The sequence below is a fragment of the Nocardia sp. NBC_00511 genome (assembly GCF_045161165.1).
Taxonomy (GTDB): domain Bacteria; phylum Actinomycetota; class Actinomycetes; order Mycobacteriales; family Mycobacteriaceae; genus Nocardia.
The window spans coordinates 6,996,813-7,054,483 of the sequence record NZ_CP107849.1 but is presented as its reverse complement, the minus strand read 5'-3'; the positions used below and the strand labels follow the sequence as shown (position 1 = coordinate 7,054,483).

21 protein-coding genes and 1 pseudogene (2 of these 22 cut by a window edge) are annotated in these 57,671 nt (G+C 68.8%); all 22 read right to left on the bottom strand.

Features of this window, described 5'->3' with window-relative positions:
* On the bottom strand, nt 1-706 hold the 5' end (the start) of the coding sequence (locus OG300_RS32755; RefSeq protein WP_405487702.1) for an acyl-CoA carboxylase subunit beta. Its footprint begins 839 nt before the window's first position; 706 of the gene's 1,545 nt are visible here — the first part of the coding sequence; its start codon is at nt 704-706; the stop codon falls past the left edge of the window.
* A gap of 52 nt (nt 707-758) precedes the next feature.
* Nucleotides 759-5,975 (bottom strand): polyketide synthase Pks13, encoded by a 5,217-nt coding sequence (gene pks13 / locus OG300_RS32750; RefSeq protein WP_405487700.1) that lies wholly within the window; start codon nt 5,973-5,975, stop codon nt 759-761.
* Between the two features lie 133 nt (nt 5,976-6,108).
* A complete protein-coding gene (fadD32, locus tag OG300_RS32745) occupies nt 6,109-8,031 on the bottom strand; it encodes a long-chain-fatty-acid--AMP ligase FadD32 (RefSeq protein ID WP_405487698.1) in 1,923 nt (640 codons plus the stop codon).
* A 477-nt stretch (nt 8,032-8,508) separates the two neighbouring features.
* Nucleotides 8,509-9,477, bottom strand: coding sequence for a cutinase family protein (locus OG300_RS32740; RefSeq protein ID WP_405487696.1), 969 nt, complete (start codon nt 9,475-9,477; stop codon nt 8,509-8,511).
* Nucleotides 9,478-9,491: 14 nt separating this feature from the next.
* Entirely contained in the window at nt 9,492-9,998 is a 507-nt protein-coding gene (locus tag OG300_RS32735; protein ID WP_405487694.1) for a DUF732 domain-containing protein, read from the bottom strand.
* 664 nt (nt 9,999-10,662) lie between these two features.
* A pseudogene (locus tag OG300_RS32730) lies at nt 10,663-12,459 on the bottom strand (alpha/beta hydrolase-fold protein); the annotation flags it as partial.
* A gap of 155 nt (nt 12,460-12,614) precedes the next feature.
* Nucleotides 12,615-13,598, bottom strand: coding sequence for an alpha/beta hydrolase (locus tag OG300_RS32725; protein WP_405498768.1), 984 nt, complete (start codon nt 13,596-13,598; stop codon nt 12,615-12,617).
* A gap of 148 nt (nt 13,599-13,746) precedes the next feature.
* Entirely contained in the window at nt 13,747-15,114 is a 1,368-nt protein-coding gene (locus OG300_RS32720) for an alpha/beta hydrolase-fold protein (protein ID WP_405487692.1), read from the bottom strand.
* A 118-nt stretch (nt 15,115-15,232) separates the two neighbouring features.
* Nucleotides 15,233-16,273: an alpha/beta hydrolase gene (locus OG300_RS32715; RefSeq protein WP_405487690.1), complete on the bottom strand. Its 1,041-nt coding sequence runs from the start codon at nt 16,271-16,273 to the stop codon at nt 15,233-15,235.
* Nucleotides 16,274-16,614: 341 nt separating this feature from the next.
* Entirely contained in the window at nt 16,615-17,508 is an 894-nt protein-coding gene (locus OG300_RS32710) for a cupin-like domain-containing protein (protein ID WP_405487688.1), read from the bottom strand.
* 32 nt (nt 17,509-17,540) lie between these two features.
* Complete coding sequence (locus tag OG300_RS32705) at nt 17,541-18,482, bottom strand: alpha/beta hydrolase (RefSeq protein ID WP_405487686.1); 942 nt, start codon at nt 18,480-18,482, stop codon at nt 17,541-17,543.
* A 103-nt stretch (nt 18,483-18,585) separates the two neighbouring features.
* A complete protein-coding gene (locus tag OG300_RS32700; RefSeq protein ID WP_405487684.1) occupies nt 18,586-19,884 on the bottom strand; it encodes a cysteate synthase in 1,299 nt (432 codons plus the stop codon).
* Nucleotides 19,881-30,191 (bottom strand): amino acid adenylation domain-containing protein, encoded by a 10,311-nt coding sequence (locus OG300_RS32695; RefSeq protein ID WP_405487682.1) that lies wholly within the window; start codon nt 30,189-30,191, stop codon nt 19,881-19,883. The genes OG300_RS32700 and OG300_RS32695 overlap by 4 nt, the downstream gene beginning before the upstream one ends.
* On the bottom strand, nt 30,191-39,739 hold the full coding sequence (locus tag OG300_RS32690) for an amino acid adenylation domain-containing protein (protein WP_405487680.1): 9,549 nt from the start codon (nt 39,737-39,739) through the stop codon (nt 30,191-30,193). Before OG300_RS32690 ends, OG300_RS32695 begins: the two co-directional genes overlap by 1 nt.
* A 50-nt stretch (nt 39,740-39,789) precedes the next feature.
* A complete protein-coding gene (locus OG300_RS32685; RefSeq protein WP_405487678.1) occupies nt 39,790-40,998 on the bottom strand; it encodes a cytochrome P450 in 1,209 nt (402 codons plus the stop codon).
* A gap of 30 nt (nt 40,999-41,028) precedes the next feature.
* A complete protein-coding gene (locus OG300_RS32680) occupies nt 41,029-50,052 on the bottom strand; it encodes an amino acid adenylation domain-containing protein (RefSeq protein WP_405487676.1) in 9,024 nt (3,007 codons plus the stop codon).
* Between the two features lie 596 nt (nt 50,053-50,648).
* Entirely contained in the window at nt 50,649-51,695 is a 1,047-nt protein-coding gene (locus tag OG300_RS32675) for an alpha/beta hydrolase (protein WP_405487674.1), read from the bottom strand.
* A gap of 196 nt (nt 51,696-51,891) precedes the next feature.
* Nucleotides 51,892-52,968, bottom strand: a complete 1,077-nt coding sequence (locus OG300_RS32670; RefSeq protein ID WP_405487672.1) for an alpha/beta hydrolase — start codon at nt 52,966-52,968, stop codon at nt 51,892-51,894.
* A gap of 220 nt (nt 52,969-53,188) precedes the next feature.
* Nucleotides 53,189-54,238 carry an alpha/beta hydrolase gene (locus OG300_RS32665; RefSeq protein ID WP_405487670.1) on the bottom strand — a complete coding sequence of 350 codons (1,050 nt, stop codon included), beginning with the start codon at nt 54,236-54,238 and terminating at the stop codon, nt 53,189-53,191.
* 261 nt (nt 54,239-54,499) lie between these two features.
* Nucleotides 54,500-56,476 (bottom strand): flagellar motor control protein ZomB, encoded by a 1,977-nt coding sequence (zomB, locus tag OG300_RS32660; protein WP_405487668.1) that lies wholly within the window; start codon nt 56,474-56,476, stop codon nt 54,500-54,502.
* A gap of 7 nt (nt 56,477-56,483) precedes the next feature.
* Nucleotides 56,484-57,431, bottom strand: coding sequence for a decaprenyl-phosphate phosphoribosyltransferase (locus OG300_RS32655; RefSeq protein ID WP_405487666.1), 948 nt, complete (start codon nt 57,429-57,431; stop codon nt 56,484-56,486).
* A 26-nt stretch (nt 57,432-57,457) separates the two neighbouring features.
* Nucleotides 57,458-57,671, bottom strand: the final stretch of a protein-coding gene (locus OG300_RS32650; RefSeq protein ID WP_405487664.1) for a phosphatase PAP2 family protein. It continues 371 nt past the right edge of the window; the window shows 214 of its 585 coding nt (coding positions 372-585); its start codon lies off the right edge, out of view — the gene reads right to left on this strand; its stop codon occupies nt 57,458-57,460.

Genomic DNA, 57,671 nt, shown 5'->3' with positions numbered 1-57,671 from the left:
CGCGCACCCACGCGAACGCCGCCGCCTCGTCCTTGGCGACATGATGCACATTGCCGTACTGCGCTTGGGAATTCGCGCCACCGAGCTCCTCGAGGCTGACATCCTCGCCGGTGACCTCGCGAATCACCTTGGGTCCGGTCACGAACATGTAGGCGGCCTCGGTCGCCACCACCACATCGGTATTGATCGGCGCGTACACCGCGCCACCCGCGCAACTGCCCAGGATCATCGAAATCTGCGGCACCAGACCGGAAAGCGGCTCCTGGCGACGACCCAGCTCGGCATACCAGGCCAGCGAGGTCACCGCCTCCTGCACGCGCGCGCCACCGGAATCGTTGATACCCACCACCGGACAACCCATCCGGGCCGCGAACTCCATGATGCCGGCGACCTTGCGGCCGAACATCTCACCGACCGAACCGCCGTACACGGTCTGATCATGCGAGAACACCGCCACCGGGCGACCCTCGACCAGGCCGTGCCCGGTGACCACACCGTCACCGAACAGGGCCGTCTTGTCACCCGGATTGCGCACCAGCGCACCGACTTCCACGAACGAACCGGGATCGAGCAGCATCGAGATGCGGTCGCGGGCCGAAGGAATACCCTTCCTGGCCCGCTTGGCGAGTCCCGCATCTCCTGCCGGTTCCCTCGCGACGTCCAGCTTCAGTCGCAGGTCGGCGAGTTTCCCGGCAGTGGTGCTCACAAGTCCCCTTTCGGCAGAAACCTACTTTCGCAGAACCCGTTTCGCTATGGCGTTATTTCGCGGCTGTGTCGATCCCCTGAAGCTTACGAGTGAGGTCGGCGCCGATGGTGCCGATTCGCGGCTCGTCGATGATCTGCAGGTGATCGCCCGGCACGTGGATGATCTCCAGATCGCTCAGGTGCTCGTCCCAGCCACCGTTCGGACGCCGGTCACCGAAGCGCGGCTCCAGTTCGATCAGACCGTCGTGGTAGCGGTCGGCCAGGTAAAGGACAACCGGCCCACCGTAATTCGACAGCTCGATCTTCTGCAGTTCGCGGTTCTCGATGAACGAGGTGCGCTGATGCTCGAGCACGCCGCCGGGGATGTTCGCACCGGCGAACTTCACCAGTTCGAGGATGATCTGGATCTGCTCTTCATCCGACGCCGAAGCCAGCTCCTCGAGCTGCTCGTCGTCCAGTTCTCCGTTGAAGCCGTAGGTCTTCTGCGCGAAGGCCTGGTAGCGGCGCATCCGCTCGAGGCGCTCCTCCGGAGTGTTGTTCTCGGGCTCGACCGGAATCGCCAAGTCGATCAGACCGACCAGTCGCACGTCCGCACCCTCGGCACGCATCAACTGCGCGACGGTGAGCGCGAAGACCGCACCCAGCGACCAGCCGTAGAACACGTACGGGCCCTCGGGCTGACGCTTGCGAATCTCCGGAATGTACTGCCGGGCACGCTCTTCGATGGTTCCGTCGACCCGCTCGAATCCGTACATCGGGGTCCCGGCCGGAACCCGCTTCAGCAGCGGCTCGTAGACCAGCGTGTTTCCGCCCGACGGGTGGAACACGAAGACCGGCACCGCATTCGATCCGGCTTCCTTCGCACGCAGCGTGCGCACGAAGCCCTCGACATCGTCACCGTGCTCCTGGTACTCCGCAACCACATCCGAGATCTTCTCGATGGTGGTGCACGGCCGGATCAGCTCCGGATCGATCTGCGCCTTGGCACGTTCCGACAGCCGAGCGACCAGCTTGTCGAAGGTCGCGGCGTCGATCTCGGGCAGCGTGTTGAAGATGCCGCCCGCCGACTTACCGGTGATCAACGCCCAGGTGGCGAACACCAGACGCTCCGGCGCGTTACGCGGCGGGACATTGTCGGCGTCGGTCTCGGCGACCGGCGGGGCCGACTCGATATCGGCCTCGGTGACCGAACCCTGTTCGCCCGCGGCGTCTTCCACGATCTCGGTGGCCTCGGCGACCACATCGCTGGTCACCGCGTCCAGCTCGTCGGCCTTGGTCTGGGCGGTGGTGCCCGTCGACGCCTCCGGCTGCGGCAGCACGGCGACCGGATCCTGACCGGCGGCCAGCGCGGCGCGCGCGGCGGAGATGAAGTCGCCGTCCACGGCGATGTCCTCACCGGCGGCCTGCCGCTTGGCGATGTCCTCGAGCTGATCACGGTGCTCGATGGCGTAGCGCAACACCTTGCCGACCTCGAGCAGGCTCGCGTCCCGGACCGCCTGCAATTGCAGCTGCGGGATGTCGAACTCGTACTCGACGCGGTTCTTGATGCGCATGGCCATCAGCGAATCCAGGCCCAGCTCCATCAGCGGGATCTCCATCGGGAGATCCTCGACGGCGTAGCCCATGGACTCCGCGACGATGATCGCCAGCCGCGCCTCGATGGTCTGGCTGCCGTTGGGATCCCAGCGATCACCCGGATTCTCGACCACCGCGAGCGGGGCGGCAGCGGTGGCAGCGACCGCAACCGGCGCTGCCACAGCGGATTCCGGCAGCGGGGCACCGGAGGTGACCACCGCGTCGAACAGCGACTGGAAGGCGTTGCCCGCCTTGGCGTGCACCGACACCGACGCGCCACCCGGATGCGGGGTGAGCGACGTGGTCAGCGTGCCCGCGGTCGGGATCGCGGCGTGCGCGATGGACGCGCCCACCGTGACGTCCGAAAGCACCTGTGCGGCAGCGGCATGCACCAGCGCGGCCAGATCGGTGACGGCCGCGGCCTGCACCTCCCAGACGTGGCGGCCGTCCGGCAGGGCCACGTGCGCGCCCGGCACCCGGGTGTCGCCCGAACCGCCGAAGCTGCCGGACACCTTGGGCCAGTACTGCTTACGCAGGAACGCGGTGCGCGGCACCGGCGCGTAATCGCCATCGGGCAGCAGCGAGGGCAGGTCCACCTTGTGGCCCTGCACGTAGAGCTGCGCCAGCGCGGAGATGAGGCTGGACGCCTCGTCCTCCTTGCGCTTGAGGGTCGGGATGAGCGCCGCGTTGTGCACGCCCGCCGCGAAAGTCGTTCCCAGCACCTGCATGAGCGCCACCGAGTTCGGGGCGAGCTCCAGGTAGGTGGTGATGCCGGCGTCGACGGCCTGACGGATCGCGTTGGTGAAGTACACCGAACCGCGCATGTTCATGACCCAGTAGTCGACGTCGTGCACCGGCGGGTTGCCCGCCTTGTAGACGGCGGCCTGGTGCACGGTCGAGTACAGGTCGCGCTTGAGCTTGGTCGGCTCCAAACCGGCCAGCTCCGCGGCCAATTCACCCAGCAGCATGTCCATCTGCGAGGTGTGGCCCGCACCGCGGGTCGGCAGCACGCGCGCGAACTTGCCCTCGGACTCGGCGCGCGCCACGATGGCCTGCACCTGATCCGGGACACCGCCGATGACGGTGTTGTTGGGCGCGGCGTAGATCGCCACCTCGATATCGGGGAACTCGGTCTCCTGCAGCTTGGCGATCTCCTCGGCGGAGTACTCCAGCAGCGCCATATTGCGGACCTGGTCGTCGGTGAGCATGGCCTCGCCCTCGGCCATCAGCCGCGACCGAGCGCAGATCACCCGCACCGCGTCCTCCAGCGGCAGGCCGCCGGAGATGTACGCGCCCGCGACCTCACCCTGCGAATGACCCACCACGCCTTCGGGTTCCGCGCCGTGCGCGCGCAACACCGAGGCCAGACCCACCTGAATGGTGAAGGTGCCGACCTGGCCGGTGCCGATGTCCCAGTCCTGCTCGTCGTCGAGGATCATCTCGCGCACCGAGTACCCGGCCTCGTCCACCACCAGCTCGTCGACCTGATCGACGGCCTTGCGGAAGATCGAATTCTCCAGGTAGAGCTTCTTGCCCATCTTGCGATGCTGCGCACCGAAACCGGCCATCACCCAGAGCGCACCGCGCGCCGCCGGGGAGTCCGCGGTGAACACGCCGGTACCCGGCTTGCCCTCCTCGATGGCGCGCAGACCCGCGATCGCTTCCTCGTGCGTGGTCGCGACGACCACACCGCGCGAACGACCGTGGTTGCGCTTGGCCAGCGAACGGGCCACATCCACGAGCGGAGTCGCCTGTCCCGCTTCGGATTCCAGCCAGTCGGCCAGATCCTTGGCGGCGCGCTTGCGACGCGACGGCAGGTAGGCGGAGACCGGGAGGATCAGCGGCAGCGGCTCCTCGCGGGTCCACTCCGGTTCCGGGGCAACGGCTTCGGTGATCGCCTCGGCCTCGGCGACCACATCGGTGGTCTCGTCATCGAGGTCGGCGCGCGCGTCCGCGATCGAGGCAGGTTCGAGTGCGGGGGCGGCGGGCTTGTATTCCTGGATGACCACGTGGGCGTTGGTGCCACCGAAACCGAACCCGGAGACGCCGATGGTGGCGGTGCCGGAGTAGCGCGGGAACTCGGTCGGCTGATCGACAACCTTGAGGTGCGTCTGATCCCACGGGATGAGCGGGTTGGGACCGGCGTAGTTGATGGTCGGCGGAATGACGTTGTGCTCCAACGCCATGATCACCTTCGCGAGGCTGGCGGCACCCGCGCCCGACTCGATGTGACCGAAGTTGGATTTCACCGAGCCCAGCAGCGCGGGCTTGTCGGCATCGCGGCCACGACCGACCACGCGGCCGAGCGCATCCGCCTCGAGCGGGTCGCCCAGCAGGGTGCCGGTGCCGTGCGCTTCGACGTAATCGACGGTGGACGGGGCGATTCCGGCATCCCGGTAGGCCCGGCGCAACACGTCGGCCTGCGCATCGGGGTTCGGCGCCAGCATGCCGTTGGAGCGGCCGTCGCTGTTGACCGCGGAACCCTTGATGACGCCGTAGATCTTGTCGCCGTCACGCTCGGCATCGGCGAGACGCTTGACCACGATCAGGCCCGCGCCCTCCGAGCGGATGAAACCATCGGAATCGGACGAGAACGGCTTGAGGCGACCGTTCTTCGCGAAGACGCCGTTGATCTCGAAGCCCAGAGTCGTGGCCGGGGCCAGGATCAGGTTCACGCCACCGGCGAGCGCGACATCGGCGTCACCGGCACGCAGCGCGCGCACCGCCTCGTGCACCGCCACCAGGGTGGAGGAGCACGCGGTGTCGACGGCCACGGACGGGCCGCGGAAGTCGTAGAAGTAGGAGACGCGGTTGGCGATGATCGCCGAGGACGCACCGGTGAGCAGGTAGCCCTCCGCCGAGATCGGCAGATTCGGATCGCGCGGACCGCCCAGCGCCTGCATGGCGATGTAGGTGAAGTCGTTGGTCGAGGTGCCGACGAAGAACCCGACCTGCTTGCCCTTGAGCTCGTTCGCGGGAATTCGCGCGTGCTCCAAGGCTTCCCAGGTCAGTTCGAGCATGAGCCGCTGCTGCGGATCCATGCGCTCGACCTCGACCGGAGAGTGGGCGAAGAATTCGGCGTCGAAGTCCTTGACGACGTCCTGATCGAGGTAGCCACCCATGGTGTTGGCCTGCTCGACCTGCGCCGCGATCTGTGGATCGGAGAGGAACTCGGCCCAGCGGCCCTCGGGTAGTTCTCGGATCGCGTCACCGCGATTGATCAGGAATTCCCAAGTGGATTCGGGCGTAGTGCCCGCACCGGGCAGACGGGTCGACAGGCCGACGATGGCAATGTCGTGCGCCTCGTTCGGCTGGAAGCCCGCGGTGTAGAACGAGTCGTCGGCCGACTCGGCCGGAAGATCGGGTTCCCCGTTGATGATTCGCTCCGCGAGCGAACCGATCGTCGGATGCTGGTACACGACGGTCGCGTTGAGCAGGACCCCCGTCAGCTCCTCGATATCGCCGCCGAGCGCCAAGGCGTCCCGCGAGGCCAGCCCGAATTCCTCCATCGGCCGGTCCACGGTGATGTTCTCGATCGGCTGACCGGTCGCGTCCGCGACCCAGCGGCGCAACCATTCCCGCAGTTCCGCGACCGATATGTCGGGGGTCGCGGGTTTCGCGGTGGTCGTGCCGTCGGCGCCACCAGCAAGGTTCTCGGTCGTCTGGGTGGGGGACGTGCCCTCGTTCTCAGCCATCAGTTCCTCAAGCTACCTGTCTGCGTCCGGTGGGCGGCAAAATTGTCGAGAATCTCGCCGTTGCACTCAGTTGCTGCATGCACGAATGGCGCGAGCCGAACCAGCTCGCGCCATTCACCGTGAGACGGTCGTCTCACTCCTCGACTGGTGCATCGGGGAAGTTCTGCTGCGTGTAACCACCACGCAGAGTTCCTTCCAGATACGCGGCCTTGCAGGCACGCCGGGCGATCTTGCCGCTGGAGGTACGCGGGATGGAACCCGCGGGCACCAGCAGAATGTCACGCGCGGTGACGCCGTGCCGGGAGGAGATCGCCGCGCGGACCGCGTCCGCGATCGGCAGCGGGTCGGCCTTTCCGGCGCCCGGGCCACGCTCGGCGACGATGACCAGCTGCTCGCTGGCGTCGTCGGCGTCGTAGCTCAGACCCGAATGGCTGTCCTGGGCAAAGACATCGGCGGGCAGCTGGTTGGCCGGGACCGCGAAGGCCGCGAGGAAGCCCGGACGCAGCGCCTTGGACGACTCCTCCGCGGAGAACTCCAGATCCTGCGGGTAGTGGTTGCGGCCGTCCACGATCACCAGGTCCTTGACGCGACCGGTGATGTAGAGCTCGCCGTCCACGTAGACGCCGTAATCGCCGGTGCGCAGCCAGTTTCCGTCGGCCGGGACCTCCTGCGCGTGGCTGCCGGACTCGAGCCGGTTGGTGAGCCGGTTGCGGAAGGTGCTCTGAGTTTCCTCGGCGCGACCCCAGTAACCGATGCCGATGTTGTTGCCGTGCAACCAGATCTCGCCGACCTGACCGTCGTTGAGCTCACGAGCCCCCGCCGGATCCTCGACCGTCTCCGGGTCCACGATGGTGGCCCACTGCGACAGCGCGACATAGCCGCAGGAAACCTGGGCGATGGCGTTGTCGGTGCCCTGCTCGACCTTGACCACGCGACCGGCATTGAGCTCGTAGCGGTCGACGTAGATGACCTTGGCCTCGTCCTCGTGCCGGGTGGCCGACACGAACAGGGTGGCCTCGGCCATGCCGTAGCAGGGCTTGATGGCGGTCTTGGGCAGGCCGTACGGCGCGAACGCCTCGTTGAACCTCTTCATCGAGGTGACCGTCACCGGCTCGGAGCCGTTGATCAGGCCGAGCACGTTGGACAGGTCCAGCGCCTCACCGGGCTTGGGCAGACCGCGCACGGCGGCATGCTCGAACGCGAAATTCGGTGCGGCGGCGAACGTTCCGGCGCCGTCGGAGACCGCGGCCAGCTCGTTGATCCAGCGTGCCGGACGACGCACGAACGAGGCGGGCGACATGATGGTGATGTACTTGCCGCCCACGGCGGGCAGGATCACCGTCAGCAGACCCATGTCGTGGTAGAGCGGCAGCCAGGTGACGCCGCGCGAATTCCAGTTCAGATCCAGCGCGTTCACCATCTGCAGCACGTTGGTGCCGACGGCGCGGTGGGTGATCTCGACGCCCGCGGGCACCCGGGTGGAACCTGAGGTGTACTGCAGGTAGGCGATGTCGTCGACCGCGATGTCCGGGCGGATCCAGGATTCGCCGACGCTGTCGGGAATCGCGTCCACCGCGATGATGCGCGGACGCTGGGCAGCGGGCAGCGACCGGAAGAACTGCCGGACACCAGCCGCCGAAGAGCTCGCGGTGAGGATCGCCGAGGGCGTGCAGTCGCCGAGGACCGCGTGCAGGCGGTCGCTGTGCCCGGGCTCGTCCGGGTCGAACAGCGGCACCGAGATGGTGCCCGCGTAGATGGCGGCGAAGAAGGAGATGACGTAATCGAGTCCCTGTGGGGCCAGGATCGCGACTCGGTCGCCGCGCTTGGTCACCTGCTGCAGTCGGGCGGCCACCGCGCGCAGCCGGGTGCCGAACTGACTCCATGTCAGGTCCTGATACTCACCGTCGCGCTCGCGTGAGTAGTCGATGTAGCGGTACGCCAGATCATCTGCGTCGTTACCGGCGGTGTGCGTCTCGACGTAGTCGACGAGGGTGCGTCCCTCGGGAATCGTGATGTTCCCCGTCTCGTCGAGGTAATCGTCGAAAGTCTCGTCCATTCCTTCTTCTCCTCCGAGGCACACGCGGCATGAGACGGCAGCAATGCCGCTGTACCTGTGAGGCCTCGACTGTGTTCGCCCGCGGTGGCTCCAGAAGAGCCGGCCTGCAGAATTGTGTTGCGGTCTGCGCGGTGACCGTCTATTGGCTAGATGTTCTCGAGCCAGAGACATGTTACAGAGAGGCAGTTCGACCATGCTTCGGTGCAGTCGAACATCTCCCAGCTCACACCTCTGTGCTATCAGATCACCGGGGGGAATGCCTCCAAATGGGTGGGTATGACCTCACGTAGGACACAACAAGGACATGGATGTGAGTTGCCGCACCCACCGGGTCTCGGCAGTGTCGCAATCCCGGAGCACTTTACCGGGTGACCCCCAAACTGGGGGGTCGGTCGGTGTGGGTCACAAAAGCGCTTGTCGGCCAATGAAAACCGAGCACCCGCTCACGGTCTCCGACCGGCGCGCGGGTGCCCGGGACTAGGAGTGCGCGGGGTGTGGAGCGTTGTCGATGAGACCGGAAGCCCAGTTGACGGTCCACTCGGTGGCGGTGGTCCCGTTGTCGTCCACCTTGTAGCCGTTGTAGAGGCTGTGCACCGGATTGCCCGCCGCCCGCACCAGGGTGTTGACGCTGCCCAGGATGTTCAGGGGACTGAGCGCCTGCTTCGGCGCATCGCAGATCAGATCGCCCGGCGCGCAGATGGTGAAGGTGCGCCCGGCCAGCGCGCCGAAGCCGCCGCGCGGACCGGTCATGGTGATGCCCGGAACGTTGAGGCCCTTGAGCGCCACCTCCGCGCCCACCCCGGGCGGGGTCGGGCCGATCTCCGCGGCCTCGCCCGGATCACCGGTGTCGCGACGGCCGTCGGCGATGGTGGTCACGCCCAGCACCAGATCCTGCGGCACCGGACCCTTGCCCGCGCCGATCTGCGCGGCGATGTCACCGACGATCACCGCGCCCTGCGAGAAGCCCACCAAAACATAAGAGGTGAGCGGACATTGGTTGGCGGTCGCGGCCAGCTTCTCGGTGGCGCGCTTGGTGCCCTCCGAGCGGCTGTCGTTGTAGGAGGTCTGCCCGTCCGGCGGGATCGCGACCGGGTTCGAGAACTGCGCGACATAGGGAACGGTGTAGACCTCGACGCGCTCGTTGGGGAACTTCTCGCGCAGCGGGTTGGAGATATTGAGCATCAGCGACGCCGGATTGGCGGTCGGGTTGTAGGGGTCGTCGTTGCTGTTGGACTCCCAGGTGCCCGGCGCCGACAGCATCAGCACATCCGGGCACGAGGCCGGTTGCGAACTGGGCCGGGTCGGACCGGGCGGCTTCGGTCCCGGCAGGCGCAGCCGACCAGCCAGCAGGTACCACAGCAGCAGGGCCAGGATCACCACCAGCGCGATCGCGGCCAACGCGAGCAGCAGGCAGCCCGCCGGCCGCCGCCGACGTCCCGCTCCCATCCGGCGTCGTGTCGTCACTTGGTGCAGTAACTCTTCGAGGCGACGTCGTAGTAGATCTTGCCCGCCTGCTCGACCGACATCTTGGACGGATCGAAGGACGGATCGGAACCGGCGATCGCGGTCACGTAGGTGATGATCTGATCCTGCGGCGCGTTCTCCGACTTACCCTGGCAGACCAGATTGGCCGCGGTCAGCGCGATATCCGAGGAACCCGGGGTGAGCCCGGCCTTCTTCAGATCATCGAGGAACGCCTTGTCCTTGTCGCTGAGCGCGGGCGAACCGCTCGGCGGCGCGAGGAACTGGCTCGGCACCGGCGCCGGCCGCTCCTGACTGGAGGTGACGCTCGGCGCGCCCGCGTCCCCGCCCTGCGGCGCGGGCGTATCGGTGCTCGTGGCGTCCGGAGCCGCGGTGGTGGAGGTAGCGGCGGCGGCTTTCGTCGTGGTCAGTGTGGGCGTGCTCTTCGCGGTCGAATCGTTGCTACCGCAGGCGGCGAGCAGTCCGGTGGCGGCGAGTGCGGCCACTACGCCGAATACCTTTCCACGGGTCCCGTGCATCTAATCGTTTCCATATCTGTCCAAGGGCAAGGTCGCCCCCAGGCTAGCCGCAACCCGAACCTTCGTCGCCGAGTCACACACGAACCTCATCGTCTTCTCAGTACCTTTTGGCCCCTCCGCTTCGCTCCGGGGCCGGGTTTGCGGCGCCTGAGTCTCGTTCTTCCCTCCCTCCGCTCCGCCGCTTCGCTCCCCCGCTCCACTCAGTCCAGAACGAGACGCGCCGCAAACAGTAGGGAGTTGCTATGGGAGGAAGTGTTGGAACATTCCATCAATTCGGTCGAACCTCCGGACCCAGGGCCGGTATAGGCGGCGGCTGAGGCGGGTCGGCAGGTTGCGGATCGGGTGTGGGCTGGGGAGCGACCGTTGATTCCGGTGCGGGAACAGGAGCCGATTCCGGTGCGGGAGCGGGGGTTTGCGTGACCGTGGGCTGGGGTGCGACAGGTTGCGGTGCGGCGGCCGGTTGCGGTGCGCCGGGCTGCGGGAACCCGGGGATCGGGAGCGCCGGTAGCGGGATGATCGGCTGCGCCGCCGGTGCCGCCGCGGGCTGCGGCTGGGCGGCTGCCTGCTGCGGGTCGGGCCGGGGCGCTTCGATGACGGGGATCGGGATGGGCCTGCCGTCGAGGGTCGCGGCCTGGGCCTTGCCGTCGCGGATCGTCATGACGCCGCCCTGGAAGGTCTGCTGGGTGCCACCGGGGATCGGGCTCTCGTCCGAGAGCGGGAAGCCGAGCGGACCGTTCTCGAATCCCGTTGCGCCCCAGGCGTCCATGATCGGGCCGTTGCGGACGCCCCAGGTTCCCGACAGCGGACTCCAGTAGATATTGCCGCCTTCGAAGCGGGACAGCCGACCCAGATCCTTGACGCCCGCTTCACCCGCGACCGGGAATCCGTAAGGGCTGTTCTCGAATCCGAGCTGCCCGTACTTGGCCAGGATCAGACCCTGCACCAGGTGGGTGCCGGTCTTGGCGCTGTAGTACATGGGCCCGTTCTCGAAGGCCTGCACCGCGCCGTCACGGGTGGGGGTGCGGGCTTCCTGACCGGTGGGGTATCCGGCGGGGCCGCGTTCGAAGCCCTGCTTGGACCATTCGTCGAAGATGGCTCCGCGCAGCGCGTTCGCGCCGGTCTGCGGAGTCCAGTAGACCGCGCCGTGCTCGAAGCTCTGCCAGCGCCCGCGATTGTCCGGCAGCGCGCGTTCGACGCTGACCGGGTAGCCCAAACCGCTTGCCGCGCTGCCCAATCCGGCGTAGCTGCCGCCGATCGCGCCCGCGATCGGCTGGGCGCCGGTGGCCGGTGAGTAGAGCACCCGGCCGCCCGTGAAGTCCTGCGCGACACCGCCGCCCGCCTGCTGATACTCCCCGCCGAGACAATTGCCGAGCCAGCTGTTGCCGCCCACGATTCCCGCGATCGCGCCGCCGACCCGGCAGTCGGTGAGGCTGGCGTCCACGCCCAGCGCGGTCGCGGCCTGCGCCCAGGACTGCCGCATCTCGAAGTCCCAGTACGGCCACGAGTGGGTGCCCGAGGGCCGGTAGCTCACCGAGACCGGAATGTTCAGCTTGTTGAGCTTGGCCACGAAGTTCTGCGAGCTCAGCCGGGACAGCACCTCGAGGCCCATGCCCGCATAGTTGCTGGAGATGCCCGGGACGTCCGAGAGCGGATCGGTGCTGCCGGCGGTCCCGCTGCCGCTGGACACGTAGAGCGCGATGCCCTTGAGCTTGTCGGCCAGTTCGTAGGGATCGTGTTCCTTCCAGGCCGGGCTGCTGGGCGGCCCGAACATGGACTTGGCGTCGAAGCCGCCGGCGTTGTGCACGGCGAAATCCACCATCTGCGGCATGCCGAGGGTGGTGAGGTTGAGGAAGCCCGAGTAGGAGGCAGCCTGGCGAACCCAGCCGGGATTGCGAGCGGCCAGCATCATGGCCGCGGTGCCGCCCATCGACAGGCCCTCCACGCCCCGCACCTCGGTGGCCCGCCACTGCGATTCCAGCAGTGGCGGAAGTTCCTTGACCAGGAAGGTTTCCCACTTGTAGTTGTGCCCGTTGTCGTTCTCGAGCCAGTCGGTGTAGAAGCTGGACTGGCCGCCGATGGGCAGCACCACCAGGGCGTTCTTGTCCGCGTAGAAGCCGGCCGCGCCCGCATCCTTGGTCCAGCCGCTCTCGTCGTCGGTGGCGCGCAGGCCGTCGAGCATGAACAGCACCGGGAACCTGGCGTCCGGCTTGGTGTTCCAGTCACGCGGCAGCAACAGCTGTACCTGGATGGGCGAGCCGGAAGACGGCGAGTTCACCCACATGGCCACCCGGCGGTCGGTCAGCCAGGTGATCTTCTGAACGGTGGCGGCGGGGGCCGAGTCGGGGGCGGCCACGGCGCCACCCGCTCCCGAAGAAATGCTCGCTGCCAGCGGTAATACCGCCGCTGCGGCGAATGCCATCCAGCGCATCCGCCTGCGTTTGGTCCCACTGACAACTCCAGCCACACAAGTGTTGTACCCCCGCCGACCGCCTACTCCGGGTATGACACACGGAAATCAGACAACAACAGCAAACGACCAGTTTCCTGTCCGCATGCTGAGACGGGGGTGCGGACGAGCGTTTCTCAGGCCCCCAGGGCGGCCAGGATGTCGGGGCGCGCGGCCGCCAATTGGTCCTGCCAGTACCCCCAGGAGTGCGTGCCGTTGACCGGCAGGTTGAAGTGCGCGCCGATGCCCAGCTGGTTCATCCGGGCCATGAACGACACCGTGTTGACCATCGAGAGGGCTTCCAGGGCAACGGCATTGACGGTGTTGAACATCCCGATCGGGGAATCCGGATTGTCGTGCGCGCCGAGCACGCCCGCGGACGCGGAGATGTACATGGGCAGGTTGCGCAGTTGCGGCGCGAAAACGAACGGGTCCATGCGCAGCCAGGCGGGACTCCACGGCCAAGCCATCGAATCCACGTTGAAGCGGCCGGCGCTGAGCATGGCGATCCGGATGGCCTCCCGCATGCCGGGTGCGGAGATATTGAGGTACCCGGAGAACGAGGAGGCGTGCTTGAACTGATCGCGGTGATAGGCGGCCAGCGCCAGGGCCGCCGACCCACCCATGGAAAGCCCCGCGATCGCGTTCTTGGTTCGGGAGACGCCGTAGCCCTCCAGGAAGGCGGGCAGTTCCTCGGTCAGGAAGGTCTCCCACCGGTAGGTGGTCTTCTGCCCGTTGGTGTTCGAGGGCACGCGCCAGTCGGTGTAGAAGCTGGACTGGCCGCCGACCGGCATCACCAGGGTGATGTTGTCGTTGGCGAACTGCTGCAGGGCGTTGGTCTCGAACGTCCAGGCATTGAAGTCCTCACGGGCACGCAGCCCGTCGAGCAGGTAGAGGGCCCCGTCGCCGCCGTGCGCGGCCCACTGCACTTGGACTTTGACCGGTCCCATGCTGGACGGGACCATCAGCTCTTCGAATCCGCCCTGCAGGGCGCGATGTGGCGGATGGACGGGCATCGCCAGAGCCGGGGCCGCGAGCGTGGGCAGTGCGATGACAGCCGCGGCGACCGCGAGCGCGCGCCGCCAGCCGCGGCGCGCGCGGGCCGGGATGGATGTGTGAATCGAGCCGACTTGCGGGCATGACGAAGCGCCCTGTACTGCCATGAGATCGATCTCCTGAACCGCAGGGGGGAACCACACCGACGTGACGGGCGTCACGGACAACGCAGGACTCTACAGCCGTTCCGGAGGTAACTGGCGGGTATCCCGTTCAGGTGGCGTGTATCTCGGCCTTGCCGTCGTGGAAGACGATGGTGCCGTGTTGAAATCCCTGCTGCACTCCGCCTGAAATGGGTGTTTCGTCGGAGGTGGGAAAGCCGAGAGCTCCGGCGGGTCCTGCCGCGCCCTCGTACGCGCCGCCGATCATGCCGCCCACCGCATGCGCCCCGCTACCCGCGGACCACAGCACCCGACCGCTCCGGAAGTCCTGCGCCACACCACCGGCCAGTGCGTACTCTCCGGTCAGGCACTCGCCCAGCCACGTCTTCGCCAGGGACACAGGCAGAATCGCGCCCGCCGAGGCGCAGTCCGGTTTCGCGGCTTCGACACCGAGCGCCGATGCCGCCTGCGGCCAGGCCTGCCGCATCTCGAAATCCCAGTAGGGCCACGAGTGGGTACCCGAGGGCCGGTAGTTCACCTGCACCGGAATGCTGAGTTTGTTCAGCTTGGCCACGAATTGCTGGGTTGTGAAGCGCGACAGCACTTCCAGCGCCATACCCTGCCAGTTGGTGCTCACGCCGGGAATACCGGACGGAATGTCGTAGACGCCCGCCAGGCCGCTGCCGCTGGACACGTAGACACTCAGGCCCTTGAGCTTCTCGGCCAGCTCGTACGGATCGTGGGCGGCCCACTCGCCATCGGTGGGCGGGCCGAACATGGCGTCGGCGTTGTAGCCCCCCGCTTCGCGCATGGCGTACGCGATCGCCTGCGGCATACCGAGAGTGGTGAGGGTGAGCAGTCCGGAGAAGGAGGCGGCGTAGCGCGCGAATCCGGGATTGCGACCGGCCAGCATCATGGCCGCGCTGCCGCCCATCGACACTCCGGTCAGGCCGCGCACGTTGGTGGTGCGCCAGTCCTTGTCGAGCAGGGGCGGTAATTCCTTGGTGAGGAAGGTTTCCCAGCGGTAGTTCTTGCCGCTGTCCGGCTTCTTCCAGTCGGCGTAGAAGCTCGCGGCCCCGCCCACCGGCAACACCACTGTGATGTTCTTGTCGGCGTAGAAGTCCTGCGCCCCCGCGTCTTTCGTCCATCCGCTCTGATCCTCGGTGGCGCGCAGCCCGTCGAGCATCATGAGCACCGGGAATCTGGCGTCCGGCTTGACATTCCAGTCTCTGGCCAGCAACAACTGGACCTGTATTCGAGTGCCCATGGCGGGTGAGTCCACCCACAGGGCGACCCGTCTATCGCTGAGCCACACCACATTTCGGATCGCCGGCTTATCCGTCGGAGCCACCGGTGGGCCGGTCGGCGGCGCCGCCCCCGGATCGGCCACCGCGGTTCCGCCCACCAGCACTGCTGTCGTGGCCACCGCGAACACGGCCAGCGCCGTGCGACCGCGTCTCCCCCATCTACCAACTGCCACAGCTGTCACAGTAGTTTTCTACCGCGTCGCGGTGAATCATGGGGAGCCATAAAAGAACCGGCCACCCCGTAGGGTGGCCGGTTCATTCGTTTCCGCTATGGCGGGCAGTGCTTATCGGTCAGGCGAGACCGAGCGCGCTGAGCATCTGCGGCCGGGCCTTGACCAGCTCGTCGTGCCAGTAGCCCCACTTGTGGGTGCCGGTTCCGGCGAAGTCGAACTGGGCCGGAACGTTGAGCTGGCCCAGACGCGCCTGGAACGCGCGGGTGTTCACCATCGACAGCGCCTCGAGTGCGATGGCGTTGCCGGTGTTGAAAACATCAGCGGCGGAACCGATGCCGTCGTAGCGACCGGGGACACCGTTGCCCGCCGAGATGTACATCGGCAGGTTCTTCAGCTGCGGCGCGAACACGAACGGGTCCATGCGCAACCAGGCCGGGCTCCACGGCGCGGCCATGGAATCCACGTTGAAACGGCCTGCGCTCAGCATCGCGAGGCGGATGGCCTCACGCATGCCCGGCGCGGACAGGTTCAGGTAGCCCGACATCGAGGTGGCCTGCTTGAACATGTCGCGGTGGTAAGCGGCCAGCATGAGCGCGGCCGAGCCACCCATCGACAGCCCCGCGATGGCGACGTTGGTGCGTGAAACACCGTATCCGGCAAGGAAGTCGGGAAGCTCCTTGGTGAGGAACGACTCCCACCGGTAGGTGTACTTCTGACCGTTGGTGTTGGACGGTGACACCCAGTCCGCGTAGAAGCTGGACTGGCCGCCGACGGGCATGATGACGTTCACGTCGTCGTTGGCGAAGATGCCGGGGGCGTCGCCCTCGTCGGCATTGGCCCACGCGCTGTGATCATCCTGGGCGCGCATGCCGTCGAGCATGTAGACGGCGGAGCTGCCACCGTTCTTGGCCCACTGCACCTGGACTTTGATCGGGCCCATCGTGCTGGGCACCATCAACTCTTCGAAGCTACCCGGGGCGCCGCGATGCATCGGACCGAACGCCGGAGCGGCCGAGGCGATGGACGGGACGGCCAGGGAGGCGGTCGGGACGGAGAGTGCCACCGCGGTGGCGGTGGCGGCGACGAGTCGTGTGCGCCAACCGCTTTGCGCACGGCGTCGCGAAGACACTCCCGGCACGGCGGACCTGCCGAAACGCATGGATACTGCTCCTTCTCTACCACAGCGCTGCGCTGCTGCGATGTCTTAAGTTGTCGATCGCGCGTGCGTGCACGGCGATTAGCCATGGCGATCACTGCGATCAATGTTCACAACGAATCCCGACGCTCCGCTGTGAACGAATTGCGGCCATGGCTCCCGTTTTGCACTGGTGCTCGCTGGAGACTATTCGACGCTCGGAGCGATTGGCAAGGTCACCCAAATGGGTGGCCGATTTCAACCGTCCCGTCGCAGCCGCAACCGCCCGAAGACCTTATCGCGATTCAAACACGATGTCTCGTCGACCGGAATCAGCTTGCGCCCGAACGAATCCCCCGTGAACACTATTGCCCCGGCGTCTTCCCGAGTCGGGCGCGCTTCGCCAACTCGGTTGCCTGGTAGCGCAGTCCCCACCAGCCCTGGGTACCGATCGCGGAAGCCAATTCCCTGGTCTCAGACAGTGAGTCCACCGAGTTCCACCAGAAGTTCAGGGAGACGGCTGTTTCCACCGTCTCCACCGCATGCCACCAGCGTCGCGGAATGTAGAGCAGATCGCCGGGGTGCAGCGTGACCTCGTGACGTGCCCCGTTCACTTCCGGGTACAGCGGGAACTGTGCGGTATCGACGCCACCGAATACGTCCAGCCGAGAGCAGAACGGCATCGGGCCGTGACGGTCCGGATATAGGCCGTAGCCGAGAAAATCCGGATAGAGGAACAGCTTCTTGACGCCGCGTATCTGGATCAGGAAGTTGTCACTGAGGTCGTAGTGCAGGTGCGTCTTGCAGCCGGTCGCACCCAGCCAGAAGTTGCTTTGCAGCACGAACTGCAGGGAGTTGAGCAGCGATAGTTCGCCGATGTCCCCGAGCAGTCCGGGGAAGGTGCGGCGCAGGGACTGCTGCAGGACGTAGTGCCCGGCGCCCGCGGGCGAGTCGATCAGGGCGGCGGCCTCGGCGAAGGGCATCAGCTTCGTGGTCGCGGCCTCGGCGGGTGAGACGAAACGCTCGCTGGCGCTGTGCCGCACCCGCACGACGCGTTCCCCGGTCTGCCGGGTCAGATAGTCGAGGTCCCATTGCCTGGCGGGCCAGGCGTCGATGGCCCCTTTCACCACGACGGGATATTTGTGCCGGAAGTACGCGGCGTGGAAGCGCTCGCGGGCGGTGGCGTCGAAGGTCATCACCGGTACGGAGGTCACCGTCGGCGTGGTGTCGCTGCTGTTTGTCGGCAAGGTGAAATCCATTTCTTATCAGTGTTTTTCGAGATATATCCCACTCATAGGCGCAGTGCTCGGGCCAGCACCGGCCAGGAATCGGCGAAATCATCGGCCCAGTACGCCCAGATGTGGGTGCCGTGGCTGCGGAAGTTCGTGGTCGCGGGGATCCCCAGTTCCCCCAGTCGATCGGCGAACTGCACCGTGCACTGATGTGCGGCCAGTTCGATCGGCACGCCCAGGGCGAGCACCTCGCCGATGCGTGCGGACTCCGCGGCCTCGTAGTCGCTGAGCACTCCGTTGCCGACCGAGACGTAGATGTCCTTGCCCCGCAGGGCATCCGCGTGCGCGAGCACGTCGTGGTCGGCCCAGGCGGGATCGGCCGGGCCGCCGAACATATTGCCGGGGTCGCCGCCGAGGCCGGTCACCACGCCACGCATCTGCGCTTGGCCCTCGACGCCGGTGGAGGTGTAGCAGCCGCTGTAGGCCGCGACGCCGCGGTAGAGCCGGGGGGCGCGTTCGGCCAGCATCATCGCGCCCTGCGCGCCCATCGAGACGCCGGCGATCGCATCGATGCCGTTGCCCTCGAAGGCCGCGTCGATGAGCGGTGGCAGTTCCCGGGTCAGGAAGGTTTCCCACTTGTTCACGCCGAGACCGGGATCGGTGCGCTCCCAGTCGGTGAAGTAGCTGCCCGCGCCGCCGAGGGTGAAGACCACGTTCACGGGTTTGCCCTCGATGACGTTCATCGCGCGTCCCTGTCGCAGCCAGCTGCCGTCACCGTAGGCCCGGCCGCCGTCGAGCATGTACAGCGTCGGCCGGGATGCGTCGCGGTCGCGCGGGGTGGACACCAGGACCTGCACCGAACCCATCTCCGGCGTGTCCACGTACACCCGCGACAGGGTGTCGCTCATCGGCACGATGTCGGTGATGTGCGCGGTCGATGCGGGGTCCGCGCCGGCGGCCGGTGCGGTGGCCACCGCGGTGCCCGCGCCGACCCAGACCACCAGGGCTAGCAGGAGCGATGGGCAGTGTCTACGCGCGGAAATCATTCGCGAGTCCCCGAATTTCGATCGTCGTTGTTGTCTGAAAGGTGCTGCGGGCGGTGTGCTAGACCGGGATTCGCGAGGCCGGGCCGCGGAGGGCGAGGTCCACGCTCCAGCCCGCCCCGTCGTGCGGCAGCACGGTCGCCGCGACCGGGCGCCGGCCCGCGCCGGTCTCCCGCAGCCGTCGGCGGCGGCCGCCGCCGGTGATGTTGAGCAGTACCGAATCCGACGGCGGCAGTTCACCGGACGCGGCGGCCTGTCGCAGGCAGGCCAGTGCGATGGCGGCCGGTGGCTCGATGTCGATGCCGTAGGTCGCCTCGAAGAGCCCGGCCGCGGCCCGCGCCTGTTCGGTGGTGGCGACCGTGACCCGGCCGTCGGTGGCCCGCAACGCCTCGGCGATACCGCCGGGCAGGTGATACGGCGGTGTGACATTGGTGAGTTCAGGTGTCCAGATCTCGCCCGGACAGCTCCGGCCCCCGGTGACGCCGTCACGCCAGAGTTCGTGCACGGGGGCGAATTCCGCGTTCTGGCCGAGCAGCAGCCGGGGCAGGCGGCCGTCGGTCAGGCGCAGCGATGCCTCGTAGGCGGCGAGTGCGCCCGACGCGCTGCCGACGGCCTGGACGTAGTGATCGGGCAGTCGCCCCATCGCCTCGTAGGCGGTGTAGAGGACGGTCGCCATCCCGTCGCGGCGTGCGACATTGCGGACCCCGCCCTCCACTTCGACGCCGAGGCGATCGCACAGGCTGCGCGCGTAGTCGAGGGTCTGCGGATAGCTGGCATCGGCGAGCGCCACCACCTGCACGGTGGGGCCGAAAGGTACGGCCAGGCTGAGGTTTCCGAGCTGGCGGGCCGGGACCACCAGCAGGCACGGCAGTTCGAAGCGGGTGCACAGCAGCCCGAACGCGGAGGCGGTGTTGCCCGCGGACGGGATCACCAGCGGCGCGGATTCGGGGCGGCGGCCCAGTACCGCGATCGCCTCGAGCTCCTTGAAGCTGAAACATTCTGCGTGACAGTCGCGTTCGGGCCAGTATCCGGTGAAGGCGACCCACAGATCCCGCAGGCCGAGCCGGGCGCCCAGTTCGGGGGCGGCGAAGACACTGGTGAGGTTCTCCGATGGACGGCTGCGTCGCACCGGCAGCCAGCCGCGGTAGCGGAAGGGTCCGGTGGTCGCGGTGTCCACCGGCAGCCCGGTGCCGGGGTATCGAGTGCGCAGCAGTGCGTTCACGCCGCAGTCGTCGCACTCCAGCCGGTAGCCGTCCTCGGCGTATTCCCGCCCGCAACATCGGCATTCGAGGGTGTGCCGCGTCATGAAGTCCACCCGCCCACCCGACTCCGCAGCGGGTGAACCGTATTCGACCGTCATCGTCGTACTCCCCTATCGCACGCATCGGTCACCGGCTCCGCCGCCGGCTTGTTCACAAGAGTTCTCAGCACTTCGGCGATGTGGTCGATATGTGGCCGATCGGTCATCGCGTAGTGCGCGCAGTCGATCTCGTGCACGTCTATCGGGCCTCGCACATGCGCCGCCCAGGCACGCGGATCATGGTGCCGCCGTGCCCATTCGGGCTTCCGGGTGGCACTGAACAGGACCATCCCGGCATCCACCGGACGCGGCCGATGCCTGGCGTAGCTGTCGATGTTCAGCTCGTAGAGCTGCCGCATGGTGTGCAGCAGGCCGGGGTCGACTCCGGCGTAGAGCGAGTCCGAGGATCGGATCAGACGCTGCGTCTCATCCCAGTCCGCGATGGTTTCGCGCCCGTCCCACACCCGCACGCCGAGGATCTCGAGAAAGCCCGCGTTGTATCGCGCCGTGGTGTCCGGCACTGCGATGAATTCCCGTTCCGTCTCGGGCGGAAAGGTGTCGAGCAGGGCGAGCAGGCCGACGTCGCGCCCGCGCTGCCGCAGTTCGACGGCCACCGCCTGCGCGATCAGTCCGCCGTAGGACCAGCCCACCAGCAGATAGGGGCCCGAAGTTTGCAGCTCCAGCATGGCGTCGCAGTAGGCGGCGGCCATGCCGGCGATGTCGCGCGGACCGGGTTCCGCACTGCCCAGCCGCCGGGATTGCACGCCGATGAGGGTGAATTCGTCGAGCAGGCCGGCGAGGGTGAAGTACGGCCAGGCGGTGCCGCCGAGCGGGTGGAAACAGAAGATCCGCTCGCCGCGGGCGGGCCCGGAGGTGAGCTGGTAGAGCAGGCCGTACGGGTCCTTGAGGGCCGCGGTGCCGGGATCGGCTTCGGCGTTCGGCTCGGCGATCCGTTCCGCGAGATCCGCCACGGACGCGGATTCGAATATCGCCTGCACCTCGAGGTCGCAGGCGAACTCCGCGCGGATGGCGGCCGCCAGTTCGACTGCCAGCAGCGAGTTTCCGCCGAGCTCGAAGAAGGCGTCGTCGATGCCGACCCGGTCTCGACCGAGTAGCTCGGCGATGAGCCGGCACAGGGCGCGCTCGCGTTCGTCACGGGGTTCGCGGTGGTGACCGGGCCCGGCGTCGATGGGGGCGGGCAGCGCCCGGCGGTCGAGTTTGCCGTTGGCCAGCAGTGGCAGCTCGTCGAGGACGGTCCAGGCCGTCGGCACCATGTGGGTGGGCAGCCTGGACGCGAGTTGCCTTCGCACCGTGTCGATCTCGATCGGGGCGGCGGCGACCAGGTAGGCCGCCAGGCGGTCGCCGGTACGGGGATCGGTGTACCGGGTGACCACGGCCCGCGCGATGCCGGGGATCTCGGCCAGTGCCTGCTCGATCTCGCCGACTTCGATGCGGACGCCGTGCAGTTTCACCTGGAAGTCGTTGCGGCCCAGATATTCCAGCTCGCCGTGGCGGGTCCAGCGCACCAGGTCCCCGGTGCGGTACATGCGGGTTCCCGGCGGCCCGGCCGGGTCGGCGACGAATCGCTCGGCGGTCAGATCCGGGCGCGCGCGATAACCCCGGGCGAGTTGGACGCCCGCGAGATACAGCTCGCCGGGCACGCCGGGCGGCACCGGCCGCAGCCGATCGTCGAGGACGTGGGCGCGCGTATTGTCCACGGGCGCACCGATCGGCACATCCAGCGTGTCGGCCGAGGTGACCTGGTGAGCGGTGACGTCGACCGCCGCCTCGGTGGGTCCGTACAGGTTGTACAGGCTCGCCCCGGTGACCCGGCGCGCGTGCTGAGCGACGGTGGCGGGCAGCACTTCGCCCGAGGCGAAGATCCGGCGCAGGGTCGCGCACCCGGCCGCCTCCGGTTCCGCGGCGAACAGGGCCAGCATGGAGGGCACGAAATGCGCCGTGGTGACACCGTTGTCGATGATCGCGCGGGCGACCGCACGGGTGTCGCGGTGCGCGCCGGGCGCGAGCACGGTCAGCCGGGCGCCGACGCGCAACGCCCAGAACAGTTCCCACACCGAGACGTCGAAGGTTTCGGGAGTCTTGTAGAGCACGACGTCGGCGGTGGTGAGCGGATAGCGCCCCTGCATCCAGGCCAGTCGATTCGCGATCGCTCGATGCGAGACGCAGACGCCCTTCGGCGCTCCGGTGGATCCGGAGGTGAACAGCAGGTAGGCGGTGTGCTCGGGTCGCAGCGGGGCGAGCCGGTCCCGATCGGTGATCGGCCGATCGGAGTAGGCGGCCAGGTCGAGCCGGTCGATCGCGATCGCGTCGTCGTCCGCGCCGGTCTCCCCGCAGGTGAGCACGCACCGCGGTCCGGCGATCGCGAGCATGGCCGCGGTGCGTTGCGCGGGAGCGCCGGGGTCGAGCGGCAGGTAGGCGCCACCCGCCGCGACGATGGCGTGGATGGCGACCAGCTGTGCCGCGCCGCGCGGGGCGCGCACGCCCACCACGGTGTCGGGACCGACGCCGCGCTCGATCAACCAGCGTGCCAATCGGTGTGTGCGACTGTCGAATTCCGCGTAGGTCAGCGCTGCCTCGTCCGCCACGACCGCGATGTCGCCGGGGTCGCCGTCGCTCGTCCGGCCGGTGAGCAGCGGCTGGTCGGTCATCGGACGGCCGGTGGTGTTCCAGTCGCGCAACAGGTCTCGTTCCGCGCCGGTGAGCGTCTCGATCCGGCCGATCGGCAGTGCCGGGTCGGCGGTGACACGGTCGAGGACCGTGATCAGGCGCTCGGCGACGGCCGCCGCCGTGTCCGGGTCGAACAGGTCGGTGGCGTAGCGCAGCGAACAGCTCAGTCCGGCCGGTCCGGAATCATCGCGGTGTTCGGCGAATTCGAAGTCGAGGTCGAACTTCGTCGTCGGCAGCTCCACCGGCTCCGCGGTTATCCCGGTCTCCGGTGGAACAGGCGCTGCCGCAGCGGAGTTCGCCAGCATCACCATGACCTGGAACAGCGGATGGCGGCTCGGCGACCGCGCCGGATTCAGACGCTCCACCAGCACCTCGAACGGCACCTCCTGGTGGTCGAAGGCCGCCAGGTCCGTGGCCCGGGTCCGGGCCACCACGTCCGCGAACGAGGGATCGGCCCGGAGGTCCGTGCGCAGGACCAGCATGTTCACGAAGAACCCGATCAGACCGTCGAGTGCCGCGTCGACGCGTCCCGCGATGGGCGAACCGACCACCACATCGGTTCCCGCGCCCAGTTTCGACAGCAGCACCGAAACAGCGGCCTGCAACACCATGAACACGCTGGCGCCACCGGCCTGCGCCACCTCGATGATCCGGGTGTGCGTTCGAGCCGGGATCTCGAACCGGGTGGTGGCACCGCCGTGGGTGGGCCGCGCGGGCCGGGGGCGGTCGAACGGCAGCGTCATTTCGATGGGCGCGTTCGCCAGTGCCGTTTGCCAGTAGGACAATTGGCGATGCAGTTCGCTGCGCGGGTCGTCGGCCGCACCCAGTACCCGCTGTTGCCAGAGTGCGAAATCCGGATACTGCACGGGCAGGGGCGCCCAGGCGGGCGGGATGCCGTCCTGCCGGGCCCGCAGGGCGACCGAGATATCTCGGGCCAGCGGCGTGAGCGAGAATCCGTCGGCCGCTATGTGGTGGAGCACGACGACGAGCAGCCGATCGCCGGGCCCGGCCGTGCGCAGCAGGCACACCCGGATCGGCAGTTGTTCGGACAGCTCGAATGTCGTGGTGGCGAAACGCGATATCTCGGCGGTCACGGTGTTCGCGCTGACGGTTCCGGCGGAGAATTCGAACCGGCCGGCGGCGTCGTGCACCGACAGCACCCGCTGCACCGGAACCCCGGCCACGTCCGGATAGACGGTGCGCAGCACCTCGTGCCGGGCCACGACGTCCAGGAAGGCCGTGCGCAGCGCGTCGGCGTCGATATCGCCGGTCAGCCGCAACATCATCGGGATGTGGTAGGCGGCTCCGCCCTCGAATCGGTCGAGGAACCACAGGCGGCGCTGTCCGAAGGACAGCGGCAGCAGTTCGGGCCGGGCCTGCGGCGTGAGCGGAGACCGATCGACGGTGTCCGCCGGGTGCGCGGCGAGCAGTCCGGCCACGGTCGGCGCGTCGAACAGCGCGGAGACCGGCAGGCTCAGTCCGAAGACACCTCGGATGCGGCCGAGTAGGCGCATGGCCAGCAGTGAATGGCCGCCGAGGTCGAAGAACGAATCGTCGATGCCGACCGCGGGCACGCCGAGGACCTCCGCGAACAGCTCGCACATCAGCTCCTCGCGTGGGGTGCGCGGGATCCGGCCGGAGGTGACTGCCGAGAAGTCCGGGGCGGGCAGGGATCCGGTGTCCAGCTTGCCGTTCGCGGTCAGGGGCAGTGCGTCCAGCGTGACGAACACCGCGGGCACCATGTACTCGGGCAGCCGGGCGCCGATCGCGGCGCGCAGCTCCCCGGGACTCGGCGCGGCGCCGGCGGCCGGCACCACATAGGCGACCAGGCGCTTGCCCGCGGGACCATCCGATCGCACCAGCACGGCGGATCCGGCGACGCCGGGGCAGGCCGCGACGGCGGCACGGACCTCACCGAGTTCGATGCGGAACCCGCGGATCTTCACCTGGTCGTCGCTGCGTCCGGCGAATTCCAGTGCGCCGGAGTCGTTCCAGCGCACCAGGTCTCCGGTCCGGTACATGCGGGCGCCGACCGCGGCGAACGGGTTCGCCACGAAGCGGGCCGAGGTCAAGCCGGGACGGGCGTGGTATCCGCGCGCCAATTGCGTTCCAGCCAAATACAATTCGCCGACGACACCGGGTGGCACGGGTGCCAGGCCGGCGTCGAGGACCCACGCCGATACGGTCGGGAGCGGCGGGCCGACGACGCTCGCGGAGTGATCGATCAGCTCGGCATCCAGTCGAATCCGGCTGGCGTGCACCGTGGTCTCGGTGATGCCGTACATGTTGATCAGCGCGGTGTCCGCGTCGCCCGCCCAGGTCCGCCACTGGGTGAGCTGCGCGAAGTCCAGGGCTTCACCGCCGAAGACCACGGCGCGCAACCGCGGCAGGTCCGCGACCCGTTCCTCGGCGAGGTACGAGGCCAGCTGATAGAAGGCGGAGGGCGTCTGCGACAGGATGCTCACGCCGGTCTCCCGCAACAGGCCGACCAGGGCGTCGGGGGTGCGGACGGTGGCGGTGTCGATCACCACCAGGCGATTGCCGCGCGCGAGCGCACCCCACATCTCCCAGACCGAGAAGTCGAAGGCGAACGAATGCGCGACGGCCCAGCAGTCGTCATCGCGTACGTCGATCGCCGCGCCCGCACCGGCCAGCATGGACACCACGTTCGAATGCGGAATCACCACGCCCTTGGGCGTCCCGGTGGAACCGGAGGTGTAGATCAGGTAGGCGGGGTGGTCCGGACGCAGCGCGGTCCGGCGATCGTCATCGGTGATCGCCGTCGCCGATTCCTCGCCGGGCACGCAGTCCGAGTCGGTCAGAACCAGAGCCACGGCGGCATCGGCGAGCACGAACTCGGTGCGCTCCGCCGGATGGGCGGGATCGATCGGGACGTAGGCGGCTCCGGCCTTGAGTACCGCGAGGATGGCGACGACCATTCGCTCGGTGCGCGAAAGCCGCAGGCCGACACGGGATTCCGGGCCGATTCCCTGCCGGATGAGCCGGCGCGCCAGCCGGTTGGATTGCTCGTCGAGCTCGCGGTAGGTCAGGGTCCGGCCAGCGCCGACCACGGCGGTCGCGTCCGGGACCCGGGTGGCCTGTCTGGCGAAAAGCACCGGGAGGGTGGCGGTTCGGCGCTCGGGTTCCACCAGTGCGGCCCGGCGGCGCAGCAGCGCCGTCTCCGCCGCGGTCACGGCGGACAGCGCCGACAGCCGGCGGTGGGGATCACCGAGCGCCTGCTCCACGATGGACAGTAGGCGGGTCGTGATGGTGGCGGCGGTGCCGGGGTCGAACAGGTCCGTCGCGTAGCGCAGGACCCCACGGATTCCCGCGGGAGCCGAATCATGCTGCCGCTCGGTGAATTCGAAGGCCAGGTCGAACTTCGTCACCGGCAATTCCGCCGATTCGGCGACAACCTGGATGCCGGGTAGCGACACCGCTGCCGTCGCGGTGTTCTGGAGCACCACCAGCACCTGGAACAGCGGATGCCGGTTCAGCGCGCGTGCCGGGTTCAGATGCTCCACCAGCATCTCGAACGGCAGGTCCTGGTGGTCGAAAGCCGCCAGGTCGGTCGCGCGCACCCGGGCCAGCACCTGCGCGAACGTCGGGTTGCCGCCGAGATCGGTGCGCAGCACCAGGGTATTGACGAAGAACCCGACCGATTCGTCGAGCGCTGCGTCGGTGCGTCCCGCGATCGGCGAGCCCACCACCACATCGGTGCCGGCGCCCAGTTTCGTCAGCAGCACCGCCACCGCGGCCCGCAGCACCATGAAGACGCTGGCACCCGCGGCTCGGGCCAGCTCGATGATCCGGGCGTGCTCCGGGGCGGGGATCTCGAATGCCGCCGACGCACCCCGATACGTCGAGCGCGCGGGACGCGGGCGGTCGCAGGGCAGGCCGGTTTCGGCGGGCAGTTCGGCCAGTGTCGTACGCCAGTACGCCAGTTGCCGGTGCGCCTCACTGTCGATCTCGCCGGGTGACCCGAGGGTGTCGCGCTGCCACAGCGCGAAGTCCGCGTACTGCACCGGCAGCGGCCGCCAGCCCGGCGACGCACCGGTGAGCCGAGCGGTCCAGGCCGCCACCATGTCCCGGGCGAACGGCGCGTAGGACCAGCCGTCGGCGGCGATGTGGTGCAGCACCACGGCCAGCACCAGGTCCCCGTCCGGTGTCGCGGCGGCCGGTTCGAAGACCCGGACCCGAATGGGGAGTCGTTCGGACAGCTCGAAGCCGACGGCCACGAAGTCCAGGACCGCGGCCGTCACCTGCTCGCCGTCCACCGGGACGCTGGTGAACTCGAGCAGCTCGCGGGCCGCCGTCATGGGCAGCACCCGCTGCACCGGTTCGCCGTCCACTTCGGGAAACACCGTGCGCAGCACCTCGTGCCGTTCGATGACATCGAGCAGGGCCGTGCGCAGTCGCGCGGCATCCGCGGTCCCGGAGATCCGCAGCACGATCGGCATGTTGTAGGACGCGCCGCCCTCGAGGCGGTTCAGGAACCACAGCCGGCGCTGCCCGAACGACAGCGGCACGTGCTCGGGACGCGCCATCGCGGTCAGCGGGGGCCGTGCCGCGGTGCCCGAAATCTCCAGTGCCGCAGCAAGTCCGGCTACGGTCGGCGCATCGAACAGGGTGGTCACCGGCAGTTGGATTCCGAACTCCGCGCGCACCCGGCTCAGCAGGCGCATCGCCAGCAGCGAATGCCCGCCCAGCTCGAAGAAGGAATCGTCGATCCCCGCGCCGGGCACACCCAACACCTCGGCGAACAGGCCGCACAGTCGTTCCTCCCGGCTGTCACGCGGCCCGCGACCGCGCGACAGGGCCGAGAAGTCGGGGGCGGGAAGGGCTTTGGAGTCGAGCTTGCCGCTCGCGGTGAGCGGCAGTGCCGCCACCGGCACCAGGGCCGCGGGCACCAGATACCCGGGCAGCCGGGCAGTCAGTGCCCTGCGCAGCGCCGCCGGGTCCGGCACGGTTCCCGCCTCCCCGACCACGTACCCGACCAGCCGCTGCTCACCGGAGTCGTCCGTGTGCACCAGCACCACGGCCGCCGCCACCCCGGCGCAGGACACGAGGGCGGTTCGCACCTCACCCGGTTCGATGCGGAAGCCGCGGATCTTCACCTGGTCGTCCGCGCGGCCCGCGAAGGCCAGCATGCCGGAAGCGTTCCAGCGCACCAGGTCTCCGGTGCGGTACATGCGCGCACCGGACGGACCGAGCGGGCAGGCGACGAATCGTGCGGCGGTGAGTCCGGGGCGGCCACCGTAGCCGCGGGCCAGATGCGCACCCGTCACATACAGTTCGCCGATCACGCCGGGTGGCACCGGCCGCAACCGCTCGTCGAGCACCCACGCGCCGGTGCCGGGGATGGGAGCGCCGATGCTGATCGGGTCCGCGGCGGTCACCGGCGGACCGAGGGTGGCGACCACGGTGGCCTCGGTGGGGCCGTAGGCGTTGAACAGCAGCCGATCCGCCGCCCAGACGGTCGCGATCTCGGCCGGCAGTTCCTCACCGCCGGTCACGACGACGCGCAGGGCCGTGCGGTGCGCCGGGTCCAGGGTGGCCAGTACGCGCACGGACAGGAAGGCGTGGGTGATCCGCTCGTCGTCGAGCAGCACCGCGAGTTCGTCGCCGCCGAACACGTCGGCGGGTGCGATCACCATGGTCGCCGCCGCACCCACCGCCATCAGCAGTTCCAATATCGAGGCGTCGAAACTCGGTGACGCGGCGTGCAATACCCGCGAGCGGCGATCGAGCGCGTAGCGGCGCACCTGTTCATCGCAGAGTCCGCGGATGCCTCGATGCGTGACGACCACGCCCTTCGGCTCGCCGGTCGAACCGGACGTGTAGATGATGTAGGCGGCCGCGTCGACTGCGGGAAACACCCGGTCCGACCGGCTGTTCGGAGCTGTCCGGGGCAGCTCGTCGATCAGCGTCCATTCGATGTCGCGGGGCAATTCGCCGACCGTCGCCGCATCGGTGAGCCCGGCGGTCACAGCGGCGTCGCGCAGCAGATAGCGCTTGCGGTCCACCGGCAGTCTCGGATCGACCGGAACGAAAACCGCACCCGACAGCACCGCCGCCCAGATCGCCAGCACCGAGTGCAGCGAGCGTGGCACGGCCACCGCGAGCCGATCACCGGGACGCACCCCGCGGGCACGCAGCGCCGCCGCCACTCCCACTGCCCGCGAATACAATTCGCGGTAGCTGAGCTCCTGGTCCCGGTACCGGACCGCGGCGCCGTCCGGGTTGGCCGCGACCGCCTCGGCCAGCAGCTCCCCGAATGTGGCGGGCACGGCGGGCGTGGCGCTGCCGCGCGCCGTCAGCAGTGCTCGCTCGGTCTCCGACAGCACCGATACCTGGCTCAGCCGGACGGCCGGATCGGCGCCGACCTGCTCGAGCACGGCGAGCAGGCGGTCCGCGAGGGCCTCGACGGTGCGCCGGTCGTAGAGGTCGGTGGCGTACTCGATCGTGGCGGTGAGGCCCGCTCCGGCCCGCTCCGCGAAGGCGAAGGTGAGATCGAACTTGGTGAGGCCCAGCGTGATCGGTTCCAGCTCGACCCGGAAGCCGGGCAGCGCGAAATCGGCGGCGGCCTGATTCTGCAACACCACCATGACCTGGACCAGCGGATGCCGATTGCCCGATCGTTCCGGATTGAGGTCTTCGACGAGCAGCTCGAACGGAATATCCTGGCGGTCGTAGGCGGCCAGGTCTCCGGCGCGCACCCGGTGCAGCACCGTCGCGAAATCGGGGTCGCCGGTCAGGTCGGTGCGCAGGACCAGGGTGTTGACGAAGAACCCGACCAGCTCCTCGAGGGCTTCGTCGGTGCGACCCGCGATAGGGGAACCCACCACGAGATCGGTGCCCGAGCCCAGCTTCGACAGCAACACCAGCACGGCGGCGCGCAGCGTCATGAACAGGCTCGCGCCACTCGCCTGCCCCGTCTCGGCCACGCGACGGGACAGCTCCGGGGAGATCCGCATCGCGACCGTGTCACCCCGGTGCGACAGACGCTGGGGCCGTGGACGATCCGTGGCGAGGGTCGACTCGGCGGGCAGTCCGGCGAGGGTCCGCCGCCAGTAACCCAGTTGCCGGTTCCATTCGCTGTCCGGGTCCTCCGGCGTGCCGAGCACCTCGCGCTGCCAGAGGGTGAAGTCCGCGTACTGCACCGGGAGCGGTTCCCAGACGGGCGCTTTCGCACCGAGCCGGGCACCGAACGCCACCGCGATATCGCGGGCGAACGGACCCAGCGACCAACCGTCGGAGGCGATGTGGTGCAGCACCGCGACCAGCACGGTGACACCTTCCGCCGCGAGATCGGGACCGGTCAGCCGCAGCAGCCGCACCCGGATGGGCAGCTGTCGCGACAGCTCGAAAGGCAGTTGCGCGAACTCGGTGGATCGCGCCGGAACCGCATCGAGATCCGCTGTGTCCGAGTCGAACTCGAACAGCTCGGTGGCCTCGGGAAGGGAAAGGCGATGCTGTACGGGTTCGCCGTCCACCTCCGGGAACACTGTCCGCAGCACTTCGTGGCGGCCGATCACATCGAGCAGGGCCTGTCGCAGCACGGCCGGGTCGACCGCACCGGTCAGGCGCAGCAGCACCGGCTGGTGATAGGCCGCACCACCGTCGAGACGGTTGAGGAACCACAGTCGTCGTTGTCCGAAGGACAGCGGGATGCGCATCAGCGGGCCTCCGTCATGCGCCGCAGTGCCGGGCGCTTGGTGGTGCGGGCTCCGCCGAGCGCCTCGGAAAGCTGTGCGATCGTGGGTTTCTCGAACAGGGTGAGCAGTTCGAGCTCCACGCCGAGGCGAGTGCGCACCCGGTTGGCGAGCTTCACCGCCAGCAGCGAGTTGCCGCCCAGTTCGAAGAACGAGTCATCGATGCCGACCCGCGGCACCCCGAGCATCTCCCCGAACAGTTCGCACAGCAGTTCCTCGCGGGCGTCGCGCGGGCCCCGGCCGGAGGCGGCGGCGAACACGGGTGCGGGCAGTGCCTTGCGGTCCAGCTTGCCGTTCACGTTCTGCGGCAACGCTTCCAGCACCACGAAGGCGGTCGGCACCTGATAGCCGGGTAGCTGCCGAAGGGCTTCGGCGCGCAGTGCCTCCACGGTCGGCGGTGTGGGGCCGCCGTCGGGCACGACGTATCCGATCAGCCGCCGGTCGCCGGGCACATCCTCGCGGACCACGGCCACGGCCGCTCCGACACCGGGGCAGCCGGCCAGTACCGCCTCCACCTCGCCGAGCTCGATGCGGAAGCCGCGCACCTTCACCTGATCGTCGGTGCGGCCGGCGAATTCGAGCGCACCGGACTCGTTCCAGCGCACCAGATCTCCGGTGCGATACATGCGCGCACCGGACGGGCCGAACGGACACGCCACGAATCGCGCGGCCGTCAGCCCCGCACGGGCGTGATAGCCCCGCGCCAGCTGTGCGCCGGACACGTACAGTTCGCCCAGCATTCCGGGGCCGACCGGACTCAGGTCGGTGTTCAGCACCCAGGCGCTCACCCCCGGGAACGGACGGCCGATCGGCACCGCCGTACCCGGCTCGGGAGCGGACTCCACCACGAAATCGGTGCAGCCGACGGTCAACTCGGTAGGGCCGTAGTGATGCACCACGCGGGAGCCGGGATTGCGCTCGAACCAGTCGCGCAGGGTCTGGGCGGGCAACGCCTCGCCGCCCAGCATCAACTGGCCGGGCGCGGCGGCCGCAGCGGCCAGCTCGTTGAGGATGCCCAGATGGGTCGGGGTGAGTTTGAGGAAACCGAGGCCGGATCCGGTCGCCGTGGTGAGATCGCGCTCGAACCGGTCCCCGATGCGCACCGTGCCGCCCGCCACCAGGGTGCCGTGCAGGGTGGTGACGCTGGAGTCGAACGACAGCGGCGCGTGCCACAGGGTGGCGGACCGCAGGTCGTAGGCCGAGGCACAGTGGGCGAGATAGTTGTTCAGCGCGCGATGCTCGACGATCACCCCCTTCGGCTGCCCGGTGGAGCCGGAGGTGTAGATCAGGTAGGCCGGATGCTCGGGGCGCAGCACGGCACGCCGTTCGCCGTCGCGCAACGGTGCGGCCGACGTCTCGGACAGCTCGGCGACCACCGCGGGATCGTCGAGTGCCAGCCGGGGTGTGCGGGAATCGAGCACACCGGCCGACACGGAGTGGGTGAGCACCAACGCCGCCGCGGCGTCGTCCAGGATGAAGGCGGTGCGGTCGCGCGGATGCGCGGGGTCGATCGGCAGGTAGGCGGCACCGGCCCCGAGCACCGCCAGCATGGCGACCACCAGGTCCTCGGTACGTGGCAGGCACAGGCCGACAACGGATTCCGGGCCGATGCCCCGGCGGATCAGCACTCGGGTCAGTCGGTCGACCGCCCGGGCGAGTTCGAGGTAGGTCGTGGTCCGCTCACCCGCCACCAGCGCCGTCGCCTCCGGCGATCGCTGTGCCCGCGCGGCGAAGACCTCGGGCATCAGCGGCGTCGCCGCGACCGGCTCGGCGTTCACCGACCAGCCTCGGACGGTCTCGTACTCCTTTGCGGTGAGCACGGATACGGTGCTCAGCGGCCGCGACGGCTGCGCCGTCAGCCGGTCGAGCAGGGCGATCAGCCGCGACCCGATGGCCTCGACGGTGCGCGCGTCGAACAGATCGACGGCGTAACGCAGCGTCGCGGTGATGCCGTCCGGTCGCGAATCGCGGTGCCGTTCCACGAATTCGAAGGCCAGATCGAACTTGGTCACCGGCAGCTCCACCGGCTCGGCGGCGAATTCCACACCCGGCAAGGCCAATTCGGCGGCCGCGGTGTTCTGCAACACCACCAGCACCTGGAACAGCGGATGCCGGTTCAAGGCGCGTACCGGATTCAGCCGTTCCACCAGCACCTCGAACGGCACCTCCTGATGGTCGAAGGCGGCCACGTCCACGGCGCGCACCCGGTCGAGGACCTCGACGAAGGACGGGTCGCCGCTCAGATCCGTGCGCAACACCAGGGTGTTCACGAAGAACCCGACCAATTCGTCGAGTGCCTCGTCGGTGCGTCCGGCGATCGGGGAGCCCACCACGATGTCCGCGCCCGCACCCAGTTTCGAGAGCAGAACGCTCACCAGGGCGTGCAACACCATGAACGCGCTGACGCCGGTGCCGCGCGCCAGGGCCGCCAGCCGGGCATGCGATTCGGCGGGAATCTCGACCGGAACCACCGCTCCCCGATAGGTCGAGCGAGCCGGTCGGGGACGGTCGAACGGCAGCTCCAGTTCCGCGGGCGAATTCGCCAGCGCCGCTTCCCAATAGCCGAGTTGCCGGCTCAGCTCACCACCGCTGTCGGCGGCCGAACCGAGGACGGCGCGCTGCCACAGCGCGAAATCGGCGTACTGCACCGGCAGCGCGGGCCGGCTGGGCTCGGCGCCGGTTCGTCGGGCTTCGACCGCGGCGATCACATCCCGGGCGAACGGGGCGTACGACCAGCCGTCGGCCACGATGTGGTGCAGCACCACGACGACCACGAATTCTGTTTCGAGCGAAGAGTTCTCGTCACGCACCTGGTACACCCGGGCGCGCAGCGGCGGGCGCGCGGCCAGGTCGAAACCGGTACCGACGGCCTCCCCCGCGAGCTGTCGCATCCGATCCGCGGTCGCGGGAATCACGGAGAAGTCGAACTGCGCGGCGGCCTCGTCACGGGTGAGCACTCGCTGTATCGGCGTGCCGTCCACCTCCGGGAAGACCGTCCGCAGCACCTCGTGCCGCTCGATTACGTCCAGCAGCGCGGCCCGCAGCAGGTCCGGGTCCACCGCGCCGCGTACCCGCAGCGCGATCGGCATGTTGTAGGCCGGGCCGCCCTCCAGCAGGTTGAGCAGCCACAGACGCTGCTGGCCGAACGACAGCGGCAGCAGGTCCGGCCGCGGCTGCGGCCGCAGCGCCGGGCGGGCCGCCGCCGGTGAACTGTTGAGCCGCACCACCAGTCCCGCCACGGTCGGCGCGTCGAACAGGGCCGCCACCGGCACCTGCGCTCCGAACACGGTCCGCACCCGGCTCAGCAGTCGCATGCCCAGCAGCGAATGACCGCCCAGTTCGAAGAACGAATCATCGATCCCGACCGAGTCCACCCCAAGCACCTCGGCGAAGAGCCCGCACAGCAGCTCCTCGCGCGGATTGCGCGCCTCGCGTCCGGTCGACAGCGCCGAGAAGTCCGGTGCGGGTAGCGCTTTGCGATCGAGCTTGCCGTTGGGGGTCAGCGGCAACACGTCCAGGATCAGGATGGCGGCGGGCACCATGTAGCCGGGCAGGCGGGCGGACAGGGCCGAGCGCAGTTCCGCGGGATCGAGCACCTGTGGCGCGCTCGGGTCCGGCACCGCGTAGCCGATCAATCGCCGATCTCCCGGCAGGTCTTCGCGCACGACGGCGATGGCCTGCGCGACTCCGGGGCAATCGGCCAGCGCGGCCCGGATCTCCTCCGGTTCGATCCGGAAGCCACGCAGTTTCACCTGGTCGTCGCGGCGGCCCAGGAACTCGAGGCGATCGGAGTTGTTCCACCGCACCAGATCTCCGGTGCGATACATCCGCACACCCGCCGACTCGAACGGGCAGGCCACGAAACGCGCGGCCGTCAGGTCCGATCGGCCACGATAGCCGCGCGCCAACTGCGGGCCGGACACATAGAGTTCGCCCGCGACGCCCGGTGGGACCGGCCGCAGCCGATCGTCGAGCACGTGCAACGCCGTGCCGGGCAGCGGACGGCCGATGGACACCGGACCGTCCGGCGAGCCCAGCTCCGCCCAGGTGGCCCAGATGGTGGTCTCGGTGGGCCCGTACATATTCGACACGCGCGCGGCCCGGCCGGTCAGCCGATCCGCCAGCTGCTGTGGCAGCGCCTCACCGCCGACCAGCGCGTGCACCTCGCTCAGCGCCGATTCCGGTGCGGTGACCAGTGTTTCCCACAGCGCCGGTGTCGCCTGCACCACCCGCGCACCCGAGGTGGTGATCAGCTGTGCGGCGCTGATCGGGTCCGCCGCCTGCGCGGCGTCGGCGATCACCACGGTGCCGCCTGCCGACAGCGGCCGGAACAGTTCGAGGGCGGCGATGTCGAAGGCCGTGGTGGTCACCGCGAGCCAGGTCTCGGGGCGGGTCGCGCCGAGCACGGCGTCCATGCCGGTGAGGAAGGCGGCCAGGGCCCGGTGCTCGATGACGACACCCTTGGGGTGGCCGGTGGAGCCGGAGGTGTAAATCAGGTAGGCCGGGTGCTCGGGGCGCAGGTCGGCGGGCCGGTCCCGCTCGGTGAGCGCCGTCGCGGCGGTCCCGGCCGTGAGTGCGCACACCTCCGGGTCATCGAGCACGAGCAGGTCTGCCGGACCGGCTGATTCGACCGCCGCGGCCACCGACGACTCGGTGACCACCAGCATCGTCCCCGCATCCGCGAGTATGCGGGCGACACGGGCGGGCGGGTGAGCCGGATCCAACGGGAGGTACGCGGCGCCGGACTTGAGCACACCCAGCAGCGCGACCAGCATCAGCTCCGAGCGCGAAAGACACAGCGCGACAACCGACTCCGGCCGCGCTCCGCGCGCGATCAGCAGTCTGGCCAGTCGGTTGGAGGCCTCGTCCAGCTCTCGATAGGTCAGGGTGCGGTCGCCGCGCCGGACCGCGATCGCCTCGGGGGTGCGAGCCGCCTGCTGCTCGAATCGGCTCGGCAGCAACGCTTCCGGCGCCCGTGGCACCGGCGCGGCGCTCAGGCTCCGCAACCGGGTCTGATCGGAAGCGGTCAGTGCCGACAGCTCTGCCAGGCGGCACCGGGGATCGGTCCCGACCCGGTCCAGCACGGCGGACAGCCGGGCCGCGACGACCTCGACGGTGGTTCGGTCGAACAGGTCGGCCGCGTACTGCAGGGTCACGGCGATGCCGTCGGGCCGCGAATCCCGCTGCCGCTCGGTGAATTCGAAGGTGAGATCGAACTTGGTGACCGGCATCTGCACCGGCTCGACCGCGATCGAGACCCCGGGCAGCGACAGCTCGGCCGCCGCGGTGTTCTGCAGCACCACCATCACCTGGAACAGCGGGTGGCGACTGCGCGACCGAACCGGATTGAGCCGCTCCACCAGCACCTCGAACGGCACCTCCTGATGATCGAAAGCCGCCACGTCCGCGGCGCGGGTGCGCGCCAGCACCTCGGCGAACGACGGGTCGCCGGTGAGGTCGGTGCGCAGGACCAGCATGTTCACGAAGAATCCGACCAATTCGTCGAGCGCCGCGTCGGTGCGGCCGGCGATCGGTGAACCCACCACCACGTCCGTGCCCGCGCCCAGCTTCGACAGCAGCACCGACACCGCCGCCTGCAACACCATGAACACGCTCACGCCCGCGCCGCGAGCGAGTTCCAGCAGGCGTGCGTGCACATCGGCGGGGATCTCGAACGGCACCGTGCCGCCCAGGTACGACGGCCGCAGCGGTCGCGGGCGGTCGAACGGGAGCACCATCTCCTGAGGCAGCCCGGCGAGCGTGTCCTGCCAGAAGGTCAGCTGCCGTGCGAGTTCCGGACTCGGCTGCTCCGGCGTGCCCAGCACCTCCCGCTGCCACAGCGCGAAATCCGCGTACTGCACCGGCAGCGCTTCCCATCCGGGCCGCGCGCCCGAGACCCGGGCCGCGTAGGCGACCGCGATATCGCGTGCGAAGGGCGCGAGTGACCAACCGTCGGAAGCGATGTGGTGCAGCACCGCGACCAGTACGGCCGACTCGGCATCGGTGGCCGCGGCGGCCGGACCACGCAGCAACCGCACTCGCAGCGGCAGTCGCGTGGCGATGTCGAACCCGGCGGCCGCGAAATCGGCGGCCGCCCGCCGCGACTCGCCGGAGTCGAGTACGGAGAAGTCGAACAGCTCGGCGGCCTCGTCCCGGGTGAGCACCCGCTGCACCGGATCCCCGTCGACCTCCGGATACACCGTCCGCAGCACCTCGTGCCGCCCGATCACATCCAGGAGCGCTGCCCGCAGGGCGGCCGTGTCGACGGATCCGGTGAGCCGCAACGCGACCGGCATGTTGTAGGCCGCGCCGTCTTCGAACCGATTCAGGAACCACAGCCGCCGCTGCCCGGAAGACAGCGCGATCACCTCCGGCCGCGCGGCCGCGACCAGTTCGGGGCGGTCCACGCCGGCACGCCTCATGGCGGCGGCGAGCTGCCGGACGGTCGGGGCGTCGAAGAGCACCTTGAACGACAAGCGTTTGCCCAGTACGGATTTCACTCGCCCGGCCAGGCGGGTGGCGAGAATCGATTGCCCGCCCAGGTCGAAGAACGAGTCGTCGATGCCGACCCGCTCCGTCCCGAGCACCTCGGCGAACAACGCGCAGAGCAGTTCCTCGCGCGGAGTGCGCGGCGGGCGCGACTCGGTGGCGCGCGAAAGCTGCGGCGCGGGAAGGGCTTTGCGGTCGAGCTTGCCGTTGGTGGTCAGCGGCAGCTTCGCCAGGGTGACGAAGGCCGACGGCATCATGTACTCGGGTAGTCGCCCGGCCAGGAAGGCCCGGAGCTCTTCCTCGGAAGGCCCGGTACGCGGCGTATCACCGGCCGGCACCACATACGCCACCAGTCGCTTGTCACCGGGAACGTCCGCACGCACCGTGACGGCGGACGGCCCGACGCCGGGACAGGCCGCCAATGCCCGCTCCACCTCACCCAATTCGATCCGATAGCCCCGGATCTTGACCTGGTCGTCGACCCGTCCGACGAACTCCACCGCACCGGAGTCGTTCCAGCGCACCAGGTCTCCGGTGCGGTACAGCCGGTCGTGCGGGCCACCGAAGGGAGCGGCCACGAAGCGCACGGCCGTCGCGGCCGGGCGGCCGTGGTAGCCGCGGGCCAATTGCGCACCGGCCACGTAGAGTTCACCGATCGCCCCCGGCGGGACGGGACGCAGACCGGCATCGAGCACCCACACCGTCAGGCCCGCCAGCGGCGTGCCGATCGGTGCGATGCCCGCCGCGACCTCGTCCGGCCGGAAAAGATGACTGGTGGCGAAGGTCGTGGTCTCGGTGGGCCCGTATCCGTTGCGCAGCCGCAGCCCGGGATTCGCCGCCAGCACTCGCGCGACGTCGGCGGGCGCGACGGCGTCACCGCCGACCAGCACCTCGTCGAGTCCGGCGAAGCAGGTCGGGTCCTCGGCCATGGACGAGAACATCGCAGCGGTGACGAAGGTGGTACCGATGCGCCGGGGTGCGGTGAGCTCGTGCAGGGCCTGGGCATCGAGATGTCCCGGCCCCGCGACCACCACCGTGCCGCCGCTGAGCAGCGGCAGCCACAACTCGAAAGTCGCGGCGTCGAAAGCCAATGTCGAATGCGACAGCGCGGAGACCGGTCCGGCCGGTCCGCCCCACCAGGGCTGGCGGGCCAGATTCGCGACCGCGCGATGGGAGACCGCGACCCCCTTCGGCACGCCCGTCGACCCGGACGTGAAGAGCACGTACGCGAGTTGCTCGGGATGCGAGGTCACCTGCGGAGCGGTCATCGGCCAGGCATTCGGGGCGAAATCGTCGACCACCAGCACTGCGGGTCCGAACGCCTCGATATCGTTGTCCGGCAGCGATTCTCGATCGGCGATGATCAGCGAGACCCCGGCATCACCCAGCACCCGCTCCCGGCGTGCGGCCGGATCCTCGATGTTCACCGGCACATAGGCCGCACCCGCCTTCAGCACCGCCAACAGCGCGACCACCGCCTGCGGTGAGCGGCGCAGCAGGATTCCCACCCGGTCCTCGACCACGATGCCGTGGTGGATCAGCCGGTGCGCCAGCCGATTCGAGCGCTCGTCGAGCTCGGCGTAGCTGAGGACCGCGTCCCCCGCGCGGACGGCCGGGGCGGTGGGGGCGCGCCGCACGACCTCGGCGAAGAGGTCGGGCAGGCTCGCGACGGGCTCGGGCGCGCGCGCACCCCGGCCCCGGTCCGCGAGCTGCGCCCGCTGGATCTCCGACAGCCCGGGTACCGCGTCGGGTCGCCCCGCCGGGTCGACGGTGAAGGCGGCCAGCAGATCGAGGCAGTGGTCCAGCAGTCGCGCGGCCGCCGCGGCGGAGTAGAGCGACTTGCGGTAGGCGAGCCGGATACCGATGCGCTCACCCGGGATGACGGTCAGACTCAGCGGAAAGTGGTTGCTGTCGCGACCTTCCACATCGGTGATCGCCAGACCGGTGCCGGGGATCTCGCCCAGTGCGGCCAGGTCCACCGGATAGTTCTCCAGCACCACCGAGGTGTCGAACAATTCGCCGGCACCGGCGGCCGCGGCGATGTCGGTCAGCGACAGGTACTGGTGCGGCAGCATGGCCGTGGTCTGGCGCTGCACCGCGGCGATGAGTTCGGACCAGGTATCGGCCGCCGACCATCGGACCCGCACGGGAACCGTATTGATGAACAGGCCCACCATCGATTCGACACCGCGCACCTCCGGCGGGCGACCGGAGACGGTCACGCCGACCACCACGTCGTCGCGGCCGTGGCCGCGCCCCAGCAGCAGACCCCAGACGGTCTGCACCACGGCACCCAGCGTGACACCGGTCTCCCGGGCGGTGGCAACCAGCGCGGAGCTGCGCTCGGCATCGAGATGACGCTCGATCTCACCGGGAAGCTCACCGCCCGAACGCTTTCCGGCGCCGAGCAGCAGTGGCGTCACTCCGGTCAGCAACTCGCGCCACGCCCGCGCCGAAGCCGTACGGTCCTGTGCGGCAACCCATTGCAGATAGCGCTGATAGTCGGCGGACACGGCGGCGGCCGGTGATCCACCACGCCGGTAGTGATCGAACAGCTCCATCAGCAGCAGCGGCATCGACCAGCCGTCGAGCAGGATGTGATGGAAGGTGGTGACCAGCCGATGATCGTCGGCGCTCAGCCGGACCAGCACGAATCGGATCAGCGGACCGCGTTCCACGTCGATGCGCAGCGCCCGGTCGGCGGCGAGGAATTCTTCGAAGGAGCCCGCCGCGCCGGTTCCGGCGAGGTCGAGGAACGTGAACGGCACCCGGGCGCCACGCACCACCACCTGCACCGGGTCTCCGGCCGCGCGCCGCTTGAACACCACCCGCAGATTCGGGTGCCGATCCAGCACCGCCTCGACACCGGTCCGCACCAGCTCCGCGTCGACCGCACCGCGGATGGACACGATCGACTGCGCCACATAGACATCCGCACCCTCGTCCTCGAACTGAGTGTGGAACAGCAGCCCCTCCTGCAGTGGGGCCAAGGGCAATACGGATTCGATACGCACGGTGGACATGAACAACCTCGGAGACTCGACGATGGGCGGGCGGCGGCAGGTGCGGGGCGCTAGCGCGGGATCAGCTCGACCGGCATGGTTCGGTAGCCGTGGAAGAAGTTCGAATACAAGGGCTCGGGGTGATCCCGGAACTCGATGGCGCGCACTCGATTCCGCAGCGCCGTCAGCACCGACGCGATCTCCATGCGGGCCAGGAACGCACCCAGGCAGTAGTGCGGCCCGTGTGCGAAGGACAGGTGACGGTTGGGGCTGCGGCCCAGATCGAAGGTGAAGGGGTCGGTGAACTGGCGCTCGTCGCGATTGGCGGACAGCTTCCAGACCGTCACGATGTCACCGGGTTCGACGCGGTGGCCACCGAGCTCCGCCGGCACGGTGGCGGTGCGCGCCGCGTGCGCGGTGGGGGTGGTCCAGCGCAGCACCTCTTCCACCGCATCATCGACCGAGACGGCACCGGAACACAGTGCCTCCCACTGTGATTCGTGTTCGATCAGCGCCGCTACCGCGCCGCTGATGGCCAGGCGCGAGGTCTCGTCGCCGGCCAGCAGCAGGCTGTAGCAGTTCACCATGATCTCTTCGTCGGACAGTGGCCGCCCCTGGACGGTCTCGCTGGTCAGCAGGCCCAGCAGACTGTCGTCGCCGCGACCGCGCCGGGACTCGATCAGATCGGCGAAGTAGAACAGCAGCTCACCCTTCGCCGAATTTCCGGCGGCGGCGTCGGATTCGTGATCGGCGCTGAGGGCCGAACCGGTCAGCTCCAGCAGCTCGGCGCGATCTCCCGGCGGAATCTCGAACATGTCGCAGATGACGGTGACCGGAACCAGATCGGAGATGTCGCGGGCGAAGTCCGTCGCACCGGAATCGATATAGCGCGCCACGCGGTCGTCGGCATCCCTGGCGACCCGCTCCCGCATGGTGTCGATGAACCTGGGGGTGAAGGCTCGCATGATGAGCTTGCGCAAAGCCGAGTGCCGTTCCCCGTCGGTCACCGCCAGCATCATGCCGCCGGCCGGATCGCCGCCGCCCAGCAGCGTCGAAAGCCCGTTTCCGCGTTCGGATCCGAACGATGCGGCGTCCTTGAGCACCCGCGCGCAGTCGTCGTAACGGGTCACCAACCAGATGTCCGGCGTGCCCGCCGTACCCGGCTGCCGATGCACGGGAGCGGTGTCGCGGAGCTCGGCGAAGAGGGTGTCGAGGCCGCCGGCCGCGTACGGCAGCGCCGCGGCCGGGTCCCAGTCGTGCAGTGTCAGCGATTCGATCATGTGTTCCTCGAAGTTGGAAAGGTCTGGGGCTCAACTGATGCCGTCGAGCAGGATTTCCTGTTCGAGCTGGTCGAGTTCGTCCTGGGTGAGGTCGACCATGGGGTGATCGGAGGGAGTGGTGCCGCCCGCCTCCGGCGAGCCGGCGTACTCGGCGTAGCGGTGCAGCACCGCGATCCAGGTGTCCGCCAGCGCCACGACGGTCGCCCCGTCGAGGGCCGCGGCCGGGTAGGTGAGCGCGAACCCGAGTTCGGGCCCACCCGGCCCGTCCTCGACCTGGGCATTGACGGTGAGCAGATGGGTCAGGGGCATGTCCGGATCGGCGCCGCCGGTCATCGCCGTCGTCTCGGGGGCCGGAGTCCACGCCCCGCCGGTGGCGTCCCGGTGGCGGCGGCCCAGGTAGTTGAACGCGAGCTCGGGTTCGGCGGCATCGATGAGGTGACCGGCCGAATAGCGCAGCAGGCCATAGCCGATGCCCTGATCGGGATGCGAGCGCTTGCGCTCCTTGACCGTCTTGATCATGGCATCGATCGGGTCGCCGGTGCGGGCGGGACGCGGCAGCGCCAGCGGATGCAGTGCCGTGAACCAGCCGACGGTCCGGCTCAGATCGGCGCCCGGCACGACGGTTTCGGCTCGGCCGTGCGTCTCGATCTCGACGACGAAATCGCCTGCGGCGTGTTCGCCCGACCATTCGTACAGGGCCTGGCCGAAGGACGCGAGCAGGATTTCGTCCACACCGGCTCGGTACAACTGCGGAAGATCGGTGGTCAAGGCCCGCGACACCGCGGTGGGGACGATGCGCCCGACGAGCTGCGCGGCGGCCACCGTGTCGACCGTCGGATCGAGCCGGCGCGCCGCGACCCGCCGCTGTGGTTGCGCCAGTTCGGCTTGCCAGTCCGGCAATTCGGCCAACCGGGCCGGCTCCCGCGCGGCCTCGGCCAGGGCCGCGGCCCAGACCCGGAAGGGCGTGCCGACCGGCGGCAACTCGATCACGGCCCCGGTCACCGCGGCCGTGTACGCCGCCACCAGATCCGGGACCAGGATCCGCCACGACACCCCGTCGACGACGAGGTGGTGCAGCACCAGCACCAGGCGGCCCGGCTCGTCCGCGCCCGCGTCGAGCCAGATCAGCCGGCTCATGTGCCCGGCGGCCGGATCGAGCCGGGCGCGCGCCAGATTCGTCTGAGCCGCAATGGTTTCCTCGAACGACTCTGGGTTTGTCGCCACGCAGGTGACCGGGTCCGGTGCCGAATCATCGGCTGCGGCAGGCACATCCAGTACCCATCCGGTAGCACCGAGCTCGGCTCGCGCACGTAGTAGGTCGTGCCGGGCCAGTACGGCCGACCACGCCCGTCGCAGCGCCTCCGGATCGAGACCGGCCGGAACCCGCAGCACCATCGCCTGATAGAAGCCGCGACCGGTGACCCCGGCCCGCTGCGCGAACCACCGGGCCACCGGAGTCGGCTCGACCCGGCCCAGCGGATCACCGGTCAGCACGACCGTCTCGACACCGGTGCGCTCCTCCGCCAGCACCGCCAACTCGGCGACCGTCCGGGACTCGAAGACGTCCTTGGGTGTGAAGCCCAGACCCGCCCGTAAAGCCCTCGACACCAACTGAATCGACAGAATGCTGTCACCACCGAGCTCGAAGAACGAATCATCGATCCCGACCCGCGCCACCCCCAACACCTCGGCGAACAACCCACACAACAACTCCTCACGCGCATCACGCGGAACCCGACCCACCCCGACCGACGAAAATTCCGGCGCCGGAAGCGCTTCGGTATCGAGCTTGCCGCTCGCGGTGCGGGGCAGCGCGGGCAGCGGCACGATGGCGGCGGGCACCATATAGGCGGGCAGCCGCGCGGCGAGTTCCTCGCGCACGCGATCCACCGCCGCGGTTGCGGCGACGTAGCCGACCAACCGCCGCTCACCGGGCACGTCCTCGCGCACCACCACCGCGGATTCGGTGACGTCCGCGCAGCCCGACAGCGCGGCGGCCACCTCCCCGAGTTCGATCCGGAATCCCCGGATCTTGACCTGATCGTCGGCCCGGCCCACGAACTCGAGTGCGCTGTCCGCGTCGGCCGTACCGCGTGACACGGTCCAGCGCACCAGGTCTCCGGTGCGATACATGCGAGCGCCGGGATCGGCATCGAAGGGGCAGGCCACGAAGCGGGCGGCGGTCAATCCGGCGCGACCGTGATAGCCACGCGCCACACCCGCGCCCGCGGTGTAGAGCTCGCCCACCGTACCGGGCGGAACCGGTCGCAGCGCCGAGTCCAGCACCCAGCAGCGGACACCGCGGATCGGACGGCCGATCACGATCGGGGCAGGCGGCCGCCACGGTGCGCTGAGGTGCGTCGCGATGGTGGCCTCCGTCGGGCCGTACGCGTTGAACAGCGACACCCGGCCGGCCCACGCGGACACCACCGCCGCCGTCGCACCCTCGCCCCCGATGACCACGGCCCGCAGGTCCGCACAGCCCAGCGGGTCCAGGGTCGCGAGCACCCGGGGCGTCAGGAACGCATGGGTCACCCGTTCACGTTCGAGCAGCGCCCGCAGCGCAGATCCGCCGATCGCGTCGGCGGGCGCGAGCACCGCGGTCGCTCCGGGCCCGAACGCCATCAGCAGTTCGAGCACCGAGGCGTCGAAACTCGATGAAGCACAGGCCGATACCCGCGAGTCGGACGACAGCCCGAGGCTCTCCACCAGCTCCGCCGCCAGCGCCCAGAGTCCCGCGTGGGTCACCGTCACGCCCTTGGGCACACCCGTGGAACCGGACGTGTAGATCAGGTAGGCGGAATGCTCGGGCCGCAATCGGGCCGGCAGCACGACATCCGGTGCCGGCGCGGCCGAGATCTCCTCCGGCAGCAGGCATTCGACGCCGTCGATCGCCGATTCGGCCAGCACCAGCCGGGCCCCGGAGTCGGCGAGCATGAACGCGATCCGGTCGGCGGGCAGTGCGGGATCGATCGGCAAGTAGGCCGCGCCGGCTTTCCATACCGCGAAGATCGCCTCGAGCAGCCGCACCGACCGCGGCAGGCACAGCGCGACCAGCGACTCCGGACCGATGCCGCGGGCGACCAGCAGCGCGGCCAGATGTCCGGCCGCCGCGTCGAATTCCGCGTAGGTGTAGGAGTGTTCCCCATCCACCACCGCGATGGCGTCGGGTGCCCGGCGAGCCAGCACCGCCAGCCGATCCGACAGCAGCGGCACCGCGCCGGTGACCGCGCCGCCACGTCCCCACCCGTCGAGCCGGTCGGACTCGAATTCCGTCAGCACCGGCCCCACCGGGGCAGCGGGGTCGGCGGCGAATCCCTCGAGCAACCGCTGGAAACGACCGAGCAGGATCCGCGCCTCGTCGGACGAGTACAGCTGCGGCCGGTACGCCAGACGCACCGTGAAACGCGGGCCGGGCACCACCGTCAGACTCAGCGGATAGTGCGTGGCATCACGCACATCGACGTCCTCGACCCGGAACCCGATACCGGTGAGCTCAGCGAGCCGCGACAGATCCACCGGATAGTTCTCGAAGGCGACGACCGTGTCGAACAGCTGCCCGCCGCCCGCCGCGCGCTGGATCCGCGACAGCGGAAGATGGTGGTACGGAAGCATTTCCGCGGTCTGCCGCTGTACCTGTGCGACCACCTCGGCATACGTCGCGCCCGCGGCCTCGCGGACCCGCAGCGGGACCGTGTTGATGAACAGACCCACGAGGGTCTCGACCCCGGGCAGGTCATGCGGGCGACCGGCGACGGCGGCACCCACCAGCACGTCCGAACGACCGTTCATCCGGCCGAGCAGCACACCCCACAGCGCGTGCACCACCGCGGCCGCGGTCACGCCCGAGACCTGAGCCGACCGGGTCAACGCCGCCCCGAACTCCGCGGTGAGCTCGACCGCCACGGTTTCGGGCAGGCAGTTCGGCTCCGCGGTCCCCGCATCCGCGACGAGCAGCGGCTCATGGTCGGTCAGCAGCGCGGACCAGGCCGCATCGGCAGCCTCGAGATCCTGGTCCGCGAGCCATCGCAGGTACCGCGCATAGCTGGACTCCGGCTGTGCGGCAGGAATTTTCGCGCGCAGCGCCCGGTACCGCGACAGCAGCTCCAGCAGCAACATCGGGATCGACCAGCCGTCGAGCGCGATGTGGTGGAAGGTGACGAGCAGGCGGAAATCCGCGTCTCCGGTTCGAGCCAGCGCGAATCGGAGCAACGGACCGCGATCGAGTTCGAACGGCCGCGCACGTTGCGCCGCGGCGAATCGGTCGCAGGCGGCCGCCGACTCGGCGAGATCCGTGAAATCCGCTGTCGTGAAGTCGATTTCAGCGTGCCGCAACACCACCTGAACGGGCGCCGCATCGGCACGGCCGCGAAATACGGTGCGCAGATTGGGATGGGCGGCGAGCAGACCGGACAGACTGTGCCGCAACAACACCGGGTCGATCACACCGGAGAGCGCCACCACGGCCTGCACCACATAGCTGTCCACCGCCCGGGTGTCGTACAGCGCGTGGAAGAGCAGACCGTCCTGCAGCGGCGCGAGCGGCCACACCGTGTCCAATGCGGGGTGGTCGGCATGCAGACGATCCAGCTCCGGCTGGGTGATCGACACCAGCGGATGGTCGGCCGGAACGGTTCCGCCGGCCCGGGGATCATCGGCGTGCGCGGCGAACTCGGCCAGCACCCGCATCCAGCGGTCGGCGAAGGCCTCGGCCTCGGACACCGCGATCGCCCCGGCCGCGACGGTCACCGTGAATTCCAGTCGAGCACCCTCGGCCGACTCGGTCACCAGCGCGTCGATGTCCAGCAGATGCGGCAGCGGCATCTGCGGATCACCACCGCCGCTGAACGCACCGCCCTCCGGGGCCGGAGTCCAGTCACCGTCGCCGAAACGACCGCGCCGGCCCAGATAGTTGAAGCCGATCTCCGGCTCGGGATGAGCCGCCAGCTCGGCCGCCGCGGCGGGCACCAGGTACCGCAGCAGCCCGTAGCCGATCCCCCGATCCGAATGAGCGCGCAACCGCTGCTTGACCGCCTTGATCATGGACCCGGCGGAATCGGCCACCTCCGACCCGGGCAATCGCAAGGGATGAACAGCCGTATGCCAGCCGACCGTTCTGGTCAGATCCGCGCCGGGAACCAGGGACTCGACGCGACCGTGGGTCTCCACATCCACCACGAAGGCGCCGTCGCCCGCCCCCGCGCCGTGCCATCGGTGCAGCGCCGACGCCACGGCGGCGAGCAGGATCTCATCGACACCCGCCCGATACCGGGCGGGCAACGTCGACAGCAGCTTCTCGGTCACCTCGACGGACACGGTGCGGCGGACGGTCGCCGCGGTGGACACCACGTCCAGCGCCGGATCGCGGGGACGATCCGTCAGGGTGCGCCGCGGGCTCATCAGCTCCGCATGCCAGGCGGGCAGTTCCGCCATCCATCGCGGATCCCGCGCGAGCTCGCCCAGGGCCTGGGCCCACACCCGGAAAGGTGTTGCCACCGGCAGCAATTCGATCGGCGCACCGGCGACGGCGGCGGTGTACGCCGACACCAGATCCGGCAGCAGGATCCGCCACGACACCCCGTCGACGACGAGGTGGTGCAGCACCAGCACCAGGCGGCCCGGCTCGTCCGCACCCGCGTCGAGCCAGATCAGCCGGCTCATCCGGCCCGACGGCGGATCCAGCGCCGTGCGGCCCCGATCCACCTGGACCGCCAGCTCGGCACCGAGATCCGTCGCGCCGAGCGCCACCCGCTCGAGCACCTCGTGGCTCGTATCCTCGACCGTCGCAGCCACATTCAAGACCCAGCCGGTGTCGGTCAGCTCCGCTCGCGACCTGAGCAGATCGTGACGCTCCGACACCGCCGACCACGCCTGCCGCAGCGCCACCGGATCGAGTCCGGCCGGAACCCGCAGCACGGCAGCCTGATAGAAGCCGCGACCGGTGACCCCGGCATGACGGGCGAACCACCGCGCCATCGGAGTCGGCTCGACCGGGCCCAGCGGATCACCGGTCAGCACGGTCGCCTCGGCACCCGTGCGCTCAACGGCCAACACCGCCAGCTCAGCTACGGTGCGGGCATCCAGCACGTCCTTGGGTGTGAAGCCCAGACCCGCCCGTAAAGCCCTCGACACCAACTGAATCGACAGAATGCTGTCACCACCGAGCTCGAAGAACGAATCATCGATCCCGACCCGCGCCACCCCCAACACCTCGGCGAACAACCCACACAACAACTCCTCACGCGCATCACGCGGACCCCGACCCACCCCGACCGACGAAAAATCCGGTGCCGGAAGCGCTTTGACATCCAATTTGCCACTGACGGTCAACGGCAGGGCGGACATGAGCACGAAGGTCGTGGGCAGCAGGTGCGCCGGCAACCTGCGGCCCACCTGCTCTCGCAGCTCCGACACCGAGAGCGAACTGCCCGCTGCCACAACCACATAACCGACCAGCCGGCGATCACCCGGGACATCCTCACGCACCACCACGGCGCAGGCGGCCACTCCGGCGCAGGCGGCGACGGCGGCCTGCACCTCACCCAGCTCGATCCGGAAGCCGCGGATCTTCACCTGATCATCGGCGCGCCCGACGAATTCCAGCACCCGGCTCGCCCCGGTCTCGCGGTACCGCACCAGATCTCCCGTGCGATACATGCGCGCACCCGGTGGACCGGACGGATCCGCCACGAACCGCGACGCGGTGAGACCGGAGCGCCGACCATAGCCGCGCGCCAGACCCGGACCGGCCGTGTACAACTCGCCCACTGTGCCCACCGGCACGGGGCGCAACGCCCAATCCAGCACCAGGCAGCGCGCGCCCCGCACCGGCACGCCGATCACCACCGGACCACCGGGGGTCAGCGCGTCACTGATGTGGGTGGCAATGGTCGCCTCGGTCGGACCATAGGCATTGAACAGCGCGACCCGACCCGCCCAGTCCGCCACCACGTCCTTCGTGATGCCCTCACCGCCGGTGACGACCACCCTCAGCTCCGGGCAGCCCCGCGGATCCAGCGTCGCCAGCACCCGCGGCGTCACGAACGCGTGCGTCACCCGCTCCTGCTCGAGCAGCGACTGCAACTCCGCCCCGCCCGGCACCGAAGCCGGCACGACCACCATCGTCGCGGCGGCGGCCACCGCCATCAGGAACTCGAGCACCGAAGCGTCGAAACTCGGCGACGCCGCGTGCAGCACCCGGGAATCCGGGCCGAGCCGGTATCTGTCGACCTGTTCGGCGGCGAGCGCGCCGAGACCGGCGTGCGTCACCTCGACGCCCTTCGGCACCCCGGTCGAGCCGGACGTATAGATCACATAGGCCGTCTCCAACAGTGGCGGCGCGGCGAAATCACCTGGTAGCTCACCGAATCGGGCATCGGTACCGATGCACAGCCACTCGAGTTCGGCGGGCAGCCGGTCGACGACCTCGGCGCTGGTCAGACCGGCGATCGCCCCGCTGTCGCGCAGCATGAACGAGATGCGTTCGGCGGGCAGCGCGGGATCCACCGGCACGAACGCCGCTCCGGACCGCACCACCGCCCACCACGCGAGCACCGACCCCGCGGATCTGGGCAGCGCGACGGCGACCCGGTCACCGGGGCCGATTCCCCGTTCCCGCAACCGCAGACACCAGCCGGCCGACAGTCGATCCAGTTCGGCGTAGGTGAACGACTCCGCGCCCGAAACCAGCGCGACGGCACCCGGATTCACCGACACCGCGCGCTCGAGCAGGTCAGCGAAGGTCTGCGGCGCTGCGGATTCGACGTGCTCGCGGGGGGCGGAAGCATCCTGCGCACCGAGCAGCGAGATGTCCCGCACCGCTCGCGCCGGATCGGCCGCCATCTGCTCGATGACCCGGGTCAGCCGCCGATGATGCGCCCGCAACTCCGACTCCGAGTACAGCGCCGGATTGCCCTCCAGGGCCAGCCGCAGCCGGCCACCCCCACTCCGATAGACGGTGAGCGAAATATCTTCCACCGCACCCGAAGTCAGGTAGTTGACGGTGCCGACCGCGTCGCCGAACTCGGCATCGCGGGTGAACAGCATGAGATTGAGCACCGGGCCGAACAGACCGGCCGCACCCAGTGCCGCGCCGGCCAGGGCCTTCGTCGCCCCGGCCGGGTGCAGCTGGTGCCGCAGCGCCCCCAGCACTCGATCCTCGAATTCCGCCGCGATCTCCGCGGCGCTGCGGGCAGGATGCACATTCAGGGCGATCGGCACCGAATTCGCCAGGCAGCCACCGGATTTCCGCAGGTTCGCGTTCGGGCGAGCTGCCACCGGCAGGGTCATGGTGATGGCCGGGCCGCTCGCGAAAGCGGAGAGATAGACCGCGTACGCGGCCGCGATCAGCGGTCCCGGATTCCCGGCGACGGCCTCGGGCAGTTCGAAATCCACCGGGGCATCGATGCGCAGGTTGTGCGACTCCGGTGCGGCGATCCGGCCGGCCGGGGACACCGGCGCGGCGAGCCCGGCCACCTGCCCGGCCCAGTAGTCCGCGTCCTTGGCGTAGCGGGTGCCCGCCAGGTACTTCGCGTCGAACTCCGAGGCGACTCGCACGCCGCGGCGCGCATCGAACTCGGGTCGCTCCCCCGCACGAATCGCGTTGTACAGCTCCGCGGCTCGCTCCACCGCCGCGCAGGCCGCGAACCCGTCGACGACCACGTGATGCGCGACCATGAAGACCAGGTGTCGCCGTGGCGACAGGATCAGCACCGTCATCTCCCACATCGGTTCACCGGCCATCGGGAACCGCTTGTGGGTGGCCTCGTTCATCCAGGCCAGCGCACTGCCGTAGGGATCGGGCCGGTCGGAGAAGTCGTGGCGGGCAATCGGAATCCGGCGCTCGTGGTCGACACGCTGACGCGGGTGGCCACCGGCGGGATCGTCGACCAGGACGATCAGCGGAGCCTCGATCTCACGCGCGCTCTGCTCGGTGGTCGCGCACAGCAGCGGCACGTCGAGATCGCCGATCAGGTCGACGTAGAAGGCTACGGCGAACGGCGCTCGCGGGCTGAGCTGCGCGGCAGTCCACATGGCGAGCTGCGATCGCGTCAAGGCGAACGGCTCGTTCGTATCGACTGTGACCGTTGGCCTTTGGGCCATTCCGTCGCCATCGGGCTGCATCGACTCCCCTAACTCAACCCTGTTTCTCCGGCATGACACTCGCGTGAACATGTGAATCGCAAACATTTCACATTGCGAGTGCAACAATCCCGGGGACCGTGCGCGCTATTTCTATCGGCGCGCCCGCCGGGAGCTCGTGCTACTCAGTGACCGCGGCGGGCCACAGCGAATATCGCTGTTCCTCGCCAATGCGGAAGACCGGAAGAATCCCCGCGTTCGCCATCTGACGGATTCGTGTCCATACGCTACCCCCGATTCGACCACGCCGAACGCCGAGCGGATCCGTCCAGGTCACAGGCGCCACAGCGATCGACGAGCCCGGAAGATCATCCTCCGGTGTCCGAATCCTACTGGGCAACGGACCTATTGCACAAACATCACAGATGAGCAGCGGTGCGCGTGCCCAGTTGCGCACGCGCACCGCGTATTACAGCCTCATGACCGATCTCGGTACCGAATTCGGTTGTGCGGAAACAGAATAATTCCATCACCGGTTTCCGCGACAACCAGCACGACCGACCGACCCGCTATCCGATGAAGTTCGACATATCCGGGATCATCCGATAGGCGTCTTCCTGCCAGTTGGTCCACGCGTGCAGGCCGGTGGCCGGGAAGTCGTAGACGACGTTCTGTGCGCCCAGCGTCAGCATGCGAACCTGGAACGCACGAGTGTTGGCCAGCGCCAACGCTTCCAGCGGAGCGCCGCGCACCAGCCGATCGGCGGCCGCGCCCAGCGGGATGTTCAGGTCGTCCGGCATCGGAGCGCCACTGCCCGAGGAAATCCACACGCGGGTGTTGTTGGCGATCAGCAAGGGCGCGAACACGAACGGATCCATCCGCAGCCACTGCTCACCCCATGGCGGGGCCATGGAGTCCACGTTGTATCCACCCGCGTCGAGCATTGCGACGCGAATGGCCTCACGCATCCCCGGTGCGGAGATGTTCAGGTATCCGGAATACGAACCGGCGTAACTGAACTGGTCCGGGTGGTAGGCCGACAGCGTGAGCGCGGCGCTGCCGCCCATGGACAGGCCGAACACGCCGTTGCGATTCGGGTTGAAACCCAGCCGATCACGCATCGCCCAGCGCAACTGGTTGGTCAGGAAGGTCTCCCAGTCGTACCGGTAGCTCTTGCCCGGCCCGGCGCCCAGTGCCTCGGTCGCGCCCGAACCGGTGTTGTAGGCCGCCGGGCCCGTCCCCGGCGTGATGCCGAAGAAGTTGCTCGGCGCCGCCCAGTCGGCATAGAAGCTGGACTGGCCGCCGATCGGCATGACCACGTTGATATTCCACGAGGCCAGCACCTCGGCGACATTGGTGTTGATCTCCCAGCCGCTGATGTCCTCTTGGGCGCGCTGCCCGTCCAGGACGTACACGACTCGATTCGTGTTGCCGTCCGCCGCACGCAGGATGCGGGTCTTGATCGGACCCATCGCCGGGGAGTCGACCCAGAAGTCGAACGCCGCCGGGTCGAACGCGGCCGCCGCGGGTGGCGCCTCGGCAGCCACCGCCAGCGGCATCAGCAGGGCGGCGGCGGCGACGCCCAGGACCTTCCGTGTGAAGCCTCGAACCCGCATCGATCCAGCCCTTCTCGGGGTGAGCAGACATTGATCACGCAGAACTGATGTTCGCTACTGATGCAGTATCGGATGCCCCACCCGGCGTGTCGGGGTTGCGCGGCGCGGCGAGTCGTCTTTGTGACCTTGAAATCCGGTCAAAGAACGGAAAAGGCCCCCACACCGCAGGGTGTGGGGGCCTCGACGACCGCGGGAATTACCCGACGTTGGCCGAGAGATCCGGGAGCATCCGGTTGACCTCGGTCGCCCAGTTCTTCCAGTTGTGCACGCCGGTGGGCGGGAAGTCGTAGTTCACGTTGGTGGCGCCCAGGCTCGCCATCCGGGCCTGGAAGGCACGGGTGTTGACCATGGCCAGCGCCTCGAGCGGCACGCCCTGGATGATCTCCATCGCGTTGCTCACGTCACCGCCGCCGGGCACGCCGCTGGCGGCCGCCACGAACAGCCGGGTGTTGTTGTTCTTGAGCATCGGGGCGAACACGAACGGATCCATGTGCAGCCACTGCTGACCCCACGGCGGTGCCATCGAGTCGACGTTGTAACCACCCGCGGAGATCATGGCGGCGCGAATGGCCTCACGCATGCCGGGGGCGGAGATGTTCAGGTAACCGGAGAACGAGCCCGCGAAGCTGAACTGGTCCGGGTGGTAGGCGGCGGCGGTGAGCGCGCCGGAACCACCCATGGAGAGACCGAAGATGCCGTTGCGGGTGGTGCTGAAGCCGAGACGATCGTGCAGAGCGTTCTTGAGGTCCTGGGTCAGGAAGGTCTCCCAGGTGTAGCGATAGCTCTTGCCCGGGCCACCGCCGAGGATGTCGCCCGAACCCGAGGACGAACCGGTCGCTGAGGACAGCGACGAGGAACCGTTGGAGGAACCGGACGAACCGGTGCCGCCGCCGACGCCGAGCAGGTTGCTGGGCGCGTTCCAGTCGGCGTAGAAGCTGGACTGGCCGCCGATCGGCATGACCACGTTGATGTTCGCGGCGGTCAGCTGATGCGCGATGTCGGTGTTGATCTCCCAGCCGCTCAGGTCCTGCTGAGCGCGCATGCCGTCGAGGGCGTAGACGACGCGGGAGGTGTTGCCGTCGGCCGCGCGGAAGACGCGGGACTTGACGGGGCCCATACTGGCCGAGTCGACGTAGAAGTCGAACCCGTCGGGATCGAGTGCGGCATGTGCGGTGCCCGTCACCGACATGGTCAGCGGCGCGATCAGCGCCACCGCCACACCCACCACGGACTTCTTGAGCCACCCGCGGGATCTACGTCTCTCGCCTCGCATACCTGTCTGGCCTTTCGTATCGGACTTCTCACCACGTGTTCTCCGGAACCGTGGCGGAGGATCTCGGGGACTCTATCGGGGAACAACCAACAGTGCGTTATCAGACTGTGACAATTGTGACGCGGGCCACGTAATAGGCGGAATGTGGTGTGGACTATTGCCTGAATGCGACTCGAGCGCCCGAAACAGACATAAAGAACTAATGCTCATTCGCTATGCCTCATCCGATATTGCCCGACAGGTCCGGCAGCATCCGATTCAGCTCGGCTTCCCAGTTCTTCCAGTTGTGCACACCCACCGCCGGAAAGTCGTACGTGGCATTGGGAGTGCCGCCCAGCGCCGCGAAGCGCGACTGAAAAGCCTTGGTGCCCACCAGTGCCACCGCTTCGATACCCATGCCCTGGATGGTCGAGGCATTGATGGCGTCGGTGGAGGCGGGCAGACCGCTACCCGCCGAGATGAACAGGCGGGTGCCGTTGGCCTTCAGCTTCGGCGCGAACTGGAACGGGTCCAGATGCTGCCACTTCAGGTCTTTCGAGCTCGCCAACGCATCGACGTTGTAGCCGCCGGCGCTCACCATGGCCACCCGGACCGCGTCCCGCATACCCGGCAGCGACAGATCCAGCGCACCGGACAGCGAACCGGCATAACTGAATTGAGCAGGATGGAACGCCGCCATCATCAGCGCCGCACCGCCGCTCATCGACAGCCCGAAGATGCCGTTGCGAGTGGCGCTGAACCCCAGGCGATCTCGCAGCGCGTTCGGGAGATCCTGCGACAGAAAGGTTTCCCACTTGTAGGTGTATGACTTGCCCGGCCCCCCGGCCAGGACCTGCTCGGCGCCCGAGCCGGTATCGCCGGTGGCGGCGCCCGCCTTCGCACCGAGGAAGGTGCTGGGCGAATTCCAGTCGGCGTACCAACTGGATTGGCCGCCGACCGGCATGACCACATTGATGTTCGCGGCGGTCAGGGCGCGCGAGGCCTCGGTCTCGATCTCCCAGCCGTTGAGGTCGTCCCGGGCCCGCTCACCGTCCAGGGCGTAGACCACCCGGTTCGTATTGCCGTCCGCCGCACGGAAAACGCGCGTCTTGATCGGGCCCATGGACGCCGATTCGACGTAGAAATCCAGACCGTCCGGATTGAGCGCGGCGTGCGCGGTCCCCGCGCCGAGCGCCGAAACCCCCACCGGCACCGCGGTTACCAGGGCCAAGGCCAGCACCGACTTTCGCAACCAGCCGCGGGCCCCGCCCCGCACTGTCACGCCCCTCATCTTCGGCCTCTCGTCCGTGCGTCCGGGCCTTACTGTGACCGCCCGGAATCGTATTGCGACAACCGTTGCGACACAGTGAATTTCCAGACACGGTGAGTTTCCGAATGGCAACGGTGGTACCCGCGGAGCTTATCGCGAAACATATGCCCCGGTGTTACCTAATCGAGACGCCCACAACCAACTCACAGCAGAATCGTGATGTTCCAGACGAACCCGGCCCCGCACCTGGAAGCGGTACGGGGCCGGGCTTTCTCGTTGTCGCTATTTCGCCGGAGGCGGCGGCTGGGTCGGATCCACCAACCCGCACCGCTGGATCTCGTACTTCGGCACCCGGTCGATGCGGTACTTGGCGAAGTCCAGGGCCTGCGTCAGGTTGTGCCGCCACCGCTCGAAGGTCAGCGGGGCCCGGGACGAGGCGAGCAGGGCCTGGGTGTCCGGGCAGGACAGGGCCGTTCGCGCCTGGGTGACCCACTTCTCGTCGAGGAAGGCGGGCATCCACGGATGCTTGTCGACCATGCCGGTGTCCACCACGACCCAGTCGGGGTAGAGCGCCTTGTCGTGGCCGATCCGGCCGTCGGTCAACCGATCGGTATGCGCGGCAAGCGGATACGCCAACCCCATCTGATCGATCACCCGCACATCCAGCGGAACGTTCATGCTGGTCATGCCGAGATTCAGGAAGAACACCGTGTGCTCGGGCTGTTCGTCACTGCCCGGCACCGGCTGGGGCTGCGGCACCAGGTACCAGTTCATGTACGACGGCGACACGATCAGCAGCGCACCGTCCGGCGAATTGTCGATATCGCGGACCATGGCGCGCATCCACGGGTAATCGAGGTAATCCGTCGCCAGGATCGGGTGATCGTGACCGGTGCGCAGCACGTAGTAGATGCGCTCGTCCACGATCCCGTTGGCGCGAATCGTGGTGCCGGTCTTGATCGCGGTGGTGTTGGCCGCGAACAGGGCCCAGCCCGCGGTGCCCAGGAAGGCGGCCAGCACGAACACGAAAGCCCAATTCAGGCGGCGCATTCCGGCCGCGTCCGGGCGCGGCAGCCGGATCGGCAGCACCGACACCGGCAGCAGCAGGCAGAACAGCTGCGGCAGCAGCATGCGCCCGTGCATGAAGTCGCCGCCGACGCGGATCTCGTAGACGGTGAGCACGACACCGCTGCCGACCATGAGCGTCACCACGGCGGCCGGGGTACGCAACCAGACGCTGAGGCGGTGCAGGCGAGTGCGCCAATTCTGCGCGGTCGCTTCGGTATCCGTCGCGGTCGAGAGCGCCGGATGTTCGGCGCGGTGCTGACGCATCAGTACGAGCCCGGCGACCAGCAGCACCAGCAGCGGCACCCACAGCCAGTACGGACCGACCAGATCCCACAGATAGGTGAACCCGTGCGACCACTTCGCGCCACCGGCGTCCTTGGCCACCGCGGTGTTCGGGTAGGGCAGGCCGTAGTAGCCCATCCGCCAGATCTGGTAGCCGACCGGGATCAGCCCGGCCACCGCCACCACCAGCGTGCGGAACAGCCACGGCCGCAACCGCGTCCGCGGCACCGGCGCGCAGAACAGCACCAGCAGCGCCAGCCCGCCCACGATGGTCAGCTCGGGGCGGATCAGCGGGGCCAGCCCGGCCCAGAAGAACAGTGCGAAAAGGGTTGCCGGACGCACCTTCTCGGCCTGTGACCAGCGCACCATGCCCCACCAGAGCACCGCGAGCCAGAAGATGACCAGGCAGTTCTCCAGACCGGAGGTGGCGTAGTCGCGGGCCGGGGGCAACGCGATGTAGACCAGCGCGCCCGCGGGCACCAGCAGTGCGGAACCCGTTCCGCCCCACAGCCGGGCCGCGCCGAGCATCGCGAACACGATGGCCAGCACCGACAGCGTGAGCGCGATGCCGAGCACCACGTACTCCAGCCGCAGCTGGGTCAGCCAGCTGAAGAACCACACCACATAGGTCCACGCCGCGCTGGTGTTGGTCTCGACGCGGTCGCCCGCGTTGAAGACCGGACCGTTGCCCGCCAACAGGTTCCGGACCGTGCGCAGCACGATCAGGCCGTCGTCGGCGATCCAGCGGCGCTGCCACGCACCGGCCGCGAACAGCGTCACGGTCAGCGCGATCCCACCGATGAACGTGGCGCGGGATAGTCGCGAGAAGCGTGCGTCGGATTCGTCCGCGCGAGCGCGGCCGATCGGCAACTGTGCCGTCGGCTCGCCCCCCTCTCGCTCTTCTCCCACTACCACGTCAGGTGAGATAGACAGCGACACCTACCGCTCCGATCAAGGCGATTGCGAGGAACTGGAGGACCCGGTCCCCCAGGGCGATCTCTTCGGGTTCACCGGCTTCACCCCGGTCGACGTCCACCGCGTAACGCATGATGGCGACGACGAACGGGACCATCGAGATGGCGAACCAGATGGTGTCCTTGTTCTTGTCCTGCTCGAATGCCCACAGACCGTAGAACACGACCACCGCGGTCGCCGACAGGGTCCAGACGAAACGCAGGTAGGTCGGCGTGTAGTACTCGAGCGACTTGCGGATCTTGGCGCCGGTGTCGAGCGCGATCTTCAACTCGGCGTAGCGCTTTCCGGTCGCCATGAACAGCGAACCGAACGCCATGATCAGCAGGAACCATTGGGACAGGCGAATATCCGAGGCGACGCCACCGGCGACCGCGCGCAGCAGGAAGCCCGAGGACACGATGCAGATGTCCAGCACGGCCTGATGCTTGAGCCCGAAGCAGTAGGCCAGCTGGATGCCGATGTACACCGCCATCACGATGGCCAGATGCCAGTTCGCGGCGAACGACAGCAGGATCGAGGCGGCCAGCAGCACCACCGACAGCACGTAGGCCAGGTTCACCGGCACCACGCCCGCGGCGATGGGCCGGAAACGCTTGGTCGGGTGTGCCCGGTCGGCCTCGACGTCGAGCGCGTCGTTCACCAGGTAGATGCCCGATGCCGCCAGGCAGAACACCACGAACGCGATCGCGACATGACCGAGCACGGTCGCGTCGCTGATCACCAGGTCTCCGGCGGCGGTCTTGCCGGCGGCCAGCGGAGCGGCCAGCACCAGCACGTTCTTGACCCACTGCCGGGGCCGGATGGCCTTGAACAGGCCGCCCGCCAACGTCTTCGGCGGACCCTTGATGACCGCTTCTGCCAGGTCGGTGCTGGTGGGCTCTTCGCTCATGTCAACGATGGCTCTTTCCTGGGCGGTCAATTCGAGAGTCTCTTTTCGGCGGCTAGCACTACGGCGGCTGATGCCGCGCCCAGCGCGGAGCCGGCGAGTACGTCGGTCGGGTAGTGCACACCGAGCACTACCCGGGACAGCAGCATCGGCGGGACGAGCACCGCAGGCAAGGGTAGCCCCGTGAGCCGTCCGAGCAACACAGCCGCCGCCGTGGTGGAGGTGGCATGTGAGGACGGGAAG

What these genes read in the sequence shown, in the direction of transcription:
- OG300_RS32740 (WP_405487696.1), bottom strand. Translation starts at nt 9,477, where the DNA reads ATGGGAGCGGGACGTCGGCGGCGGCCGGCGGGCTGCCTGCTGCTCGCG.
- OG300_RS32685 (WP_405487678.1), bottom strand. Translation starts at nt 40,998, where the DNA reads ATGATCGAATCGCTGACACTGCACGACTGGGACCCGGCCGCGGCGCTG.
- OG300_RS32670 (WP_405487672.1), bottom strand. Translation starts at nt 52,968, where the DNA reads ATGCGAGGCGAGAGACGTAGATCCCGCGGGTGGCTCAAGAAGTCCGTG.
- OG300_RS32690 (WP_405487680.1), bottom strand. Translation starts at nt 39,739, where the DNA reads ATGTCCACCGTGCGTATCGAATCCGTATTGCCCTTGGCCCCACTGCAG.
- OG300_RS32655 (WP_405487666.1), bottom strand. Translation starts at nt 57,431, where the DNA reads ATGAGCGAAGAGCCCACCAGCACCGACCTGGCAGAAGCGGTCATCAAG.
- pks13 (WP_405487700.1), bottom strand. Translation starts at nt 5,975, where the DNA reads ATGGCTGAGAACGAGGGCACGTCCCCCACCCAGACGACCGAGAACCTT.
- OG300_RS32700 (WP_405487684.1), bottom strand. Translation starts at nt 19,884, where the DNA reads ATGACGGTCGAATACGGTTCACCCGCTGCGGAGTCGGGTGGGCGGGTG.
- OG300_RS32695 (WP_405487682.1), bottom strand. Translation starts at nt 30,191, where the DNA reads ATGCGCATCCCGCTGTCCTTCGGACAACGACGACTGTGGTTCCTCAAC.
- OG300_RS32675 (WP_405487674.1), bottom strand. Translation starts at nt 51,695, where the DNA reads ATGCGGGTTCGAGGCTTCACACGGAAGGTCCTGGGCGTCGCCGCCGCC.
- OG300_RS32710 (WP_405487688.1), bottom strand. Translation starts at nt 17,508, where the DNA reads ATGGATTTCACCTTGCCGACAAACAGCAGCGACACCACGCCGACGGTG.
- fadD32 (WP_405487698.1), bottom strand. Translation starts at nt 8,031, where the DNA reads ATGGACGAGACTTTCGACGATTACCTCGACGAGACGGGGAACATCACG.
- OG300_RS32715 (WP_405487690.1), bottom strand. Translation starts at nt 16,273, where the DNA reads ATGCGTTTCGGCAGGTCCGCCGTGCCGGGAGTGTCTTCGCGACGCCGT.
- OG300_RS32665 (WP_405487670.1), bottom strand. Translation starts at nt 54,238, where the DNA reads ATGAGGGGCGTGACAGTGCGGGGCGGGGCCCGCGGCTGGTTGCGAAAG.